The organism is Sphingomonas sanguinis NBRC 13937 (assembly GCF_001591005.1).
GTDB lineage: Bacteria > Pseudomonadota > Alphaproteobacteria > Sphingomonadales > Sphingomonadaceae > Sphingomonas > Sphingomonas sanguinis.
This window is the reverse complement of sequence record NZ_BCTY01000019.1, coordinates 1-56,620: the sequence shown is the minus strand read 5'-3', so window position 1 is coordinate 56,620 and position 56,620 is coordinate 1. Positions and strand designations below refer to the sequence as shown.

General features: G+C 66.4%; 48 protein-coding genes (1 of these 48 cut by a window edge). 33 read left to right on the top strand and 15 right to left on the bottom strand.

What is annotated here, in order from left to right:
• Positions 1 to 2,084: the 3' portion of a beta-N-acetylhexosaminidase gene (locus tag SSA01S_RS09940; protein ID WP_061780280.1), read on the top strand. It extends 412 nt beyond the left edge of the window; only the last 2,084 of its 2,496 coding nucleotides appear in the window; its start codon lies beyond the left edge, outside the window; it ends in the stop codon at positions 2,082 to 2,084.
• Here the strand turns inward: SSA01S_RS09940 and SSA01S_RS09935 are convergent.
• Positions 2,068 to 3,993 (bottom strand): glycoside hydrolase family 84 protein, encoded by a 1,926-nt coding sequence (locus SSA01S_RS09935; protein WP_240954602.1) that lies wholly within the window; start codon positions 3,991 to 3,993, stop codon positions 2,068 to 2,070. The two genes, SSA01S_RS09940 and SSA01S_RS09935, sit on opposite strands and share 17 nt — an antisense overlap.
• Positions 3,994 to 4,154: 161 nt before the next feature.
• The gene (locus SSA01S_RS09930) at positions 4,155 to 5,942 is read right to left on the bottom strand and encodes an ABC transporter transmembrane domain-containing protein (protein WP_061780279.1); all 1,788 of its coding nucleotides are present in this window, start codon (positions 5,940 to 5,942) and stop codon (positions 4,155 to 4,157) included.
• Between the two features lie 229 nt (positions 5,943 to 6,171).
• Here SSA01S_RS09930 and SSA01S_RS09925 point away from each other — a divergent pair, with 229 nt between their 5' ends.
• A complete protein-coding gene (locus tag SSA01S_RS09925) occupies positions 6,172 to 7,389 on the top strand; it encodes a polyhydroxyalkanoate depolymerase (RefSeq protein WP_061780278.1) in 1,218 nt (405 codons plus the stop codon).
• Between the two features lie 97 nt (positions 7,390 to 7,486).
• Here the strand turns inward: SSA01S_RS09925 and SSA01S_RS09920 are convergent, their stop codons facing one another.
• Entirely contained in the window at positions 7,487 to 7,966 is a 480-nt protein-coding gene (locus SSA01S_RS09920; protein WP_058752324.1) for a pyridoxamine 5'-phosphate oxidase family protein, read from the bottom strand.
• A 239-nt stretch (positions 7,967 to 8,205) separates the two neighbouring features.
• Here SSA01S_RS09920 and SSA01S_RS09915 point away from each other — a divergent pair, with 239 nt between their 5' ends.
• Together SSA01S_RS09915 and SSA01S_RS09910 are read left to right on the top strand one after the other, a co-directional pair.
• Positions 8,206 to 11,136, top strand: coding sequence for an L-glutamate gamma-semialdehyde dehydrogenase (locus tag SSA01S_RS09915; protein WP_061780287.1), 2,931 nt, complete (start codon positions 8,206 to 8,208; stop codon positions 11,134 to 11,136).
• Positions 11,137 to 11,182: 46 nt separating this feature from the next.
• On the top strand, positions 11,183 to 12,235 hold the full coding sequence (locus SSA01S_RS09910; RefSeq protein ID WP_240954996.1) for a DUF2167 domain-containing protein: 1,053 nt from the start codon (positions 11,183 to 11,185) through the stop codon (positions 12,233 to 12,235).
• Here SSA01S_RS09910 and SSA01S_RS09905 read toward each other — a convergent pair.
• The gene (locus SSA01S_RS09905) at positions 12,217 to 13,389 is read right to left on the bottom strand and encodes a mechanosensitive ion channel family protein (protein WP_061780277.1); all 1,173 of its coding nucleotides are present in this window, start codon (positions 13,387 to 13,389) and stop codon (positions 12,217 to 12,219) included. The two genes, SSA01S_RS09910 and SSA01S_RS09905, sit on opposite strands and share 19 nt — an antisense overlap.
• 25 nt (positions 13,390 to 13,414) lie before the next feature.
• A complete protein-coding gene (locus SSA01S_RS09900; RefSeq protein WP_061780276.1) occupies positions 13,415 to 14,416 on the bottom strand; it encodes a DNA topoisomerase IB in 1,002 nt (333 codons plus the stop codon).
• Positions 14,417 to 14,539: 123 nt separating this feature from the next.
• On the opposite strand from SSA01S_RS09900, the gene SSA01S_RS09895 reads away from it, so the two are divergent.
• Positions 14,540 to 15,112, top strand: coding sequence for a type 1 glutamine amidotransferase domain-containing protein (locus SSA01S_RS09895; protein WP_061780275.1), 573 nt, complete (start codon positions 14,540 to 14,542; stop codon positions 15,110 to 15,112).
• Between the two features lie 85 nt (positions 15,113 to 15,197).
• Positions 15,198 to 16,124 carry a right-handed parallel beta-helix repeat-containing protein gene (locus tag SSA01S_RS09890; RefSeq protein WP_061780286.1) on the top strand — a complete coding sequence of 309 codons (927 nt, stop codon included), beginning with the start codon at positions 15,198 to 15,200 and terminating at the stop codon, positions 16,122 to 16,124.
• A gap of 182 nt (positions 16,125 to 16,306) precedes the next feature.
• Here the strand turns inward: SSA01S_RS09890 and SSA01S_RS09885 are convergent, their stop codons facing one another.
• Together SSA01S_RS09885 and SSA01S_RS19805 are read right to left on the bottom strand one after the other, a co-directional pair.
• Positions 16,307 to 17,689, bottom strand: a complete 1,383-nt coding sequence (locus SSA01S_RS09885) for a putative O-glycosylation ligase, exosortase A system-associated (RefSeq protein ID WP_061780274.1) — start codon at positions 17,687 to 17,689, stop codon at positions 16,307 to 16,309.
• A complete protein-coding gene (locus SSA01S_RS19805) occupies positions 17,682 to 17,834 on the bottom strand; it encodes a nucleoside triphosphate pyrophosphohydrolase family protein (RefSeq protein ID WP_167348907.1) in 153 nt (50 codons plus the stop codon). The genes SSA01S_RS09885 and SSA01S_RS19805 overlap by 8 nt, the downstream gene beginning before the upstream one ends.
• 96 nt (positions 17,835 to 17,930) lie before the next feature.
• On the opposite strand from SSA01S_RS19805, the gene SSA01S_RS09880 reads away from it, so the two are divergent.
• Both SSA01S_RS09880 and SSA01S_RS09875 read left to right on the top strand, forming a co-directional pair.
• A complete protein-coding gene (locus SSA01S_RS09880) occupies positions 17,931 to 19,151 on the top strand; it encodes a TIGR04063 family PEP-CTERM/XrtA system glycosyltransferase (protein ID WP_061780273.1) in 1,221 nt (406 codons plus the stop codon).
• Positions 19,148 to 19,837 carry a hypothetical protein gene (locus tag SSA01S_RS09875; RefSeq protein ID WP_061780272.1) on the top strand — a complete coding sequence of 230 codons (690 nt, stop codon included), beginning with the start codon at positions 19,148 to 19,150 and terminating at the stop codon, positions 19,835 to 19,837. Before SSA01S_RS09880 ends, SSA01S_RS09875 begins: the two co-directional genes overlap by 4 nt.
• 448 nt (positions 19,838 to 20,285) lie before the next feature.
• Here the strand turns inward: SSA01S_RS09875 and acnA are convergent, their stop codons facing one another.
• Complete coding sequence (gene acnA / locus SSA01S_RS09870; RefSeq protein WP_061780271.1) at positions 20,286 to 22,973, bottom strand: aconitate hydratase AcnA; 2,688 nt, start codon at positions 22,971 to 22,973, stop codon at positions 20,286 to 20,288.
• A gap of 382 nt (positions 22,974 to 23,355) precedes the next feature.
• Between acnA and SSA01S_RS09865 the strand changes: the two genes are divergently transcribed.
• The 6 genes from SSA01S_RS09865 (at position 23,356) to SSA01S_RS09840 (ending at position 26,056) form a co-directional block, all read left to right on the top strand.
• On the top strand, positions 23,356 to 23,553 hold the full coding sequence (locus SSA01S_RS09865; RefSeq protein WP_058715417.1) for a hypothetical protein: 198 nt from the start codon (positions 23,356 to 23,358) through the stop codon (positions 23,551 to 23,553).
• 140 nt (positions 23,554 to 23,693) lie between these two features.
• Positions 23,694 to 24,242 (top strand): helix-turn-helix domain-containing protein, encoded by a 549-nt coding sequence (locus SSA01S_RS09860; protein WP_061780270.1) that lies wholly within the window; start codon positions 23,694 to 23,696, stop codon positions 24,240 to 24,242.
• A gap of 32 nt (positions 24,243 to 24,274) precedes the next feature.
• On the top strand, positions 24,275 to 24,637 hold the full coding sequence (locus tag SSA01S_RS09855) for a hypothetical protein (RefSeq protein WP_061780269.1): 363 nt from the start codon (positions 24,275 to 24,277) through the stop codon (positions 24,635 to 24,637).
• Between the two features lie 41 nt (positions 24,638 to 24,678).
• On the top strand, positions 24,679 to 25,146 hold the full coding sequence (locus tag SSA01S_RS09850) for a hypothetical protein (protein WP_156477740.1): 468 nt from the start codon (positions 24,679 to 24,681) through the stop codon (positions 25,144 to 25,146).
• On the top strand, positions 25,146 to 25,601 hold the full coding sequence (locus SSA01S_RS09845; protein ID WP_156477739.1) for a hypothetical protein: 456 nt from the start codon (positions 25,146 to 25,148) through the stop codon (positions 25,599 to 25,601). Before SSA01S_RS09850 ends, SSA01S_RS09845 begins: the two co-directional genes overlap by 1 nt.
• Before the next feature lie 86 nt (positions 25,602 to 25,687).
• Entirely contained in the window at positions 25,688 to 26,056 is a 369-nt protein-coding gene (locus SSA01S_RS09840) for a phasin family protein (protein WP_058733955.1), read from the top strand.
• Between the two features lie 54 nt (positions 26,057 to 26,110).
• Here SSA01S_RS09840 and SSA01S_RS09835 read toward each other — a convergent pair whose 3' ends face one another.
• Genes SSA01S_RS09835 through SSA01S_RS09825 form a run of 3 tightly spaced genes read right to left on the bottom strand, consistent with a single transcriptional unit; the run spans position 26,111 to position 32,161 of the window.
• Positions 26,111 to 27,685, bottom strand: coding sequence for an efflux transporter outer membrane subunit (locus SSA01S_RS09835; RefSeq protein WP_082795029.1), 1,575 nt, complete (start codon positions 27,683 to 27,685; stop codon positions 26,111 to 26,113).
• Positions 27,685 to 30,912, bottom strand: coding sequence for a multidrug efflux RND transporter permease subunit (locus SSA01S_RS09830; RefSeq protein WP_061780265.1), 3,228 nt, complete (start codon positions 30,910 to 30,912; stop codon positions 27,685 to 27,687). The genes SSA01S_RS09835 and SSA01S_RS09830 overlap by 1 nt, the downstream gene beginning before the upstream one ends.
• Before the next feature lie 7 nt (positions 30,913 to 30,919).
• Positions 30,920 to 32,161, bottom strand: coding sequence for an efflux RND transporter periplasmic adaptor subunit (locus SSA01S_RS09825; protein ID WP_217996052.1), 1,242 nt, complete (start codon positions 32,159 to 32,161; stop codon positions 30,920 to 30,922).
• A gap of 207 nt (positions 32,162 to 32,368) precedes the next feature.
• Here SSA01S_RS09825 and rpiA point away from each other — a divergent pair, with 207 nt between their 5' ends.
• The 7 genes from rpiA to SSA01S_RS09790 all read left to right on the top strand — a co-directional run bounded on the left by rpiA (position 32,369) and on the right by SSA01S_RS09790 (position 39,445).
• Positions 32,369 to 33,040 carry a ribose-5-phosphate isomerase RpiA gene (gene rpiA / locus SSA01S_RS09820; RefSeq protein ID WP_061780264.1) on the top strand — a complete coding sequence of 224 codons (672 nt, stop codon included), beginning with the start codon at positions 32,369 to 32,371 and terminating at the stop codon, positions 33,038 to 33,040.
• A 74-nt stretch (positions 33,041 to 33,114) separates the two neighbouring features.
• Positions 33,115 to 35,196 (top strand): transketolase, encoded by a 2,082-nt coding sequence (gene tkt, locus SSA01S_RS09815; RefSeq protein WP_061780263.1) that lies wholly within the window; start codon positions 33,115 to 33,117, stop codon positions 35,194 to 35,196.
• On the top strand, positions 35,196 to 36,320 hold the full coding sequence (tal, locus tag SSA01S_RS09810; RefSeq protein WP_061780262.1) for a transaldolase: 1,125 nt from the start codon (positions 35,196 to 35,198) through the stop codon (positions 36,318 to 36,320). Before tkt ends, tal begins: the two co-directional genes overlap by 1 nt.
• A 74-nt stretch (positions 36,321 to 36,394) precedes the next feature.
• Positions 36,395 to 37,378 carry a phosphogluconate dehydrogenase (NAD(+)-dependent, decarboxylating) gene (gene gnd, locus SSA01S_RS09805; RefSeq protein ID WP_061780284.1) on the top strand — a complete coding sequence of 328 codons (984 nt, stop codon included), beginning with the start codon at positions 36,395 to 36,397 and terminating at the stop codon, positions 37,376 to 37,378.
• Positions 37,375 to 38,196: a Cof-type HAD-IIB family hydrolase gene (locus tag SSA01S_RS09800; RefSeq protein WP_061780261.1), complete on the top strand. Its 822-nt coding sequence runs from the start codon at positions 37,375 to 37,377 to the stop codon at positions 38,194 to 38,196. Before gnd ends, SSA01S_RS09800 begins: the two co-directional genes overlap by 4 nt.
• Positions 38,193 to 38,939 carry an HAD-IIB family hydrolase gene (locus SSA01S_RS09795; protein WP_061780260.1) on the top strand — a complete coding sequence of 249 codons (747 nt, stop codon included), beginning with the start codon at positions 38,193 to 38,195 and terminating at the stop codon, positions 38,937 to 38,939. Before SSA01S_RS09800 ends, SSA01S_RS09795 begins: the two co-directional genes overlap by 4 nt.
• Before the next feature lie 20 nt (positions 38,940 to 38,959).
• Positions 38,960 to 39,445 carry a biliverdin-producing heme oxygenase gene (locus tag SSA01S_RS09790; RefSeq protein ID WP_240954604.1) on the top strand — a complete coding sequence of 162 codons (486 nt, stop codon included), beginning with the start codon at positions 38,960 to 38,962 and terminating at the stop codon, positions 39,443 to 39,445.
• Between the two features lie 27 nt (positions 39,446 to 39,472).
• On the opposite strand, the gene SSA01S_RS09785 is transcribed toward SSA01S_RS09790, so the two are convergent.
• Positions 39,473 to 41,629 carry a histidine kinase dimerization/phosphoacceptor domain -containing protein gene (locus SSA01S_RS09785; RefSeq protein WP_061780258.1) on the bottom strand — a complete coding sequence of 719 codons (2,157 nt, stop codon included), beginning with the start codon at positions 41,627 to 41,629 and terminating at the stop codon, positions 39,473 to 39,475.
• A gap of 201 nt (positions 41,630 to 41,830) precedes the next feature.
• Here SSA01S_RS09785 and SSA01S_RS09780 point away from each other — a divergent pair, with 201 nt between their 5' ends.
• Genes SSA01S_RS09780 through SSA01S_RS09760 form a run of 5 tightly spaced genes read left to right on the top strand, consistent with a single transcriptional unit; the run spans position 41,831 to position 47,189 of the window.
• Entirely contained in the window at positions 41,831 to 42,997 is a 1,167-nt protein-coding gene (locus SSA01S_RS09780) for an acyl-CoA dehydrogenase family protein (protein WP_061780257.1), read from the top strand.
• A 16-nt stretch (positions 42,998 to 43,013) separates the two neighbouring features.
• On the top strand, positions 43,014 to 44,612 hold the full coding sequence (locus SSA01S_RS09775; RefSeq protein WP_061780256.1) for a carboxyl transferase domain-containing protein: 1,599 nt from the start codon (positions 43,014 to 43,016) through the stop codon (positions 44,610 to 44,612).
• A 5-nt stretch (positions 44,613 to 44,617) separates the two neighbouring features.
• Positions 44,618 to 44,890: a barstar family protein gene (locus SSA01S_RS09770; protein WP_167348906.1), complete on the top strand. Its 273-nt coding sequence runs from the start codon at positions 44,618 to 44,620 to the stop codon at positions 44,888 to 44,890.
• Complete coding sequence (locus SSA01S_RS09765; RefSeq protein ID WP_061780254.1) at positions 44,890 to 46,743, top strand: acetyl/propionyl/methylcrotonyl-CoA carboxylase subunit alpha; 1,854 nt, start codon at positions 44,890 to 44,892, stop codon at positions 46,741 to 46,743. The genes SSA01S_RS09770 and SSA01S_RS09765 overlap by 1 nt, the downstream gene beginning before the upstream one ends.
• On the top strand, positions 46,740 to 47,189 hold the full coding sequence (locus SSA01S_RS09760) for a MaoC family dehydratase (protein ID WP_061780253.1): 450 nt from the start codon (positions 46,740 to 46,742) through the stop codon (positions 47,187 to 47,189). The genes SSA01S_RS09765 and SSA01S_RS09760 overlap by 4 nt, the downstream gene beginning before the upstream one ends.
• Before the next feature lie 81 nt (positions 47,190 to 47,270).
• Here SSA01S_RS09760 and SSA01S_RS09755 read toward each other — a convergent pair whose 3' ends face one another.
• Complete coding sequence (locus SSA01S_RS09755; protein ID WP_061780252.1) at positions 47,271 to 49,334, bottom strand: TonB-dependent receptor; 2,064 nt, start codon at positions 49,332 to 49,334, stop codon at positions 47,271 to 47,273.
• 299 nt (positions 49,335 to 49,633) lie between these two features.
• On the opposite strand from SSA01S_RS09755, the gene ccmC reads away from it, so the two are divergent.
• From ccmC to SSA01S_RS09725, 6 genes are all read left to right on the top strand, one after another.
• Positions 49,634 to 50,359 carry a heme ABC transporter permease CcmC gene (gene ccmC, locus SSA01S_RS09750; protein WP_061780283.1) on the top strand — a complete coding sequence of 242 codons (726 nt, stop codon included), beginning with the start codon at positions 49,634 to 49,636 and terminating at the stop codon, positions 50,357 to 50,359.
• Between the two features lie 97 nt (positions 50,360 to 50,456).
• On the top strand, positions 50,457 to 50,891 hold the full coding sequence (gene ccmE / locus SSA01S_RS09745) for a cytochrome c maturation protein CcmE (RefSeq protein WP_061780251.1): 435 nt from the start codon (positions 50,457 to 50,459) through the stop codon (positions 50,889 to 50,891).
• Positions 50,888 to 52,822: a heme lyase CcmF/NrfE family subunit gene (locus SSA01S_RS09740; protein WP_061780250.1), complete on the top strand. Its 1,935-nt coding sequence runs from the start codon at positions 50,888 to 50,890 to the stop codon at positions 52,820 to 52,822. Before ccmE ends, SSA01S_RS09740 begins: the two co-directional genes overlap by 4 nt.
• Positions 52,819 to 53,346, top strand: a complete 528-nt coding sequence (locus SSA01S_RS09735; RefSeq protein ID WP_061780249.1) for a redoxin family protein — start codon at positions 52,819 to 52,821, stop codon at positions 53,344 to 53,346. The genes SSA01S_RS09740 and SSA01S_RS09735 overlap by 4 nt, the downstream gene beginning before the upstream one ends.
• The gene (locus SSA01S_RS09730) at positions 53,343 to 53,720 is read left to right on the top strand and encodes a cytochrome c-type biogenesis protein (protein ID WP_061780248.1); all 378 of its coding nucleotides are present in this window, start codon (positions 53,343 to 53,345) and stop codon (positions 53,718 to 53,720) included. Before SSA01S_RS09735 ends, SSA01S_RS09730 begins: the two co-directional genes overlap by 4 nt.
• Positions 53,684 to 54,346: a tetratricopeptide repeat protein gene (locus SSA01S_RS09725; protein ID WP_061780247.1), complete on the top strand. Its 663-nt coding sequence runs from the start codon at positions 53,684 to 53,686 to the stop codon at positions 54,344 to 54,346. The genes SSA01S_RS09730 and SSA01S_RS09725 overlap by 37 nt, the downstream gene beginning before the upstream one ends.
• A 3-nt stretch (positions 54,347 to 54,349) precedes the next feature.
• Here the strand turns inward: SSA01S_RS09725 and SSA01S_RS09720 are convergent, their stop codons facing one another.
• Positions 54,350 to 54,562, bottom strand: coding sequence for a DUF3072 domain-containing protein (locus SSA01S_RS09720; protein WP_058715444.1), 213 nt, complete (start codon positions 54,560 to 54,562; stop codon positions 54,350 to 54,352).
• A 279-nt stretch (positions 54,563 to 54,841) separates the two neighbouring features.
• The gene (gene ald / locus SSA01S_RS09715; RefSeq protein WP_061780246.1) at positions 54,842 to 55,948 is read right to left on the bottom strand and encodes an alanine dehydrogenase; all 1,107 of its coding nucleotides are present in this window, start codon (positions 55,946 to 55,948) and stop codon (positions 54,842 to 54,844) included.
• Positions 55,949 to 56,074: 126 nt separating this feature from the next.
• Between ald and SSA01S_RS09710 the strand changes: the two genes are divergently transcribed.
• Positions 56,075 to 56,518: an Lrp/AsnC family transcriptional regulator gene (locus SSA01S_RS09710; protein ID WP_058734030.1), complete on the top strand. Its 444-nt coding sequence runs from the start codon at positions 56,075 to 56,077 to the stop codon at positions 56,516 to 56,518.
• Positions 56,519 to 56,620 lie beyond the last annotated feature (102 nt).

Below are 56,620 nucleotides of genomic sequence, written 5' to 3'. Positions count from 1 at the left end.
TGACCCCGCGCGTGATCGCCGCGACCCGGACGGCGACCGATGCCGAGACGGGGCTGGAGACGCTGCCCTTCGTCGCCCCGATGACCGACGAAGCCGCGCTCGCCCGCAGCGCGCCCGACGATCAGACGGTCTGGCGGACGCCCGAGCGCGCCTTTGCTCTTTACGCCGAGCGGGGGGCGGCGACGCCGGTCGATGTCGCGATCCTGCCTCGGCCTGCGAAGGTCACGCGCCCGGCCGGTGCGCCGGTCGATCTGTCCAGGGGATTGCGCGTTACTACGGCGGGTTTCACTCGCGCCGCCATCGCGCCCGCGCTGGCCGGATTGCCGATGGGGACGGTGCCGCTGACCATCCGCAAACAGGCGGGGCTCGCCGCCGAGGGCTATCGCCTGACCGTGGCACAGGGCGGTATCACCATCGCGGCGGCGGATGCGGCGGGGGCGTCCTATGCGCTTCGCTCGCTGGCGCAGCAGATGGCGGCGGAGGGGACGACGCTCCGCCCGCTGATCGTCGAGGATGCGCCGCGCTACGGCTTTCGCGGGCTGCATATCGATCTGGCGCGCAACTTCCACAGCAAGGCCGAGATCCTGAAACTGATCGAGCAGATGGCGGTGTACAAGCTGAACACGCTGCATCTGCATCTGGGCGATGACGAGGGCTGGCGTTTGCAGATCGCCAGCTTGCCCGAACTGACCGAGATCGGCGCCTATCGCTGCACCGACCTGACCGAGAAGAGCTGCCTGTCGCCGCAACTGGGGGCGGACCCGGCCAGGGATGCGGCCACCAACGGCTATCTGACCGCCGCCGACTACACCGAAATCCTGCGTGCCGCCGCCGCGCGGCAGATCGATGTCATCCCCTCGTTCGACATGCCCGGCCATTCGCGCGCGGCGATCCGGTCGATGGAGGTGCGCTATCAGCGGCTGATGGCCAAGGGCGACAAGGCGGCGGCCGAGCGTTTCCGGCTGGTCGAGCCGGGCGACACCACCCGCTATTCCAGCGTCCAGCATTATGACGACAACACGCTGAACGTCTGTATTCCCAGCACCTATCGCTTCATCGAGACGGTGATCGACGCCATTGCCGGGCTGCACAAGGCGGCGGGGGTGCCGCTGACCACCTATCATATCGGCGCTGACGAGACGGCCGGGGCCTGGGTCGAGTCGCCCGCCTGCAGAGTGATGATGGCGAAAACGGGTATGCAGCCCAAGCAGCTGGGCGCCTATTTCATCGAGCGGATTTCCGCCGACCTCGCCAAGCGCGGCATCGCGGTTGCGGGGTGGAGCGATGGTCTGGGCCATACCGACCCCGCCAAGATGCCCGCGAAGGTCCAGACCAACATCTGGAGCAACCTGCATGCGGGCGGCGTGGCCGAGGCGCATGGCCAGGCCAATCGCGGGTGGAAGACAGTGCTGTCGATCCCCGATCTGGGCTATTTCGACATGCCCTATGCTGCCGATCCGAATGAGACCGGCTATGACTGGGCCTCGCGCGAAGTGGACAGTTTCCAGGTGTTCGGCTTCATGCCGGGCAATCTGGCCGCGAACGCCGCGCTGATCCCCAATATCCTGGCCCAGCCCAAGGCGATTGCCGACACCGTGCCGCTCCAACCCGGCCGCAGCATCGCCGGAATACAGGCGCAGTTGTGGAGCGAGACGGTGCGCCGCGACAGCCAGGTGGATTACATGCTCTTCCCCCGCCTGCTGGCGCTGGCCGAGCGGGCCTGGAGCAAGCCGGACTGGGAGCCCGCTTATATCGCGGGCACCGGCTATCAGCCGAACGACCCCCGTGTCGACCGGATCAAACTGCTGGCCGGGTGGCAGAATTTTGCGGGCCGGATGGGCGTGCAGATGCGACTGCTCGACCGGGCGGGCGTGACCTATCGCCTCGCCCCGCCGGGCGCGCGGATCGCGAACGGGAGGCTGGAGGCGAACACCGAGTTCGCCGGAACGCCGATCGAGTATCGCACCGGCGGCTCGGCCTGGACCCGCTACACCGGACCGGTCGCGGTGACGGGGGCGGTCGAGCTTCGCACCCGCACCCCCGATGGCCACCGCGCCAGCCGGATAGTTACGGTTTCGCCGTAACGGCGATCAGGCCGGGCGCATCGGCGATGAAGCGGTCGAGCACGCCGTCGGCGAGTCTGATCGGCCCGTCGAAGCGCACCGCGCCCTTGATGCTCTGCACGGCGGCGGCCTGATCCGCGATCCGCTTGGCATCGGCGAAGTAGCGGGTCGCCGCCGCATTGCCCTGCTCGGCGGCGTCCAGCCCGGCGGCGGTCTGCCCCAGCGCGCGGCCCCAGAGCTGCATCGCCTCCAGCCAGGGTGCGGCCTGTTCGGCAAAGGCCGGATCGACCACGCCCGCGCGGATCGTGTCGGGCGCATCGGCCAACGCATCGGCCTTGGCATGGAGTTCGGCCAGTGCCGCGCGGCGTTCGCCCTCGTCACCGTTCGCCAGCGCCTCGCGAACATGGTCGAGCAGCGCCTTCAGCTTGGGTGCCTGTTCCTGCCAGGGCTGGCTGCCGAAGGTAGGGGCGAGATGCTGGGTGTCGAACAGCTCCAGCAGGGCCGCCGTTGCGCGGGCATCTCCTCCCGCCAGATCGCGCGCAGCGTAATGCCAGGTGCGGTCGGCGTCATAGCCCTTGTCGTTCCACCCGAAGGCCAGCACCCCCGTCACTGCGACCCGGCTGGGCGCTTCCTGGTTCATCGGGTTGGAGAGAATACCAGTCAGCTCTGACGACAGCCCGGCCTCACGCTTGGCATAGGGGGCGAGCAACAGACGTCCGGCCGAACTCGCATAGTCATTGACCGGATAATTGTCCCAGAGCAGCGTCTTGCGCCCGAACGCCTTGGTCGCGGCCTTGGCATCGGGGATGGAGATGGCGGGCGGCACGACATCGGTGCCGGTCCATTGCACGACGATGCGCGGGTTCAGGTTCGCGCGGAGGGCGGCCTTATAGGGGCTTTCTTTGGCGTCATAATATTCGGTCGGCACCATGATCAACGGACGCGAGGCGGGGTCCTGTTTCAGCAGATCGGCCTGCACCGCGTTCAGCAGCTTGGACTGGGCGACCCCGGCGGCTTGCGCGCCCGAGGGGCCGAATGCGGCCTTGTCCGCCTCGCAATTCCACTTCTGATATTCGATGTCGTCCAGCGCGACATAGAAGCTGTGCACGCCGATCCCGCGCAGTGCGGCAAACTTGCGCAGCAGTGCCTGTTCGTCCGCCGGGTCGGAGAAGCAGATGCTCGGCCCCGGCGAGATCGCATAGACGAAATCGACATGGTTCGCCTTGGCGCGCGCGGCGAGCGTGCCTAGCGCGTTCAGCGTCGCGGCGGGATAGGGCTCGCGCCACTTGTCGCGGGCGAAGGGGTCGTCCTTGGGACTGTAGACATAGGTGTTGGCCTTCATCTGGCCGAGGAAATCCAGATGCTTGGTCCGGTCGGTCATCGACCAGGGCTTGCCGTAGAAACCTTCGATCGTGCCCCGGATCGGCATGGCGGGATGATCGCGGATGGTCAGCGCCGGGATGGTCTGGCGGGCCAGCAACTGGCGCAGCGTCTGGGCGGCGTGGAACAGTCCGTCCGCGTCATGCCCGGCCAGCGTGATGAGGCCGCTGCGACCGGAAGGGAGGATGGTCAGCGTATAGCCTTCGCGGGCGTCGTCGGGGCTGGCGTCGCTGTGTGACAGGGCCTCACGGACCGGGGCGGCGCTGTCCCGACCGATCACGATCGTCGGACGGTCGGGCGAGGCGGGCAGGCGCTGGGCCGTGGCGATCTCGGTGACACCGGCCTTTGCCAGCAGGTCGCGGACCAGCGCGGCGGTCTCCGGCTCGGTGCCGGGTGCGACGATCAGCGTAACCGCACGGCCCAGCGTCACCGTGCCATCGCCCAGCGTCATCGTGGCGGGGGCGGGGAAGATCGCGGGCAGGGTGGAGGGGCTCGCCTGTGCCGCCGGGGCCAGCGTCGCCAGCGCGATCGCCGCCAGGGCCGCACCCATCCCTCTGTTTGCTGCCCGCATCATCCTCAATCTCCGGTATTTAACTGGTATTGTCGGAGCCTAGGGGACTGGGGGGCAGGCTGCAAGCGCGCTGACCATCGGGTCATGACAAGAGGGGTGAAAGAGGCCTTGAGCTCAAAACTGGTGCTAAAGCGGCTATATCAATCGTGAAATTGCAGGCTCGCCAGCCGTGCGTATAGCCCGCCATTCGCGATCAGTTCGGCGTGACGGCCCTGCTCGACGATCCGGCCGCCATCCATCACCACGATCCGCTCGGCGGCGCGAACGGTCGCCAGCCGGTGGGCGATGACCAGCGTGGTGCGGTTCGCCATCAACCGTTCCAGCGCCTGTTGGACCAACTGCTCGCTCTCGGCATCCAAAGCGCTGGTCGCCTCGTCCAGCAACAGGATCGGCGCATCGCGCAGCAGCGCGCGGGCGATGGTGATCCGCTGGCGCTGGCCCCCGGACAGCCGCGCACCGCCTTCGCCCAGGAAGGTGTCCAGCCCCTGCGGCAGCGCGCGCAGGAAGTCGGCGGCGTTGGCGGCCTCGGCGGCGGCCCAGAGTTCGTCGTCGCTCGCCTCCCACCGGCCGTAGCGGAGATTGTCGCGCGCCGAGGCGCCGAAGATCACCGTCTCCTGCGGCACCATCGCGATACGCGCGCGGATCGCCGCCGGATCGGCATCGCGCAAGGACACGCCGTCGAGCGAGATGTTGCCGTCCTGCGGATCGTAGAATCGCTCGGCCAGCTGGAACAAGGTCGACTTGCCTGCGCCCGAGGGGCCGACCACCGCGACCGTCTCGCCGGGTCGGACATCCAGCGAAAAGTCGTTGAGCGCCGCCACTTCGGGCCGGGTCGGATAGTGGAACACGACATGCTCGAACCGCAGCGCGCCCATCGGGATGACCGGCAGCACGGCGGGGGCGGGGGGCGGCGCGATCTCCGGCTGTTCCGCCAGCAGTTCGGCCAGCCGCTGCGCCGCGCCCGAGGCGCGCAATATGTCACCCCACACCTCGGTCAGCGCTTGGAACGAGCCCGCGACCAGCATGCCCGTCACGACGAACGCGGTCAGCGACCCGCCCGACAGCCGCCCGCTGGCGACATCGGCAACCGCTTCCCACAGCAGGAGCGTCAGTCCGCCGAAGAACAGCCCGATCACCATCGCGGTCATCAGCGCGCGCAACAGGAAGCGCTTGCGTGAGGTGGCGAAGCCGTTGCTGACGGCGAGCTCGAACCGCTCGGCCTCGCGGCGTTCCTGGCCGAACGCCTGCACGACCTTCATCGCGCCCAGCGTCTCCACGGCAGTCGCGCCGATATCTGCCAGCCGGTCCTGGCTGTCGCGCGAATAGCCGCGCACGCGCTTGCCCAGCAGCACGATGGGCAGGACGATGACCGGGATGCACACCAGCAGCGACAGGGTCAGCTTGGGCGAGAGCGCGAAGAGATAGATGGTGCCGCCGATCCCGATCACCGTGTTGCGCAACGCGATCGAGACGGTCGAGCCCACCACCTGCTCGATGATCGCGGTGTCGGCGGTCAACCGGCTGGCGATCTCGGACGGGCGGTTTTCTTCGAAATAGCGGGGGGCGAGACGCAAGAGGTTCGCCTGCACCGCGATACGGATATCCGCGACCGTCCGCTCCCCCAGCCATGACACGAAATAGAAGCGAAAGGCGGTGGCGATGGCCAGCACCACGACGACCGCGAGCAGGCCCTGGAAATAGGGCGCGATATCGCCGGTATCGGCGACCTTGCCGAAACCATGGTCGATCACCTTCTGAAAGGTGCGCGGGATGAACAGGGTCGCCAGCGCCGCGACCGCCAGCGATACGGAGGCAGCTACGATCTGTGCCGGATAGCGCAGCGTGTAGCGCCACACCATCTTCAGGTTGCTGAGGCGGCGGCTGGCCGGGATCGGGGCGGATTGCGGGGAAGCGGCGGGTCTGGCCATGATGCGACCGGGCCTAGCAGCGTGCGCACAGCGGCTCAACGGCGGCGGTCGTCGCCTCTGCATCGTTTCGCCGTTTCGGCGCGTTTACACGGACAATAGCGTATCACGGTTTTGTCACGACACCGGCACTATGACGCAACGGCCATATTCTGGTCATTATGCGAAAACGGTTTCATGCTAGACCAAAGGCCATCAGGGCTCCGTCCGGCGGAGCGCAGGGGAATCGACGATGCTGTACGACGCCTATGAAATGCAACGCTCGATGCTGGCGGGCGCAAGTGCGCTGGCCAATTTCGGGGCAGGGCTGCTCCAGAATCCGGCCAATCCCTTTGCCTATCTGGGCGGCGGCGCGATCATGGGATCGGCGCTGGAGGTCTTTGCCCATGCCGCCGCACCGCGCGGCAAGCCCGCCTTCGGCCTGACCAAGACCCAGATCGACGGGCGCGAGGTCGCGGTGCATGAGGAGATCGTGCTCCGCAAGCCGTTCGGCCAGCTGAAGCGCTTCCGCCGTGAAGGCGTGGAGGATAGCCCCAAGCTGCTGATCGTCGCGCCGATGTCGGGCCATTACGCCACGCTGCTGCGCGGCACGGTCGAGCGGATGCTGCCGACCTGCGAGGTGTACATCACCGATTGGCGCGATGCGAAGCTGGTGCCGCTGTCCGATGGGCGTTTCGATTTCGACGATTATGTCGACTACATCATCGACTTCCTGGCTGAAATCGGGCCGGGTGCTCATGCTCTTGCGGTGTGTCAGCCTTCGGTGCCCTGTTATGTCGCGGCCTGCGTGATGAGCGCGGACAAGCATCCCTGCACTCCGCGCACGCTGACCCTGATGGGCGGGCCGGTCGATACGCGCGAGGCGCCGACCGCCGTCAATCTGCTCGCCACCGAGCGGCCCCATGCCTGGTTCGAGCAGAACGCGATCGCGACCGTGCCGATGACCTATCCGGGCGCCGGGCGGCGGGTCTATCCGGGCTTTCTGCAGCTGGCCGGGTTCATGTCGATGAACCTGGGCAACCACATGATTTCGCATTGGGAGATGTTCAAGCATCTGGTTCAGGGCGATGGCGAAAGCGCCGATTCCACCAAGCGCTTCTACGACGAATATCGCGCGGTCTGCGACATGACGGCGGAATTCTATCTTCAGACCGTCGAGCTGGTCTTCCAGCGCCACGCCCTGCCCAAGGGCGAGATGCTGCACCATGGCAAGCGTGTCGATCCGGGTGCGATTACCGACATCGGCATCCTGGCGATCGAGGGCGAGCGGGACGATATTTCGGGCCTGGGCCAGACCCGCGCTGCGCTGACGCTGGCGACCAACCTGTCGGACGAGAAGAAGCGCTACTACATGGCCGAGAAGGTCGGCCATTACGGCATCTTCAACGGCTCCAAATGGCGCAACCGCATCGCACCGGTGGTCGAGGAGTGGATCAAGGCAAACGCCTGATCCCCGCATCCGCTCTGGCGGAGCGGCGCTGGAAGACATAGAAAAACGCCCGGAGGCCATGGGGCGTCCGGGCGTTTCGCATTCCAGTGATCGCGGATTACGCGACCGAGCCGACCACCGCATGGCTGGACGACTCGTCCGAGCGGATCGTGCCTCCGAACAGCATCTTCACCCGGCCAGAGATCGAGATGTCGGTTTCCCACAGCTCGGCCGAATTGATGTCGAAGCGCAGCAGCGTCAGGTTCGGGTCTGACTTGCCTTGCGGGAACCAAGCCTCGACCTGATTGCTCCACAGCTTGTCAATCTGGGCGGGATCATTGTCCTTTGACACATGGCCCGCCAAGCAGGCGAAGAAGTCATGGCCCTTACCGACGAACTGCGCCATCGCTTCGCCGCCGCTCGCGATCCGGTTGTCGCGACCTGCGAAGAAGAACAGCGTGTTGGGCTGATCGTCATCGATCTGGGCGGTCATCGGCTCGGAATGCTGGCCGTCGTTCAGGCTGATCATGACGAACGGGCTGCTCTTCAGCTTGTCGAGGAACTTGGCGGCGATTTCCTGGGGGCTGTCATCGGCCATCGTGGCTCTCCTTTCAGGGGTTTGGCGGGAGAACGATGCGGGGGCAGGGATGGTTGCGCGTGATATGTGCGGTCTCAATCGGGTTCGTATCAAACGATACCCAATCCCCAGATTTCCCGCTAAGCGCTGGTCCATCACAGCATAGCCATGCGACCCGCCAAGCGCTTCGCCGCGCGCCGGGCCGCCCGACCGGACGAAGACCTATGACCTCTGCCGTTACCGCCGACGCGCGCAAGACCATGAAATCGCTGTATCGTGCGCCCGAACCCGATGTCTTGAAGCCGCTGCTCGACCGTGCCGCCGCGACGCCGGAAGCGCGGGAGCGGATCATGGGCCATGCCTCGGGCTTGCTCGCCGACCTGCGTGCCGCGCAGAATCGCGGTTGGGTGAACCAGTTCCTCCAGGAATATCGGCTTAACTCGTCCGAGGGCGTCGCGCTGCTGAGCCTCGCCGAGGCGTTCCTGCGCGTGCCCGACCCTGAGACCGCCGATCTGCTGATCGCCGACAAGCTGGGCGAGGCGGACTGGCGCGCGCATACCGGGCGGTCGGCGTCGAAGCTGGTCAACTCGGCCACCTGGGGCCTGGTCGTCGGCCGCGCGCTGGTCGGTGAGGGCGAGGCGGGGCCGCTGAAGCGCTTGCTGTCGCGCGCGGGCGAGCCGTTCGTGCGCCAGGCGGTCGGTGCCGCGATGCGGATGATGGGCGAGATCTTCGTGATGGGCCGCACCATCGAAGAGGCCATGCGCCGCATGAAGAAGCCCGAGAACAAGGGCTTTACCGCCAGCTTCGACATGCTGGGCGAGGCGGCGCGGACGCATGAGGATGCCGAGCGTTATTTCCAGGCCTATGTGAAGGCGATCGACGCGGTGGGGTCGGACCCGGCGGCGGGCCATTCGATCTCGGTCAAGCTGTCGGCGCTCCACCCGCGCTACGAACTGCCGCGCGCCTATGAGTGCGTGCCAGCACTCACCGACATGCTGGCGCAGCTGGCGCGGCAGGCGGCGGACAAGGGCATTGCCCTCACCGTCGATGCCGAGGAGTCCGAGCGGCTGGAGATGAGCCTGGACATCATCGGCGGCGTCGCGGCGCTCCCGGCGCTCAAGGGCTGGGACGGGTTCGGCATGGCGGTGCAGGCTTATGGCAAGCGTGCGCGCGCGGTCATCGGCTGGGCCAATGGCCTCGACCGGATCATGAACGTCCGGCTGGTCAAGGGCGCGTACTGGGACAGCGAGATCAAGCGCACCCAGGTCGAGGGGCTGGCCGACTATCCGCTCTTCACCCGCAAGGCGGCGACCGACGTGTCCTATCTGGCGGTGGCCAAGGACATGCTGGCGGCCGAGAATATCCGCCCCGCCTTTGCCAGCCACAATGCGCTGACCGTCGCGACCATCCTGGAATGGGCGGGCAATTCCCACGACTTTGAGTTCCAGCGGCTGCACGGCATGGGCGACGGCCTGTATGAGCGGCTGGTGCGCGAGCATGGGCATAAGTGCCGCATCTATGCCCCGGTCGGCGGGCATCGCGATCTGCTGGCCTATCTGGTTCGCCGCTTGCTGGAGAATGGCGCGAATTCCAGCTTCGTCCACCAGCTCGCCGATGCGCGGCTGACCGAGGCGGAGATCCTCGCCGACCCGGTCGCCAAGATCGCCGCCGTCGGCGGCGCGCGTCACCCGAGCATCCCGCTGCCTATCGATCTGTTCGCGCCGGGGCATCGCAACTCGACCGGCATCGATTTGAGTGACATTGCGACGCTGGACGCCACGGTGAAGGCGGTCAACGCGCCCGCCGTGAAGCCGGTCGCCGCCACCGCCGATGTCGCATCGCTGGTGTCCCGCGCCCATGCGGCGTTCCCGGCCTGGAACGCGACGCCGCTCGATACCCGCGCGAGCGTGCTGGAGAAGCTGGCCGACTTGCTGGAGGCGGATCGCGAGCGGCTGATGGCGATCCTGGTGCAGGAGGCGTTCAAGACCATTCCCGACGCGATCGGCGAAGTCCGCGAGGCCGCCGATTTCTGTCGTTACTATGCACAGCAGGCGCGCGCCCGGCTCGGTTCGGTCGAACTGCCCGGGCCGACGGGCGAGCGCAACACGCTGCACCTCGAAGGACGCGGTGTCTGGGCGACGGTCGCGCCATGGAACTTCCCGCTGGCGATCTTCCTGGGCCAGACGGTCGCCGCGCTCGTCACCGGCAACACCGTGGTCGCCAAGCCCGCGCCGCAGACACCCGCCATCGCACAGGCCGCCGTCGAACTGGCGTACCGGGCGGGCGTGCCGCGTGACGCACTGCTGCTCGCGGTCGGTGGGCCGGATGTCGGCCAGAAGCTGACCGAGGATCACCGCATCGCGGGCGTGGCCTTCACCGGCTCGACCGCCACCGCCAAGCGGATCGCGCGCACGCTCGTGGCGGATGACGACCGTCCGATCGTCCCGCTGATCGCCGAGACCGGCGGCATCAACGCGATGATCGTCGACTCGACCGCGCTGCCCGAACAGGTGGTGGCGGACGTCATCACCTCGTCCTTCCGCTCGGCGGGGCAGCGTTGCTCGGCGCTACGTCTCCTGCTGGTGCAGGCGGATGTCGCCGACAACGTCATCGCCATGCTGAAGGGCGCGATGGAGACGCTGGTGCTGGGTCCCACCGGCCATCCGGCGACCGATGTCGGCCCGGTGATCGACCAAGCGGCCTATGACAAGCTGATGGCGTACCGCGCGTCGATGGTGACGCAGACGATCAAGACGCTCGATTCTCCTGCTGATGGCCTGTTCGTGCCGCCGACGCTGATCCGCCTCGACCGGGTGGAGGACCTGACCCAGGAATGGTTCGGCCCGATCCTGCACGTCGCTACCTGGGAAGCGGGCACGCTGTCCGAGACGATCGCGAAGGTGAACGCCAAGGGGTACGGCCTAACCATGGGCCTGCACAGCCGTATCGCGCGTGCGGGTGAAGTAATCGAGGCGGAAGCGGCGGTCGGCAACCTCTACATCAACCGCTCGATGATCGGCGCAGTCGTGGGCAGCCAGCCCTTTGGCGGCGAAGGACTTTCCGGCACCGGACCGAAGGCAGGCGGACCGCATTACTTGTACCGCTTCTGCGCGGAGCGGGCGGTGTCGGTCGACACGACCTCGGCGGGCGGCAACGCGACGTTGTTGTCGCTGGACGAAGGCGGGATCTGATCGTTATTCTCCCCTCGTTCGCCATGGGAGGGCGGGCGAGGGGGGAATGATGAATTGGCGGAGAACGCGCGCCGTTGCAGTGGCGCTGATGCTGGTGGTCGGCAGCTGGTCTGGCGGCGCGATGGCGGCCGATCCGGCGCCCACGGCAAACAGTGCCGAGGCGCAGTTGCGCGCGTTCGAACAGGGCCTGCACAAGCAGACCGGCGATGTCGTGATCGCCCCGGCCAAGGCGACGCTGCATCTGGGTGATCGCTATTATTTCCTGCCCGCCGACGATGCCAAGAAGGTGCTGACCCAGGTCTGGGGCAACCCGGCCGATGCGGTCAGCGACGTGCTGGGTCTGGTCCTTCCCAAGGGGACCACGACGTCGGACAATGTCTGGGGCGCGGTCGTGACCTATGAGGACACCGGTTACGTTAGCGACAAGGACGCCTCCGAGCAGGATTACGATCAGGTCCTGTCCGACATGCGCGACGCCGCCAAGGAGCGGAACGAAGAGCGCAAGAAGCAAGGCTTTTCGGCGGTTCAGATCGTCGGCTGGGCCCAGCCGCCGTCATACGACGCCAAGGACCATTCGCTGGTCTGGGCCCGCCAGCTGAAGTTCGAGGGCAGCAAGGGGCCGGACTCGCTCAACTATGACGTGCGGCTGCTCGGGCGGCGCGGCGTGCTGAGCCTCAACATGGTCTCCGACATGGCGCATCTGCCCGAGGTGCGCGCGGCGGCGGCAGAATTCGGGCGCGCGGCGAGCTTCGACCGGGGCGAGACCTATGCGGACTATGACGCCTCGACCGACAAGACGGCCGAATATGGATTGGCGGGTCTGGTCGCGGCGGGTGTCGGCGTGGCGGCGGCCAAGAAGCTCGGGCTGCTCGCGATCATCCTGGGTTTCGGCAAGAAGTTCATCGTCCTGATCGTCGCGGCGGGCATGGCGGTGATGCGCTGGGGGCGTAAGCTGTTTGGCCGGAAGGAGGCTGAACAGGACGGGGAGGTCGAAGCGGCCCCCGCTGATACCGCCTTGCAAGCTGAGCATCCGAACGCCCCATCCTCAGAGGCTCCGGCCGTGCCAAAGTCCGCCGAGGATCAGCCGCCAGCGGCCTGATGTACCTCGACCGGCTGGACCTGCGGATAGGGCATGACCAGCGTCCCGTCCGGCGCGGCGGTATAGGTCGTCTGGGTGGGGTAGGGGATAGAAATCCCCTCGGCCGCGAACCGCTTCATCAGGGTGACCAGCACCCGATTGCGCAGGTCGTGCGCGGTGGCCCAGTCGTCGCCAGGAACGTCGAACTGCAGGGCGAAGTCGAGGCTCGACGCGCCGAAGCTCTCGAACCCGGCGCGGGCGACTTTGCCGCCTTCGCCCTCCACGATCTCGGTCAATAGGGCGGGGATACGCGCCAGGGTCTCGGGCGAAGTCTCGTACGCGACGCCGATCATGAACGACAGGCGGACATGCTGGCGCACCGTCTGGTTCTGGATTTCCTTGTCCAGGAGGTTTCGGTTCGAGATGATCCGCAACTCGCCGGTAAAGGCGCGGATGCGCGTCGATTTCAGGCCGATTGCCTCGATGATTCCGCTGGTGTTGTCATAGGCGATCTTGTCGCCGCGCCGGAACGGCCGGTCGAAGATGATGGCGAGCGCGGCGAACAGGTCGCCGAAAATCCCCTGCGCCGCCAGACCGATGGCGATACCGCCGACGCCCAGACCCGCGACCAGGCCGGTGACGTTGACGCCCAGATTGTCGAGCACCACGACCAGCGCGATAGCGAACAGCACCGCCGTCACCAGTAGACGGATCAGCCCCATGGCCGACAGCAGCGCCTCGCCCGAATAATGTTCGGACTGGGTACGATGCTCGATCGTGCCGAGGATCAGCTCGCGCGCCCAGATCGCGGCCTGGAAGGTGCTGGCGATGGTGAAGAGGAAGCTGATCGTCTTGGCGACCTCGCCCGGCGCGCCCGCATAGCCCGCGACCAGTTGCGCGGCGAGCGTGACGATGAAGAACAGGTTGGTGCGCGCGATGGCATGGCCCAGGATCACGCCCCAGCCGCCCGCAAAACCGGGGCGGCTACATAGCTTGTCTCCCAGCTTGCGCACCCAGAGCAGCGCCAGCACGATGACCGCGCCGAAACCGATCGCGATCAGCACCTTCAGCCAGTAATGCTGTACCCACCAGGAGGTGGCGTTGATGATGCCGCTGACCTGATCGGGGATGCGGGAGCCGTCGAAGATCGGCGCCTTGGGCGAGGATTTCGCCATGGGGACTCCTTGGAAATCGGGGCGGTCAGGCCGCCTTGGTCGCCGGGGTTCCGGCTTCGAGAAACGCGATCAGGCCGCATTCGACACGCGACAGCCCGGCGCGGGCGCGGGGCAGGCGTAGTGTTTCGCGAAACGCCGCCTGCCCATCCTTGACGAGTGCGATCAGCGAGGGGTGGACATAGGATTTGCGCGCGATGGCGGGCGTGTTGCCAAGCTTTTCGACGACCGGCTCCAGCATCGCCTTCAGGCTGAGGTCCGCCTCGGCCAGTGCCAGCGCCTCGAACGCGGCGACGCTGGCAGCCCAGGTGCGGAAATGCTTGGCCGTGAAATCGCAGCCCGTCGCCTCGCGGATATAGGTGTTGACGTCCGACGAGGAGACGGGATTTGCCTCGCCCTCGTCATCGACCCAGGCGAAGAGATGCTGTTCGTCCAAATCCTGACAGCGCTTCACGAAGCTGGCGAGCGAACGGTCGGTCAGGGTCAGGTCGCGCATCTTGCCCGACTTGCCCCGGTAGCGCAGCCGCAGCGTCGTGCCCCTCACTTGTCCGTGGCGCTTGCGCAGCGTCGTTGCGCCGAAACTCTTGTTGGTCGCGGCATAGGCTTCGTTGCCCACCCGCAAATGGCCGTTGTCGAGCAGCCGGACGACGGCGGCAACCGCGCGCTCCTTACACAGGCCGCGCTTCTTCAAGTCCGCTTCGACACGCTTGCGCAGGGCGGGGAGCGCATGGCCGAAATCGACGCAACGCTCATATTTGGCGGCGTCCTGTGCCTCGCGGAAATCGGCGTGATAGCGATATTGCTTGCGGCCCTTCTCGTCCCAGCCGACCGCCTGGATATGGCCATTGGCGCGCGGGCAGAACCAGGCGTCCTTGTACGCGGGGGGCAGGCCGATCTTGTTCAGCCGATCGATCTCTTCGGCGTCGGTGATCCGATCGCCCTTGGTCGTCCAATAGGCCCATTTCCCCCGGACCTTGGTTCGGGTGATGCCGGGCTTGCTGTCGTCGCAATAGACTAATCGGGTGGCCATCGCTCTCTCTCGGGTCATCTTTGCAAATGCGTCGCTGGTCGCTTCGTTCCGGAACGGCCGATGCGGTCGGTGGTTCTGCAAGAGCCTTTCCCCCGAGGCGTTTCCCGACAGGAGTTTTCCATCATGGCCGATCTTTCCCAGGCACGCGTCCTGATGCTCGCCGCCGACGGTTTCGAGACCGTCGAGCTTTTTGAACCGCGCAAGGCGCTGGAGGCCGCAGGCGCCAAGGTGCAACTCGCCTCGCTCAAGTCCGACCCGATCCAGGGCATGGAGGGCGATATCAATAAGGCCGAGACCGCGACGCCCGACCTGACCGTCGATGAGGTCGACACCGACGATTACGATGCGCTGGTCATCCCGGGCGGCACCTGCAACCCCGACAAGCTGCGCCTGAACGAGCGCGCGGTCGAGATCGTCACCGAGTTCATGGAGGACGACAAGATCGTCGCCGCCATCTGCCACGGCCCCTGGCTGCTGGCCGAGGCCGATGTGATCGATGGTCGCCGCCTGACCAGCTATCCCTCGATCCGCACCGACCTGTCCAATGCGGGCGCGGATGTGGTTGACGAGGAGGTTGTGGTCGACGGCAACCTGATCACCAGCCGCAAGCCGGACGACATCCCCGCCTTCAACAAGGCGATCCTGGCCGCGTTGGAAGAAGAACTGGCCGACGAGGAAGAGACCGAAGAAGCCTGATCCCAGCACGGGACGATCTCGGGCGTCGCATCTGGCCATCGTGCGTGGCAGGATGCGGCGCCCGCTTGTTTTTCAGGATGATGCCATGCGTTTGGTTCCGCTGCTGCTCCTCAGTCTGACCTCCGGCGTCGCGCTGGCGCAAGGGACGACGCAGCCCTTCATGGTCGGCGGGCGCGGCTTTGCGAGCCTTCAGGATGCGCTGAACGCGATCGGCGACGGCGAGGGCACGGTCCGCATCGCGCCGGGCACCTACCGCGAATGCGCGGTGCAGAATGCGGGGCGCGTGACCATCACCGCGACCGAGCCGGGCAAGGTGATCTTCACTCGCATCGCCTGCGAGGGGAAGGCGGCGCTGGTCCTGCGCGGGCGCGGCGCACAGGTGGAGGGTATCGTCTTCAGCCATATCGAGGTGGGCGACGGCAACGGCGCGGGCATCCGCATCGAAAAGGGGCCGCTGGTCGTCAGCAATGCGATGTTCCTCGACAGCCAGTCGGGCATCCTGTCGGCCGAGGACCCGAACGGCACGGTCGTCGTCGATCACTCGACCTTTTCGGGGCTGGGCCACGATCCGACCGGTTACGGCGCACACAGCATCTATATGGGCCGCTACAAGAGCCTGAAGGTCACCAACTGCCGGTTCGAGCGCGGGCAGGGCGGTCATTACGTCAAGACGCGTGCTCCTTATGTCGAGGTGCTCGACAGCAGCTTCGACGACAGCCACGGCCATATGACCAACTATATGATCGATCTGTCCAATGGCGCGAAGGGGCGGATTGCGGGCAACGAGTTTGTCGACGGCCGCGACAAGGACAATCACTCGACCCTGATCACCGTCGGACCGGAGGGGGCGAAGAATGATTCCTCCGGGCTGGTGGTCGAAAACAACCGAGCGCGACTGGCACCGGGGGCGGACTATAAGCCGGTCTTCGTCGGCAACTGGTCGGGCGAGCCGCTGGTGATCCGGGGCAATATCCTGGGGCCGGGCATCACACCGACGGCGCGGAAGTTCTAAGATGGTCCTGCTTTCCTCCCCTTACGGAGGATCGCTGTAAAAGTGGGCTACCACTCCTCTCACACTCCACCCCGGCGAAGGCCGGGGTCCAGTTGCGGCATAATCCGAGCGACATACTGACGATTCCCCAACTGGGTCCCGGCCTTCGCCGGGATGGTGCGGCACGTTCTGCAACGATGTCCTTATAGCGGAGGAATGGCGGTCGGCTCTTCTATTGGCCGCAAAGGACGGCGACCCGGCGGTGGCTTCAACCGCGCCTCGCGGGTTCGTCGGGCGAGATAGGTGTCCAGCCCGATCTGCGCGGCCATCAGCTGGTAGAGAAAGGGATTGAACGCGATCCCGACAAACGCTCCGCCCAGCAGATAGATCAGGTGAGCATGTTGGAGCGCGCCCGCCAGCCGCCCGCCCCAATAGAGCGGATCGTCGGCCTTGCGATAACGTCGCCGCAGCGCCTCCATCCTGAGCAGCCCCGCGACATTGATGCCCAGCCACAGGAACAGGCCCGGCCAGCCCTGTTCGCCCAGCATCTCGAAATAGCTGGAGTGATAGGCGCGGGCGCGGTCGGTGGTGACCTGTTTCTCGATGGTGGCATTGTGCGCGGTGCCCTCGACCTTGGTCAGGTCATAACGCAGGCTATTCTGCAGATAGGCATTGAACCCGCCGCCGAACGGGTTGGACGTCGCATAGTCCAAGGTCCATTTCCATACCGCCAGCCGGGTCGAGGCGGACTCGTCGCCTTGATAGGTGCGGATGGTGTTCATCCGCTGGGTATAGGAAGAGGGGAGGAGCGGCACGACCGCCAGCCCCGCCACCGCCAGCACGCTGATATACAGGACCCGCCGCTTGACCTCGCGCAGCATCAGGATGGCGAGCAGGCCGATGCAGAGCAGCCCCGTGCGTGCCGAGGTGCCGACCGGGATCAGCAGGCAGGCGAAGATCAGCCCCGACCCGAACAGCTGCACCCGCCGATCGGGCGGAAAGATGGTGCCGTGCTTCATCAGCCACAGGATAACCGGGATCGCCGCAATTGCGACCGCCGAGATGATGCTGCCCTCATAGAGACCGGTATTGTTGGTCACCATCAGGTTCAGTTCGCCATAGCCGCCGCCGCTGAACAGCGTCTTGATCCCGCCGACGATGACGATCGAGGCGAGCGACAGCATCATGAATAGCAGCAGCGCCTCGATCCTGAGCCGGGTGCGCAGCGTCAGCGGCAGGAAGACCGCAAAGGCCAGCGCCTTCCATACCCAGTCCCACTTGTCCCTGGCCTCGACGGGGAAGTCCGCGCCGAAAAAGGTGGTCGTGGCGCAATAGCCGAGCAGCAGTAGGATCGCGCCCTGCCGCAGGGTGAAACGACTGTCCCGCTTGTCGTCGACCAGCGCCCAGGCACCCACCGCCGCCACCACCGCGATCAGCGAGATCGGCACGGTGTTGAGCAGATAATAGGTCAGCCGCTGGGGCGAGACGATATCGATATAGATATAGGCGAGGACGAGCAGGAACGGCCGCCGCAGCCCCATGGCGAACAGGCTGAACAGGAACCCGATCAGGAACAGGTCACGCATCGGGGCGCGCCCCTTTCCCGCGCAGCCGCTTGCCGTCGGTCGGGCGCGCGTCTCCCTCCTGGTCCAGGTCGCGCCGTCCCAACAGGCGCCAAGCCGCGATCAGCATCAGGCCATGGGTCAGGAGAAGGGCAAAGCTGTCGATCATCGCCCGTCCTTTCCTGCTGACGCCGGTCGCTGTCGGCGATGCTTATAAACCGGTGGTTGACGCGGCGTTAAGGGCTGGCATGACAGGTGCATCGTCATGCGCATCCTGCACATCCTCGACCATGGCCTGCCGCTCCAGAGCGGCTACACCTTTCGCACCCGCGCCATCCTGAAAGCGCAAGGGGCCGAAGGGCACGCGGTCGCGGCGGTGACCGGTCCGCGCCAGGGTGGCGCGGCGGGTGAGGTCGAGACGCTGGACGGGCTGACCTTCTATCGCACGGCGGCGGCGGGTCGGTTCGGGCCGCGCGGGGCACTGGGAGAGCTGGCCGGGCTGGCGGCGCATGTCCGGGCCATCGAGCGGGCGGTCCAGGCGTTCCGCCCCGATATCCTCCATGCCCATTCCCCCGTGCTCGACGCGTTGGCCGGGCTGGCGGTCGCGCGGCGGCACCGCCTGCCGCTCGTCTATGAGATTCGCGCCTTTTGGGAGGATGCGGCGGTCGGCAACGGCACCGGGGTCGAGGGAAGCGCGCGCTACCGCGCCACCCGCGCGCTGGAGGGCTGGACCTGTGGCCGGGCCGATGCGGTCGCGGTCATTTGCGAGGGGTTGCGCGGCGACCTGATCGCGCGTGGGCTGCCCGCCGACAAGATCGTGGTGTCGCCCAATGGCGTCGACCTGACCCTGTTCGGCCAGCCCGCCCCGCGCGACGAGGCGCTCGCCCGGCAATGGGGGCTGGAGGGGGCCGAGGTGATCGGCTTCATCGGCAGTTTCTATGATTATGAGGGGCTGGACGACCTGATCGCCGCCATGCCTCGGCTGGTCGCGGCCCGGCCCGGCGCGCGGCTGCTGCTGGTCGGCGGTGGTCCGATGGAGGCGGCGCTACGCGCCCAGGCCGAGGCGTCGCCCGTCGCCGATGCGATCCGCTTTGTCGGACGCGTGCCGCATCAGGAGGTCGAGCGTTATTACGGCCTGGTCGATGTGCTCGCCTATCCGCGCAAGAAGATGCGGCTGACCGATCTGGTCACACCGTTGAAACCGCTAGAGGCCATGGCGCAGCGGCGGCTGGTGGCGGCGTCCGATGTCGGCGGGCACCGCGAGCTGATCGAGGATGGACGGACCGGCACGCTGTTTCCCCCGGACGACCCGGTGGCGCTGGCCGACGCGCTGGCGGGCTTGCTGGCCGATCGGTCGATCTGGGAGGGGCGGCGCGATGCGGGGCGGGCGTTTGTTGAAAAAGAACGGAATTGGGCGTCGAACATTCGGCGTTACGAACCTGTTTACCAGCGCTTGCTAGAGAAGGCGGCGACGAAACGGCCATGACATTCACCGCCACGCCCTCTCCCTATCGCCTTGCCCCTGCCTGGATCGGCGGGGCCATCGGCGTGTTCCTGGCCTTTCTGGTGCTGGTCGCACCCGACTGGCGGTTGGAGACGCTGGTCGGCCAGCTGGGCCTGCCCGATATCCTGTCCGCTGCACAGCCGCCCTTGGGCACCAAGGCGCGGCTGATCCTTGCCGTGGCGGCGGGCATCGGGGCGGGCGCGGTCGGCTGGGCGATCGCCTATCTTCTCTGGGGACCGGGCGGGTTGCTTGCCAAGCGCGTGCCCGTCGAGCGTGAGGACGACGATGATTACGTGCCGAGCGTCCGCCGTTCGGACCGGCATCCCGACGCGCCGCCGCGCCGCCCGCTCCATGCCGCCGAGCTCGGCGCGCCGCCGCCCCCCGCCGTAGAAGAAGACGACATCGTCGAGCGGACCTTGCCCGCCGATCTCGATCAGCCGCTGGCGGCGTTCGATCCCGACGCGATCCTGTCCGCCCCGCGCTCGCCGGTCCGTCCGGTCGCACCGCTGACGCCCGAACCCATGCCCCTGCCGCCGATGCGGGAACCCGCCCCGGTCGAACAGGGCGCGGCCCTGCCGCTCCCCGACCGGGCGAACGAGTCGATCGAGACTCTGCTCGACCGGCTGGAGCGCGAAACCGCCCTGCGCAAATCGAAGCGGGTGGACTGAGGCCGCTTCCTCGTTTTTCTGCTCCACCCCGGCGAAGGCCGGGGTCCAGTTGCGGGCGGTCAGAAGTCCTTACCTGCCGTTGTCCAATGGGGTTCCTACTCTTGGCGGGTGGTAGGGGTGCTTTCCGCCTGCTCCCTCTGATAGTTCGCGCGAAGCCGCGATGACGCGAAGATGGTTCGCGCAGAGGCGCAGAGGCTTTTGCTCGCGCGGAGACGCGGAGGCGCGGAGAGACAGCCCGCGCGGCAGCGCACTCCTATGACTCTATCATTGAGGCTGAAGGGCCGCTGGCGCGGCAAGGTCAAACTCTCCGCGTCTCCGCGCGAACCTATTCTTCTCTTCGCGGCGTCGCGGCTTCGCGTGACATAAAAAAACCGCCCGGATCGCTCCGAGCGGGTCTTCTTGCATAACCGTGAGGGCGGGCCTGACGGACCCGCCCTCCTTGAACGGCTTACGCCGCCAGGTTGCGCAGCACGTACTGCAGGATGCCGCCGTTCAGGAAATATTCCAGCTCGTTGACGGTATCGATGCGGCACTTGGTCAGGAAGGTCTCCGTCGAGCCGTCCTTGCGGGTCAGGATCACTTCGACATCCTGACGCGGACGCAGGCCAGCCACGCCCTGGATGGTGAAGCTCTCGGAGCCGTCCAGCTTCAGCGTCTCGCGGGTCACGCCGTCTGCGAACTGCAGCGGCAGGACGCCCATGCCGACCAGGTTCGAGCGGTGGATACGCTCGAAGCTCTCGGTGATGACCGCCCGCACGCCGAGCAGGTTGGTGCCCTTCGCCGCCCAGTCGCGCGACGAACCGGTGCCATATTCCTTGCCCGCGACGATGACGAGCGGCGTGCCGTCGGCCTTGTGACGCATCGCGGCGTCATAGATCGGCATCACTTCGCCTTCGTACTTCGTCATGCCGCCTTCGACGCCGGGGACCATCTCGTTCTTGATGCGGATGTTGGCGAAGGTGCCGCGCATCATCACGTCATGGTTGCCACGACGCGCGCCGTACGAATTGAAGTCCTTCTTGGCGACCTGATGCTCCTGCAGGAAGGTGCCTGCGGGGCTGTCGGCCTTGATCGAACCGGCCGGGCTGATGTGGTCGGTGGTGATCGAGTCGCCCAGGATGGCGAGCGGCTTGGCCTCGATGATGTCGGTGACGGGCTTCGGCGTCATCTCCATGCCCTCGAAATAGGGCGGGTTGGCGACATAGGTCGAAGCGGCGGGCCAAGCATAGGTGTCCGAACCGGTGACTTCGATCGCCGACCACTTGGCATCGCCCGCATAGACGTTGCCATAGCGCGAACGGAACATCTCGTCGTCGATGTTCGCATCCATCAGGCTGCGGACTTCCTCGTTCGAGGGCCAGATGTCCTTGAGGTAGACGTCCTGGCCGTCCTTGCCCTGGCCGATCGGCGTTTCACGCATGTCCTGCGTGACCGTGCCCTTCAGCGCATAGGCGACGACCAGCGGCGGCGAGGCGAGGAAGTTGGCGCGGACGTCGGCCGACACGCGGCCCTCGAAGTTGCGGTTGCCCGACAGGACCGAGGCGGCGACGATATCGTTGCCGTTGATCGCCTTCGAGATCGGCTCGGCGAGCGGACCCGAATTGCCGATGCAGGTGGTGCAGCCATAGCCGACCAGGTTGAAGCCAATCGCGTCGAGATCGGCGGTCAGGCCCGCCTTGTCGAGGTAATCGGTGACGACTTGGCTACCGGGGGCGAGCGAGGTCTTGACCCAGGGCTTGGGCTTCAGGCCCAGCGCATTCGCCTTGCGGGCGACCAGGCCGGCGGCGACCAGCACGCTCGGGTTCGAGGTGTTGGTGCAGCTGGTGATCGCCGCGATCACGACGTCGCCGTCGCCGATGTCATGGGCGCGATCCTCGACCGCGACACGGACGGCGGCGTCCTTCTTGTACACCTTGGCGAGGTCGGCGTTGAACACGTCGTCCACCTCGGTGAGCACGACCTTGTCCTGCGGACGCTTCGGACCCGCCAGCGACGGGACGACCGTCGACATGTCGAGTTCCAGCGTGTCGGTAAAGACGGGGTCGGCGGCATCGTCATGACGCCAGAAGCCGTTCGCCTTGGCATACGCCTCGACCAGAGCAACATTGTCGTCCGAACGCGCGGTCAGGCGCATGTAATCGAGCGTCTTGTCGTCGATCGGGAAGAAGCCGCAGGTCGCGCCGTACTCGGGCGCCATGTTGGCGATCGTCGCACGGTCGGCGAGCGTCATCGACGACAGGCCAGGACCATAGAACTCGACGAAGCGGCCGACCACGCCCTTGGCGCGCAGCATCTGGGTGATGGTCAGCACCAGATCGGTGGCGGTGATGCCTTCCTGGAGCTTGCCGGTCAGCTTGAAGCCGACGACTTCCGGGATCAGCATCGACACGGGCTGGCCCAGCATCGCGGCTTCCGCCTCGATCCCGCCGACGCCCCAGCCGAGCACACCCAGGCCGTTGATCATCGTGGTGTGGCTGTCGGTGCCGACCAGCGTATCCGGGTACGCGATGGTCGCGCCGCCCTTGGCGTGCTCGCCGCTCTCGGTCGAGGACCAGATGGCCTGGCCGATATATTCCAGGTTCACCTGGTGGCAGATGCCGGTGCCCGGCGGAACGACCGAGAAATTGTCGAGCGCCTTGGAGCCCCACTTCAGGAACTCGTAACGCTCCATGTTGCGCTGATATTCGAGGTCGACGTTATCCTCGAAGGCCTGCGGCGTGCCGAACTCGTCGACCATGACCGAGTGGTCGATGACGAGGTGGACGGGGACCTGCGGATTGATCTTGGCTGCATCGCCGCCCAGCTTGGTGATCGCGTCGCGCATCGCGGCGAGGTCGACCACGCAAGGGACGCCAGTGAAGTCCTGCATCAGCACGCGGGCCGGGCGATACTGGATCTCGCGGTCCGAACGCTGGGTCTTCTGCCAGTCGACGATGGCCTGGATGTCCTCGCGCGTGACGGTCTTGCCGTCCTCGAAGCGCAGCAGGTTCTCCAGCAGCACCTTCATCGAGAAGGGCAGGCGGCTGATGTCGCCGAGCTGCTCGGAAGCCTTGGCGAGGCTGTAATAGTCATAGGTCTTGCCGTCGACGTCGAGCGTCGAGCGGGTGTTCAGGCTGTCCTGGCCTATCGCAGTCATGGGCGTCCCTTCTTGGTCGAGCCGGGCACGCCCAGGGGGACACGGCAGCATGCAGCCGCGAGCAAGGCGCGCCGGGGATAAATCCGGTGATGCGAGCGGCCTTAGCAAGGGGTGGCTCGACAGGGAAGGGCATCAAGGGTGGAAATCGAGGGCGGGATCGGCGCATTTGCGGCGTTGCAGCGGTGTCCCGTCGCAACCGTGGAAAAAGCGTGGAACAGGCATGACGAATGACGGGTTCAGACGTCATGAATGGAGTTCCGACCATGGGCGCGTTGAAGGATAGGCGATCTTCCGCTTTTGCGGCTTCGGGCCGTCACGGGGCGGCGGGACGCGGTTCCGTGCCATGTGGTATGGATGCCATCATCCTAACAGGAGGGTGGCGATGACGCAGCACGCTCCCCGACCGCCGCGCCGTCCGGATCAGATCGTAGCGGTCGGCCTGTTGACCCAACGTGACCTTGATGTGCTGGGTTCCGGCTTTCGACGCTCCTTTCCGGTCAGCCAGGATACGGCATTCGACGACCTGCTCCAGGCGCTGGACTCGATCGAGGCTATCCATGTGCCGAATCGGCGGGATTGATCGTCGCTGTCGATCAAGCATGATCTAACGAGGTTCCTTTCTGCCCGGATCGGACATGGAAGCGCTTGGCGACGGGGGTAAGTCCCGGCTCATGCGTCATGCATGCCTGGACGGATTCTCCGGCACGGCCGGAAAACGCAATGACTCCCGAACGCTTCGCCCTGTTGACCCGCCGCCACCGCGAATGCCTTCGTGGCGTCAAAGCGCTCAAGGGCTCCAAGGAAATCGCGACCGAACTCGGCTTGGGAAAGTCGACTGTCGACAGCTATCTGGCAGAAGCGGTCAGGCTTCTGGGTGCCCGAAATCGTCGCGAGGCGGCCATGGCATTGGCCGATCACGAGGCGTTGGCCAATAACCAAGTTACTGAAGAAAAAGAAGAAGTAACCCCCAATAAAATCATACCTGATTCTACGGGGCTGGTTTCCGAACCGCCGGTCATGGCACCTCCAATGGCACCGGATGGGAGTACGGTCGGTGGGGCGGTGCAGGACGGCCATGTCCACGCATCGCCCCGCTTGTCCCTCCCGGTCCGGCGGCGAGGTCAAACCCGCAACGACATGACCGCAACCGAAAGGCTGCTCTGGGTTCCCACGATCGCCATCGCGCTCGCCATCGGCTTTGGCATGTTGGCGACCGGGCTCGACGTGATGACCCGCGTGATCGGGCGCGTCTCTCACCTCGCTGGTTGATCACGGGGCCGTGGCCTGACAGGCGCGGCGGGATGGGAGCACTGGAAATGACGTCAGAGAATGAAGCGGCGGTTCAGGTGACCCGACTGTTGTGGCAATTGGAAAACGAGCTTGATGCGGCCTTCGCGACGGCGGGCGCGCTTGCGATAGCATTGCCGCGGGCTCGGACCCAGGCGCGGTTGTCGGCCGTAGTCGGCCAGCACGCGTTTGAATCGCTGAGCCAAGCACTGATGGCGATAGGCCAAGCGCGAGGCCACACTGTTCAAAGCCACCGCGTTTTGGAAAAGGTCGGTAAGACGATCGGCTTTGACGCCGACGAATATGGCGACACGCGTCCCAAGCCACCTTCGATCACGGCTGATGTCACGCCAGTGCCACTGCGCGTAGCCGCCTGAGTCGAGATTCGGCGCGTGCCTCATCTGGTCAGACCTCTGCGGTGCACGCGCTGATGCATATTTATGTTTTTCATATCCTGCAGGGCATAGTGTGTCTTTACGCACTTGCGTGTGGGGGGCGGCCGGAAAGAGTGACCGCGATCATGTTATTCCTCGCGTCGATCGCGACCTGGCTGTTACCGTTCGATCCATCGACCAGCTTCCAGTCGGTCGAAAGCTTTGAATTGATGATAGACTTGGCCCTGATGGGCGGTTTGATTACGGTGGCGTTGCTGGCCAATAGGTTCTGGCCGCTTTGGCTGGCGGCGCTGCACGTGTTGGCGATCGGAATCCACGGGGTTCGCGGGTTCGATGCCGCGTTGATGCCTTGGATGTATGCGGCGGCAGGCGGCAAGCTAGCCTATCCGATGATCGCGTTGTTGGCGATGGGTGTGACGCGGCATCGCCAGCGGTTGGCCCGTTACGGGCAGGACCCTGACTGGATACTGCCATGGCAGGACGCCCGCTGATGTCGGACCTTCAACTGCTGCATTGGCCGGCCGAGGATCGGGCGAGCTTTGCGCATTTCACCAGCGTCATGGCAGACGTGCAGGCCCGCATCCAGGCGATCTCCGGCGATGGCGGCGGTGTGCCGGTGCCACGCCCGCCGCGGGTGCCCACCCCGCGCGAGTGCGCCGCGATGGTCCTCCGTCACCGCCGCGACATGCGCGATTTCCTCGGGGCCGATGTCGACATGTTCGGCGACCCCGCCTGGCAGATTGCGCTGGCCGCTTTTCAGGCCGAGGCGCCGATGAGTGACGCGGCCCTGCTGGAGACGGCGGGTCTGTCGCCGACCGGCACCTTGGGCGCGCGCTGGGTTCGCCTTCTGATTCAGCGCGACTGGATAGAACGGAATGCCGACGGCGATCTGCTGGCGACCGACAAGATGGTCGCGATCCTGTCGGGCTATTTCGCCCGGGCCTGATCCGATCGGTCGCGGCCGGGATGCCGTGCAACTCTTGATAGCCCCGCGGGTTCAATTGCGACGGGCATAACCACAGGAGAAGACGGATGGCCGAGGATATCGGAAATGGCGGCGGCGCGGGTGCGATCGGCGGCGATATGGGCGCAGGCGCCTTTACCGACCGCATGAAGGGCGCGGGCGAGGCGATGCAGGCGTCGGGCCAGAAAATGGCCGAGGGCGGTTCGGCGGTGACTCTGAAGATGCTCGATCAGGCCGAAACCAACGCGCGCGAAGCCTTTGCCGCCATGCGCGAGGCCGCTTCGGCACGCGACCTGTCCGAGGTCATGCGCATCCAGGGCGAATTCATGCGCGAACAGGGCAATCGCTCCATGTCGCAGGCGCGTGAAATCGGCGAGATGATCGTGCAGTTCGGCCGCGATGCGATCGGCGCGGCGCGGGGCACGAAGCAGGACTGAAATCCGGCTGTCCTCACCCTTCCGGTCCAGCGCCGGAAGGGTGGGGGATAAGCGTTACTGCCCCGGGCTCAGCGCCACGGGGCCATTCGTCGTTGCCTCCAGCAGCGAGTCGCCACCCAGCACGCGGTACAGCGTCACCCGGTTGGTCGCGGCGGTCAGTTGCGTCGCGATCACCGTCCGCTGGGCCGAATAGAGCGATCGCTGCGCGTCCAGCGTATTCAGGAACGGCGTCACCCCGCCGCGATAGCTGGCCTCGGTCAATCGATAGGTATCGGCCGCAGCATTCAGGAAGCGACGATTGGCCCCCAGCTGGTCATCGATCGTGCCCTGCCGAGCCAGTGCGTCGGCGGTTTCCTGGAATGCGGTCTGGATCGTCTTTTCATAGGTCGCGAGCGCGGCGTCGCGCTGCGCCCTGGAATATTGGACATTGGCCACGCCAGCCCCCGCCTGGAAGATCGGATAGCTGACCGAGGGCGCGACCGAATAGTTGAAGCTGCCGCTCGAGAAGAGTGAGGACAGCGCGGTGCTGGCGAACCCGACCAGCCCGGTCAGCGAGATGCGGGGGAACATCGCGGCGCGCGCCGCGCCGATCTGACCATTGGCGGCGCGTAGCAGATATTCGGCCTGCACCACGTCCGGGCGACGCAGCAGGATGCCTGAGTCGAGCCCGGCGGGCAGCGTCGCGATGGTGGGCGAGGCTTCCTCGATCGAACGAGGCAGGAGCGCGGTATCGATGGGCGCGCCGACCAGCAGTTGCAGCGCGTTGATATCCTGCGCCACCGCCGTCTTCTGGAGCGCGAGGTCGGCCTGGGCGGTTGCCAGCACCTGTTCCGCCTGGCGCAGGTCGGTGCGCGGCGAAATCCCGCCCTGAAGCCGGGCGCGGGTCAGCGTGACGCTGCGTTCGGCACTGGCGGCGGTCTGCTGCGCGATGGCGAGCAGGCTCTGGTTGGCGGCGTAATTGAGCCAGGCATCGGCAATGTCGCCGACCAGGGTCAGCCGGGTCGCGCGCGCCGCCGCCTCGGTCGCGAAGTAACGGTCGAGCGCCGCGCCGGTCAGCGAGCGGACGCGGCCGAACAGGTCCAGCTCGAACGCGGTGGTGCCCAGATTGACCGACCAGGCACTGCCCGACCCGTTCGCGCCGGTCACGACCGTGCCGCCGGTCCCGCCCGTGCCGGTTCCGACACCACCGGTGCCGTTACCTGTACCGATGCCCGTTCCCGTTCCCGTTCCCGTGCCGCCGGTGCCCGTCCCGCCGACGGCCTGCGACCCTGCACCGCTCGATCCGCGCTCGGTATAGCTGTAGCGGCCCGAGGCATCGACTTCGGGGAACAGGCTGCCGCGCTGGATGCGATATTGCGCCCGGGTCGCGGCGATGTTCGCCGCCGCCACGCGCAGGTCGCGGTTGTTGGCCAGCGCCTGGGTGATCAGCTGCTGCAACCGCGCATCGCGGAAGATGTCGGTATAGCGCACCGTCGGCAGCGCCGCCTCCGACTGGCGGAGATAGGCGTCGCCCACTGGCCAGGAGGGCGGCACAGGCGTGGCGGGCCGCTCATATTTCGGGGCCAGCGAGCAGCCCGACAGCGCGGTGGCGGCGAGCAGCAGGGCAGGGAGGGGGGACAGGATACGCATCAGGCCTTCTCCGCCTCGCCTTCGGGGGCGGGGCGATGCCCCGCGCCATGTTCGCTCATCGGCTTGCCCCGCAACCGGGCCAGGCCGTTGCGGACCGACCGGCGGACCAGCACGAAGAACAACGGGATGTAGAAGATCGCCAGCAGCGTCGCGGTCAGCATCCCGCCGATCACGGCGGTGCCGATCGCGATCCGGCTGTTCGCCCCCGCACCGGTCGAGATGGCGAGCGGCAGCACGCCGAAGATGAAGGCGAAGCTGGTCATCAGGATCGGCCGCAGACGGATCTTGGCGGCTTCCAGCGCGGCGTCGATGACGCGCTTGCCCTGCTTCTCCGCCTGTTCGGCGAACTCGATCATCAGGATGGCGTTCTTCGCCGCCAGCCCCATGGTCGTCAGCAGACCGATCTGGAGATACACGTCGTTGGTCAGACCGCGCAGCGTGACGAAGGCGACCGCCCCGATCAGGCCCAGCGGGATGACCAGCAGCACCGCGAACGGGATCGACCAGCTTTCATAGAGCGCGGCCAGGCACAGGAACACGACCAGGATCGACAGGCCGTACAGGATCGGCGCTTGTCCGCCCGACAGCCGTTCCTGATAGGACAGGCCCGCCCAGGCGATCGAGGTGCCGGGGATTTCGGCGGCCAGCTCGCTCATACGCTTCATCGCATCGCCCGAGCTGTAGCCGGGGGCGGCCGATCCCTGGAATTCATAGGACGGGATGCCGTTGAACCGCGACAGGGTGGTCGGCGCCACGCCCCAGTTGATCGTCGAGAAGGACGAAAAAGGGGCCATCTGGCCGCTCGACCCGCGCACGAACCACTGCTTCAGGTCTTCGGGCTCGGCACGGTACGGTGCGTCGCCCTGGACGAAAACGCGCTTCACGCGGCCCCGGTCGATGAAGTCGTTCACATATTGCCCGCCCCAGGCGGTCGACAGGGTCGAGTTCACCTGTTGCTGCGTCAGGCCCAGCGCCGCCAGCTTCTGCTGGTCTAGGTCGACGCGCAGCGTGGCGATATCGGGCAACTCGGTCAGGCGGACCGAGGCGAGCATCGGGTCGGCATTGGCCTTGGCCAGCAGCTGGTCGCGGATCGCCTCGAACTTCTCCAGCGGCATGCCCGAGATGTTCTGCAATTCCATGGTGAAGCCGTCCGACTGGCCCAGGCCGCGAATGGCGGGGGGCACCAGCGCGAAGACCTGCGCGTCGCGAAGGCCGCGGAAGGCCGCGGAGGCGCGGCCGGTAATGGCGTCGGCGCTGTTCTCCTTGCCCTTGCGATCCGACCAGTCGACGAAGTTGATGAAGCCCTGGCCGGTATTCTGGCCGCTGGTGCCGCCCCCGCCGCCGCCCGCGACCGAGAACAGGACCTTGACGTTCTTGCCCTCATGCTGGGCGAAATACTGCTCGACCTGGCGCTGCACCTCCATGGTGCGGCCTTGCGTTGCGCCAGCGGGCAGGCGGAACTGGACGATCGCCGATCCCTGGTCCTCGGTCGGCAGGAAGCCGGTCGGCAGGCGCAGGAAAAGGACGGCCAGCAGCGCGACGACGCCCGCATAGATCAGCAGGAACAGCCATTTGCGGTCGACCACCGCGCGAACGGCCGAGGTATATTTCTCGACCGTCCACTCAAAGCGTGAGTTGAACCCGTCCTTGGCCCGCTGAAGCCCATGCGCCACGCGCGGGAACTTGCGGTCGAGCCATGCGCCGTCCTCATGCTCCTTGGCCTTCTGCTTCAGCAGCGTGGCGGTCAGCGCCGGGGACAGGATGATCGCCACCGCGACCGACAGGATCATGGCCGACACGATGGTGATCGAGAACTGGCGATAGATGACGCCGGTCGACCCGCCGAAGAACGCCATCGGCAGGAACACCGCCGACAGGACCAGTGCGATGGCGATCAGCGCGACGCTGATCTCTTTCATCGACTCGATCGTCGCCTCGCGCGGCGTCATGTCGGGATTTTCTTCGAGCAGGCGCTCGACATTCTCCACGACCACGATCGCGTCATCGACCAAGAGGCCGATCGCCAGCACCAGCCCGAACAGGGTCAAGGTGTTGATCGAGAAGCCCGCCAGATAGAAGATGGCGAAGGTGCCCAGCAGCACGACCGGCACCGCGATCGTCGGGATCAGCGTCGCGCGCCAGCTTTGCAGGAAGACGAACATGACGATGACGACGAGGATGATCGCCTCGATCAGCGTCTTGACCACTTCGTCGATCGACAGCTTGATGAAGGCCGTCGTGTCGTTGGCATAGGCGACCTTCAGGCCCGGCGGGAAGGTCTTGGCGACGCGGTTGACCTCGGCCTTGACCAGCTCGGCGGTCTTCAGTGCGTCGGCACCCGGCGCCATCAGCACGGCGATGCCGGCACCGGGATGCTGGTTGATCCGGCTGACTGCGGCATAGCTCTCCGCGCCCAGCTCGATGCGGGCCACGTCGGACAGCTTGACCGTCGCGCCGTTGTTCAGCGTCTTGACGATGATCTCGCGGAACTGTTCGGGCGTCTGGAGCCGCGACATGGAGGTCACGGTCGCGTTCAGCATCTGGGTGGTGGGCGAGGGCGTGCCGCCGACCTCACCGGCCGCGACTTCGGTATTCTGGTTCTGGATCGCGGTGACGACGTCGGACGGCATCAACTGATAGGAAGACAGCCGCTCCGGGTTTAGCCAGATGCGCATCGCATATTGCGAGCCGAAGACGTTGGTATCGCCGACGCCCTGGATACGGCCCAGCGGGTCTTGCAGATTGGAGACGAGATAGTCGGCGACGTCCTGGTTCGTCATCCGGTTCGTCTCGTCATAGACGCCCGCGATCAACAGGAAGTCGGGGTTCGACTTGCGGACGACCAGACCCTGTTGCTGCACCTGCTGCGGCAGGCGCGCAACCGACTGCTGGACCTGGTTCTGGACCTGGACCTGCGCGATGTCGGGATCGGTGCCCTTGGCGAAGGTCGCGGTGATCGTCACCGAACCACGGCTGGACGAGGACGACTGGAAATACAGGAGGCCATCGATGCCGGTCAGCTGCTGCTCGATGACCTGGGTCACCGAATTCTGCAACGTCTGCGCGGAGGCACCGGGGAAGGTCGCGCGGATCGAAACCTGGGGCGGGGCCACGTCGGGATATTGCGCGATGGGCAAGCCCATGATCGCGCCGACGCCCGCCAGCATGACGATGATGGCAAGGACCCAGGCGAAGATGGGGCGATCGATAAAGACGCGGCTCATCATGGTCCGGTCAGCCCGCCTTACCCTTGGCCGCCTGCATCTTCTTCAACTGCTCGGGCGAGGGGGGCTGAACCTTTTGCGGGCTGTTGGCGGGCACCGCCCGGACGCTCTGGCCTGGGCGAAGGTTCGCCAGGCCCTGCGTCACCACCTTGTCGCCGGCCTTCAGGCCATCGGTCACCACCCAATAGGCGCCCTGCGTGCGCTCGGCCTTGACCTTCCGTTCCTGCACCTTGTCGTCGGCGCCGACGACGAACAACGTCGCATTGCCCTTCGGATCGCGCGAAATCGCCTGTTGCGGGACCAGATAGGCGCTGGTGTCGATCGCCTGCGCGAACTGCGCGCGCACGAACATACCGGGCAGCAGCAGCCCCTGGGGATTCGGGAAGCGGGCGCGCAGCGTGACGGTGCCGGTCTGCGGATCGACGACCGCCTCGGCAAATTCGACCTTGCCGGTCTGGCCGTAATCGGTGCCGTCCTCCAGCCGCAGATTCACGTTCGCGCTGGCGGGGATCAGGCCGTCACGTGCACCCAGGCTGCGACGCAGCGAGAGCAGGTCGCTGGCCGATTGCTGGATATCGACGAAGATCGGGTCAAGCCGCTGGATCTGTGCCAGCGGATCGGTCTGGTTCGCGCTCACCAGCGCGCCGACGGTGAACAGCGAACGGCCGATGCGCCCGGTAATCGGCGCGGGGACGGTGGTGAATTGCAGGTTGACGCGTGCGGTTTCCAGCGCGGCGCGGGTCTGTGCGACCTGGGCGGCGGCCTGCCGGGCGCTGGCCTGCGCGTTGGTATAGTCCTGCTTCGAGATAGCCTCGATCTGCGCCAGCGGACGATAGCGGTCGGCGAGCGTCTTCGTCGCCTCGGCATTGGCCTGCGCGCTTTGCAGGTTGGCGGCGGCCTGGTTGGCGGCGGCGCGATAGAGGCGGGGATCGATTTCGTAGAGCGGCTGGCCACGCTTGACGAGCGTGCCCTCGGTGAACAGGCGGCGGCGGATGACACCGGTCACCTGCGGGCGGACGTCGGAGCTTTCAAAGGCGCTGGTACGCGCCGCCAGTTCGGTCACGATCGGCGCGTTGGTCGGCTGCACGGTCACGAAGCCGACGGTCGGGGTCTGCTGGGCACCGGCGCGGCCCTTGGACGCGCCGCCCTTCTCGCTGCCACCACATGCCGACAGGCTCACCAGCGCGAGCGCCATGGCCGTACCGGCGAGCACCCGGTGCCCGCGAAAGCCTGCAAAGTTCAATTCGTTCACCTGCCTGAGATTCGCCGCGGTTACGGCCCGCGCCTAAATGCGCGAACCGGCGAAACGTTGCTGACACGTGTCAAATTGCACGAGGGCGGTTCCGAAAGGCAAGCGATGATGGCCTAAATCGCCCGCCTTAATTGTCGCAACTTGTCGCGCGGCTACAAAAGCGAAGGGCGCGGGAGCCTTTGGGTTTCTGGCGCATTTTCAAAGGGCATGACCGACCGCGACGCCGATAAACGCCTGGCCGCTGCCGCAGCGGTTGATGAGGTGTGCGACAATATGCTCGTCGGCCTAGGCACGGGTTCGACCGCGGCCCATGCCATTGCCGCCCTTTCCGAGCGACGTCTGGCTATCGAAACCGTCGCGACATCCGAGGCAAGCGCTGCGCTGGCGACCCGCCTGGGGTTGAAGGTGCGGCCGTTCGACTCGGTGGCGCGGGTCGACCTTGTGATCGATGGCGCGGATGCGATCGATGCACGGCTGCGCGCCGTGAAGGGTGCAGGCGGCGCGATGGTACGGGAAAAGGTCGTGGCCGCCGCCGCCGACCGGATGATCGTGATCGCTGACGGTTCCAAGCGCGTGACCCGACTGGGCGCGACGCCGTTGCCGGTCGAGATACTGCCTTTCGCGCGTGGCTATGCGTCGCTGCGGCTTGCGCAGATGTTCGTACACTGTGTCGAACGGCCCGATTATGTGACCGACAACGGCAATATCGTGATCGATGGTCATGGCTGGGACGATGCCGCCCCGCATAGCTTGGCGAATGCCCTGATGGCCATCCCCGGCGTCGTCGGGCACGGCCTGTTCCTCAGTGAAATCGACGCCGCCTATATTGCCGAGGACGGGATCGTTACCCGGCTGGAACGGGGGCGGAACCCGCGCTAAGGCGGCCCATGCATGGCAACCCTGACCGTTCGCGGCAGCGCTCGGTCGCAGAATGTAAGGATAAGGCCAGTTTCATGACCGATGCCACCATCAACGCCGACTCGCATCTCCACGAAGACGGGTCGATCGAGCGCCTGACCATCGACACCATCCGTACACTGTCGATGGACGCGGTGCAGCAGGCCAATTCGGGCCATCCCGGCACCCCCATGGCGCTGGCCCCGGTCGGTCATACCGTCTGGTCGAAATTCCTGCGTTACGATCCGGCCCATGCCGATTGGCCCAATCGCGACCGCTTCGTGCTGTCGGTCGGCCACGCCTCGATGCTGCTCTATTCGCTGATCCATCTGGCGGGCATCGAAGAGATTGATGCGGAAGGTAAAAAGTCGGGCAAGCCTGCGCTCAGCCTCGAAGACCTGAAGGGCTTCCGCCAACTGAATTCGAAGACCCCCGGCCACCCGGAATATCGCCATACGACGGGCGTCGAGACGACGACCGGTCCGCTGGGCGCGGGTTGCGGCAACTCGGTCGGCATGGCGATCGCCGAGCGCTGGCTGGCCGCGCACTTCAACCGCGAGGGTTTCCCGATCTTCGACCATGACGTCTATGTCGTGTGCGGCGACGGCGACATGATGGAAGGCGTCGCGTCGGAAGCCGCCTCGACCGCCGGGCATCTCAAGCTGTCGAACCTGTGCTGGATCTACGACTCGAACCAGATTTCGATCGAGGGTGGCACCGACATCGCGTTCGACGAAGACGTCGCCAAGCGGTTCGAGGCCTATGGCTGGAACGTTCTGCACGTCGACGATGCTAACGACGTCGCCGCGCTGACCGCCGCGCTCGACACTTTCAAGGCGACCACCGACAAGCCGACCTTCATCGTCGTGAAGTCGGTCATCGGCTATGGCAGCCCCAAAGCGGGCAGCGAGAAGGCGCATGGCGAGCCGCTGGGCGAGGACGCGATCCGCGCCACGAAGAAGGCCTATGGCTGGCCCGAGGATGCCAAGTTCCTGGTGCCCGACGGCGTGCGCAAGGCGTTCCAGGGTGCCATCGAAGCGCGCGGCAAGCCGCTGCGCGACGAATGGGTCGCGATGACCGACCGCTATCGCACCGAATATCCCGAGCTCGCCGCCGAGCTGGACGCGATGCTCGCCGATAAGCTGCCAGAGGGCTGGGATGCCGACATTCCGGTGTTCGAGGCGGATGCCAAGGGCGTCGCCAGCCGCGACTCGGGCGGCAAGGTGCAGAATGCCATCGCCGCCAAGGTGCCGTGGCTGATCGGCGGGTCGGCCGACCTCGCGCCCTCGACCAAGACGCTGATCAAGGACGGCGGTTCGTTCCAAGCGGGCAGCTATGAAGGCCGCAACATGCACTTCGGCGTGCGTGAGCATTCGATGGGCGCGATCGTCGACGGCATGGCGCTGTCGCACCTGCGCTCCTACGGCGCGACCTTCCTGGTCTTCTCGGATTACATGCGCGCGCCGATCCGCCTCGCCGCGATCATGGAGCTGGGCGCGACCTTCGTCTTCACGCACGACTCGATCGGCGTCGGCGAAGACGGCCCGACCCACCAGCCGATCGAGCATCTGGCGACGCTGCGTGCGATCCCGGGCCTCGACACCATCCGCCCCGGCGATGCGAACGAAGTGGCCGAGGCATGGCGCTGCGCCGTCGAGTCGGCCAGCCACCCGACCGCGCTGATCTTCTCGCGTCAGGCGCTGCCGACCCTGGATCGCAGCAAGTACGCACCGGCATCGGGCGTGAAGAAAGGCGGCTACGTCCTTGCGGATTGCGACGGCACACCCGACATCATCCTCATCGCAACGGGGTCGGAACTGTCGCTGGTGACGGAAGCGTATGAGACGCTGAAGGCAGATGGCGTGAAGGCGCGCGTCGTCTCGCTGCCCAGCTGGTATCGCTTCGAGCTGCAGGACGCAGGCTACAAGGACAGCGTGCTGCCGAAGACCGTGACCAAGCGTCTGGCGGTCGAGCAGGCCGGGTCGATCGGCTGGGACCGCTATGTCGGCTTCGACGGTCGCACGATCACCATGTCGACCTTCGGGGCCTCGGCTCCGCTCGCCAAGTTGCAGGACAAGTATGGCTTCACCCATGACAATGTCGTGAAGGTGGCCCGCGAAATGCTGGAGACCAAGTGATGAGCAAGCTGTCGGAACTGGGCGCCAAGGGCTGCGCCCCCTGGCTCGATTTCGTCGATCGCAAGTTTCTCGAGGCGAAGGGCTTGGAAAAGCTCGTCACCGAGGACGGGCTGACCGGCGTCACCTCCAACCCGTCGATCTTTGAAAAGGCGATGGGGCATGGCGACGCCTATGACGCCACGCTCGCCGCCTTCGACAAGGAGAACCCCGGCGCGGCGACCATCGACCGTTACGAGCATCTGGCGATCCAGGACATCAAGGCGGCGGCGGAAACGCTGAAGCCGGTCTATGACAAGCTCGACGCCAAGGACGGCTATGTCAGCCTGGAGGTGTCGCCCTACATCGCCGACGACACCGACGCGACCATCGCCGAGGCCGAAAAGCTGTGGCACGCGGTCGACCGCCCGAACCTGATGATCAAGATTCCGGGCACCGACGCGGGCGCTCCGGCGATCTCGGCGACCATCGCCAAGGGGATCAACGTCAACGTGACGCTGCTCTTCTCGGTCGACGCCTATATCAAGGTGGCCGAGGCTTATGCGGCGGGCCTGGAAGAGCGGGTGAAGGCCGGGCAGCCGATCGACCGGATCGCCAGCGTCGCCAGCTTCTTCATCAGCCGTATCGACTCGGCGATCGACAAGAAGATCGACGAGCGCGTCGCCGCCGGTGATGCGGAAGCGGACGCCCTCAAGGCCGTCCGTGGCAAGGTCGCCATCGCCAACGCCAAGATGGCGTATCAATGGTATCTGGACTTCCTGAAGTCCGACCGCTGGCAGGCGCTGGCCGCCAAGGGTGCGCAGCCGCAGCGTCTGCTCTGGGCGTCGACGGGGACCAAGGACCCGTCCTTCCCCGACACGCTCTATATCGACACGCTGATCGGGCCGGACACGGTCAATACCATGCCGCCCAAGACCATGGACGCCTTCCGCGATCATGGCACGGTGGCCGAGACGCTGACCGCCGATATCGACGACGCCAAGCACGTCCTGGCCGAAGCCGAGCGGCTGGGTCTGGACCTGAACGGCGTGACCGACACGCTGGTGGCCGAGGGGGTCGCCTCCTTCGTCAAGGCGTTCGACGATCTGCTCGGCGCGATCGGGCAGAAGCAGCCCGCCAAGGCCTGATCTGACAGGCCCCCTCCCCGAAGCGGGGAGGGGGCCTTTCTCTTTTACCTGACCAAAAACAAATGGAGTTCCGCATGAAGATCGGTCTGGTCGGCCTTGGCCGCATGGGTGGCAATATCGCACGCCGCCTGATGCAGGCTGGGCATCAGGTGGTGGCCTGGGATCGCAGCGACGAGGCGGTGCAGACGCTCGCCAAGGACGGCGCGGAGGCCGCCACGGGCTTGTCGGACATGGCCACCAAGCTCGCCGACAAGGCGATCTGGTGGGTCATGCTGCCCGCCGGTGGCCCGACCGAGGACACGATCGCGGAAATCGCCAAGCTCGCCAAGGACGGTGATGTCATCATCGACGGCGGCAACAGCTTCTACAAGGACGACATTCGCCGCGCCAAGATGCTGGCCGAGCAGGGCATTCATTATGTCGATGTCGGCACCTCGGGCGGCGTCTGGGGCCTGGAGCGCGGCTATTGCATGATGATCGGCGGCGACAAGGAAACGGTTGACCATCTCGATCCGATCTTCGACGCGCTGGCACCGGGCCTGGGGACCATCGTCCGCACACCGGGTCGCGTCGCCGACAAGGTCGATGAGCGGGCCGAGAAGGGCTATATCCATGCCGGACCGGCGGGTGCGGGTCACTTCGTGAAGATGATCCACAACGGCATCGAATATGGTCTGATGCAGGCCTATGCCGAGGGCTTCGACATTCTGAAGTCGAAGAACAGCGACAAGCTACCCGAGGACGAACGCTTCGACCTGAACCTGACCGACATCGCTGAGGTGTGGCGTCGCGGCAGCGTGATCTCCTCCTGGCTGCTCGACCTGACCGCGATCGCGCTGGCCAAGGACGAGATGCTCGAACAGTTCTCGGGCCATGTCGCTGATTCCGGCGAGGGCCAGTGGACAATCGACGCGGCGATGGAGGAAAAGGTCCCCGCCAATGTCCTGACCGCCTCGCTCTTCGCGCGCTATCGCAGCCGGGTCGAGCATACCTATGGCGACAAGGTGCTGTCGGCGATGCGTTTCGGCTTTGGCGGCCACACCGAAATCCCGCAATGAGCAAGCCGATCCGGCTTGTCGTGTCGGACGTCGACGGCACGCTCGTCGACCCCGATAAAAAGCTGCGCGCCGCCACCATCGCCGCCGTCAAGCGGCTGGAGGCGGCGGGCGTCGGTTTCACCATCATCAGCGCTCGGCCGCGGTCGGGGCTGGGTTGGCTGGCGGACGAGCTGTCCATCGACGCGCCGATCGGGGCGTTCAACGGCGGGACCGTGTTCCGCCGCGACGGCTCGGTCGATGCGCAGTTCCGGGTGCCGGTCGATGTCGTCAACGACGTGCTGGCGATGGCGGCGGACAAGCCGGTTGCGGTCTGGGTCTTCGCCGACGAGCGCTGGTACGCCAGCAGCGGTGAGGGCACCCATGTCGATCACGAGCGAAAGGCTTCCTCACAGGAGCCGGTGGTAACGCAGGACTTCGCGGCGCTGGTCGACAAGGTCGACAAGATCACCCTGGTCAGCGACGATGCCGATCTGCTGCATGGCCTGCATGACAAGGCGAATGCTGTACATGGCTCGGCCGCCACGATTGCCCAGTCGCAGACCTACTATCTCGACGTGACCGCGCTGAAGGCGAACAAGGGGGACGGTGTGGCGACCCTGGCCGAGGCGTTCGGCGTCTCGCTGGAGGAAGTGGCGGTGCTGGGCGACCAGGCCAACGACCTTCCCATGCTGACACGCGCCGGGCTGCCGATCGTGATGGCGAATGCGCCGGATGCGGTTAGGGAACAGATCTCGGTACACACCCGTTCCAATGCCGAGGATGGCGTAGCCTATGCCATCGACACCATCATCCTGCCCAGAATCGGAGTGCCTTCATGAAGCAACTGGTTGCGTTCGACCTCGATGGTACGCTGGCCGAAAGCAAGCAGCCCCTGGGTGAGCCGATGGGGGAGGCGCTGGCCGACCTGCTCGACGTGGCGCATGTCGCGGTGATCTCTGGCGGTGACTGGCCGCAGTTCGACAAGCAGGTCGCCAGCCGCCTCCCTGCGCGTGCCGACCGCAACAAGCTGTGGCTGATGCCGACCACCGGCACCAAGCTCTACACCTATCAGGATGGCAGCTGGACCCCGGTCTATGCCGAGCTGTTCGACGACGCGACCAAGGCGAAGATCCTGGAGGCGTTCGACGCCTCGCTGGAGGCCACAGGCTTCGTGCCCGAACAGACCTGGGGCGAGCGGATCGAGGATCGCGGTAGCCAGATCACCTTCTCTGCGCTCGGCCAGCAGGCGCCGATCGACGCCAAGGAACATTGGGACCCCCAGTTCGAGAAGCGCAAGGTCATCCAGGCCGATCTCAAGCAGCGCTTGCCGGGCCTGTCGATCAACATGGGTGGCGCGACCTCGATCGACATTACCCGCGAGGGCGTCGACAAGGCGTACGGCCTGAAGAAGCTGCGCGACGCCAGCGGCATCCCGCTCGACGCGATGATGTTCATTGGCGACGCGATCTTCCCGGGCGGCAACGACTATCCCGCCAAGGAGCTGGGCCTCGATACGGTGCGCGTACGCGATCCGGAAGAGACGCTGGCGGTCATCGCCGGGATCGTCGCCTGCCTGAAGTGAGCGATAGCGCATCCGCCGTCTTGCGGGCGCGCACGGGCCCGGCGCATGAGGCGGTGGATGCCACTTACGGCGGATATCGGCTGGACGATCGGGAAAGCTATACGGCGTTCCTGATCGCCCATGCCCGTGCGCTGCCCGCCGTCGAGGCGCGGTTGCGCGAGCGAGCGATCGGCTTTCCCTGGCGCTCGCGGCACGAGGCGCTGGCGGCTGATCTGGCCGCGCTTGGGCGCGAGATGCCCGAGCCCTTGCCCTTCGACCTCGAAGACGACCACGCTGCCCGCTGGGGCGCGCTCTATGTTACCGAAGGATCGCGGCTGGGCGGGACGATGCTCGCTCGGCAGGTCGGCGAGAAGCTTCCTCGCGCTTACCTGCAGTCCGCCTTCGGGCCGGGCGAGTGGCGCGACTTTCGGGGAGCATTGGATAAGGCCGCCGATGGGGAGGCATGGATTGATCGCGCGGTAACGGCGGCGGAGCGGGTCTTCGCCCTTTACGGTCGCGCCGCTTAGTCCCAGCCGTTTTCTAAGAGGTGGGCCTCAATCGGCGATCGGCGCGATCACGATGGCCCGCAATCCGGGCTGGTTATCGTCATATTCGATCGAACCCGACAGCCGCTGCATCATCGCCGCCATCATCCGGCTGCCAAAGCCGCGCCCGTGGCCGGGCTCTTCATCGCCCCTACCGCGCCCCTGATCCGCGACGACCAGACGCAGGCGGTTGCCATATTGCTCCAGCGTGATCGTCACCGGACCTGGTGCGCCGTCATAGGCGTATTTGGTGGCGTTGATGATCAACTCGGTCGTCACCAGCCCCAGGTTGATCGCCCGGTCGGTCGGCATCAGCACGGGCGCGAGGTCCAGGCGCATCATCGTCGCCCAGTCGCGTCCCATCGACTGCTTCATGTCGCCGACCAGCTCCTCCAGATAGCGGGCTAAGTCGACCGTCTGGATCTGGTCGTCGCGGTAGAGGCGGCGATGGACCAGGGCCACCGCCGACAATCGGGCCTGCGCCTCGGTCAGCTGTTCACGGACACGCGGATCGTCCGCCGCCTTGGCCTGGAGAGACAGGAAGGACGAGACGAGCTGAAGGCTATTCTGGACCCGGTGGTCCACCTCCTTCATCAACACGTCCTTTTGCAGCAGCAGCGCCTCCTTGTCGTCGAGCGTGCGTTGCAGCGCGGTGTTCAGCCCGCGAAGGCGGTGGTTCTGCGCCGCGTCATGCAAGGCGCGGCGCAGGCGGTGGGCGGCCTCCACCTCTTCCATCGTCCAGCGGCGGGCGCGTCCGCGCACCGTCTCACGCCAGCTCTCGAACGAGGTGCGCGGATTGAGCGTGGCCTCGGGCGTTAGCGCGACCGACTTGTGCGGATTGCCCGCCCATTCGACCTCTTCGACCTGCTCCGCGCGGAACCAGAGAAGGGTGACGCCGCCATCGACCATCGGCAGCGCCAGCACGCCCGCCGCCGTCGAGACGATCGCCGCCGCGTCGGGCATGACGGAGGGCAGTTCATGCGTGACGAACAATTCGCCGCCACCCTGGATCGCCGCCCAGCCGGCGATATCCAGAATGGCCAGATCGGGCGGGCATGTGCCATGCGCCTGCACCCGGCCCTGGTCGACGATGGCAAAGCCTGTCGCGCCCAGCATCGCCATCATCTCGGGCATCAGGCGGCGGATGGCGGGGGCCAGATCGCCCAGGCCGATGATGCGCGGCAGCAGGCTGTCCTCGGCGGCGCGCAGGCGAAGCCGTTCGCGGTAGAGTTCGGCTTCTTCGCGGGCGCGGATCTGCCGCGCCAGCGCGCCCGCCAGCGCGGCGGCGGCGGCGCGCAGGTCGGGCGACAGGCGGCGCGGGCTGTAATGGTGGCAGGCGATCATGCCCCACAACACGCCGTCCTTGACGATCGAGATGGAGGCCGAGGCCGCGACCCCCATATTCTTCAAATAGCGGACATGGATCGGCGACACGCTGCGCAGCGCGACGTCGCTCAGGTCGAGCGTCTCGAATCCCTCCGGCCGGATCGGTGCGGGGACGTAATCGACATCCGGAATGCAGCGCGTCCGGTTGCGGACATAAAGAGCACGCGCCTGTTTCGGAATGTCCGAGGCCGGGAAATGATGATGGAGGAAGGACGGCAGGCCAGCGCCGCGCGCCTCGGCCACCACGCGCCCGGCATCCTCGTCCAGAAAGCGATAGAGCATCACCCGGTCGAACCCGGTGAGCATCTGAAAGGTGGTGGCCGCGCGCTCGAACAGCATCGGCAGGTCGCCGGTCCGCTCGAAACTGGTGACCGCCGCGTCGAGCCAGGCCATGGGACTGCCTATGCCCCAGGGGGCATCGACGATCCCGGCCTCCAGCTCTACCAGTACCCGCTCGCCCCCGATCCGGTGCGCGGTGACGGCGAAGCGCTCGGCGATGCCGTCCACCGGCACGCCCGCAACGACTGTGCCCGGCCCGATCGGCATATGGGCGACCATGCGCGCCACCTCCTCGCCCAGCAGCGTGGCGAGTGGCTGGCCCAGCCATTCCAGGGCCAGCCGCTCCTCGATCGCGCCCGCGCCCGCCACGACGTCGCCCGTGGCCGCATCGACAACGAGCAACAGGCCATGGGGCTGGATCGCCCCGGGGATATGAATCGGCTCCCGATCGCAGGCGGTGATGTCCATGTTGGGATCGGTAGCGAGGGGGCGCGTGGCCATCGGGCGAAAAATTCCTCTCTTCCCGCCACATGCCGGGTTTCATGCCCTGTTGCAAATTCGCGAATGGGGCAATCGATCCGATACGGAACCAAGCTCTGGCCCAAAATGGGAAGAAGGGGCGGCATTGGAACGAAGATTGCGCGTTTGGGTAATTTCCGTTTAAAGTGCGGCAACGGACTCAAAGAGCCGCCTGGAGAGGACATGATCGACGATTTCGACTTCGCACTGGGCGAAAGTGCGGACATGATCCGCGAAGCGACCCGCCGTTTCGCGACCGACCGGATCGCGCCGCTGGCCGCGCGAATGGACGCGGAAGACTGGTTTCCCCGTGACATATGGCCCGAAATGGGCGCGCTGGGCCTGCACGGCATCACCGTCGCCGAGGCCGATGGTGGCCTGGGGCTCGGCTATCTGGAACATGTCGTCGCGATCGAGGAAGTGTCGCGGGCTTCGGCCTCGCTGGGCCTGTCTTACGGCGCGCATTCCAACCTTTGCGTCAACCAGATCAGCCGCTGGGGCAATGCGGAGCAGAAGGCGAAATATCTGCCCGGACTGATCTCCGGCGAGCATGTCGGCAGCCTGGCCATGTCGGAGGTGTCGGCGGGCTCGGACGTCGTGTCGATGAAGCTGCGCGCGGTGAAGGCGGACGGCGGCTGGGTGCTGAACGGCACCAAATTCTGGATCACCAATGCGGCCTATGCCGAGACGCTCGTCGTCTATGCTAAGACGGGCGAGGGAAGCCGGGGTATCACCGCCTTCCTGATCGAGAAGGACATGGCGGGCTTCGCCATCGGCCAAAAGATCGACAAGATGGGCATGCGCGGCAGCCCGACCGCCGAGCTGGTCTTCAACGACTGTTTCGTCGGCGACGCGCAGGTGATGGGGCCGGTGAACGGCGGCGTCGGCGTGCTGATGAGCGGGCTCGACTATGAGCGGGCGGTGCTGGCGGGTATCCAGCTCGGCATCATGCAGGCGTGCCTCGATGTGGTGGTGCCTTACGTCCGCGAGCGGCGTCAGTTCGGTCGTGCGATCGGCGAGTTCCAGCTGATTCAGGCCAAGATCGCCGACATGTATGTCGCGCTCAATTCGGCGCGCGCCTATGTCTATGCGGTGGCGCGGAGTTGCGATGCGGGGCGGACGACGCGGTTCGATGCGGCGGGCGCGATCCTGCTGGCCAGCGAGAACGCGGTGAAGGTCTCGCTCGAGGCGATCCAGGCGCTAGGCGGGGCGGGCTATACCAAGGACTGGCCGGTCGAACGCTTCGCGCGCGATGCCAAGCTGCTCGACATCGGGGCGGGGACCAACGAGATTCGCCGGATGCTGATCGGTCGCGAGCTGATCGGCAAGCTCGAAAAGGTGGCGCAATGAGCCTTGGGGTGAAGTGATGGGTGCCGTTCTTCCCACGCGGATCGCGCGCGATGATGCGACGTTCCGCACCAACGCCGATCATAACCAGGCTCTGGCCGAGCGGCTCCGCGCCGATGTCGCCAAGGCCGGGCTCGGCGGTAACGAGGCTTCGCGCGAGCGCCATGTGTCGCGCGGCAAGCTGCTTCCCCGTGACCGGGTGGAGCAGTTGCTCGATGCCGGTTCGCCTTTCCTCGAAATCGGTCAGTTGGCGGCGAATGGTTTGTACGACGATGCGGTCCCCGGTGCCGGGGTGATCGCGGGCATCGGCCGGGTGCATGGCCGTCAGGTGATGATCCTCGCCAATGACGCGACGGTGAAGGGCGGCACCTATTATCCTCTGACCGTGAAGAAGCATCTCCGCGCGCAGGAGATCGCGCTCGAGAACCGGTTGCCCTGCATCTATCTGGTCGATAGCGGCGGCGCCAACCTGCCGCATCAGGCCGAAGTCTTTCCCGACCGCGATCATTTCGGCCGTATCTTCTTCAACCAGGCGCAGATGTCGGCGGCAGGCATTCCCCAGATCGCCTGCGTGATGGGCAGCTGCACGGCGGGCGGCGCCTATGTGCCCGCCATGTCCGACGAAACGGTCATCGTGCGCGGGCAGGGAACGATCTTCCTCGCCGGGCCGCCCCTGGTGAAGGCGGCGACGGGCGAGGTCATCTCGGCCGAGGAACTGGGCGGTGCGGATACCCATGGCCGCAAGTCGGGCGTGGTCGATCATGTCGCCGAGAATGACGATCATGCGCTGTCGATCGTCCGCGATATCGTCGAGACCCTGCCGCCGCAGATGATGCCCGACGTCAACCTCGCCGAGGCGGACGAACCGCTCTATCCGGCCGAGGAACTCTACGGCCTGATCCCGCAGGACGTGCGCGCGCCCTATGACGTGCATGAGGTCATCGCCCGGCTGGTCGACGGATCGCGTTTCCACGAGTTCAAGGCGCTGTACGGTTCGTCGTTGGTCTGCGGCTTCGCGCATATCCATGGCAAGCCGGTCGCGATCCTGGCCAATAACGGCGTGCTGTTTTCGGAGAGCGCGCAGAAGGGCGCGCATTTCATCGAATTGGCCTGCCAGCGGCGCATCCCGCTTCTGTTCCTTCAGAATATCTCCGGCTTCATGGTCGGCGGCCGCTACGAGGCCGAGGGGATCGCCAAGCACGGCGCCAAGCTGGTGACGGCGGTGGCGACGGCGCAGGTGCCCAAGATCACGGTGCTGATCGGCGGCAGCTTCGGGGCGGGCAATTACGGCATGTGCGGGCGCGCCTATGGCCCTCGCTTCCTGTTCACCTGGCCCAATGCGCGGATCAGCGTAATGGGTGGCGAGCAGGCGGCGAGCGTGCTGGCGACCGTCCACCGCGACGCAGACAGCTGGACGCCGGACGAGGCGGAGGCGTTCAAGGCGCCCATCCGCCAGCGCTACGAGGACGAGGGCAATCCCTGGTACGCGACCGCGCGACTGTGGGACGACGGCATCGTCGATCCGGCGCAGACGCGGGATGTGCTGGGTTTAGCGTTGGACGCCTGCCTCAATGCCCCGATCGCGGAGGCACCCCGGTTCGGGGTGTTCCGCATGTAATGGCGATGGACCTGACCATCGACGGTGAAACCGTGACCGACGAGGCCGATTTCCATGCCCGTATCCGCGAAGCCTCCGGCGTCGAATGGTATGGTGGCAGCCTGGATGCGCTATTCGACCTGCTGATCGCGGTCGTCGAGCCGCCGATTGCGCTGACCCTCACCAACGCCGCCGCTGCGCGCAAGGTGATCGGCGAGCGGTTCGATCATATCCTGACCGTGATCTTCGATGCCATCGCCGAACGACCGGGTGCCATCACGTTGAAGTTGGAATCCTGATGATGAAGAGCCTCCTCATCGCCAATCGCGGCGAGATCGCCTGCCGCATCATCCGCACCGCGCGCGAGTTGGGCCTGCGCACCATCGCGGTCTATTCGGAGGCCGATGCGCAGGCGCTGCATGTGCGGCTTGCCGACGAAGCCGTGCTGATCGGTCCGGCTCCGGCGCGCGAAAGCTATCTGGACGCCTCCCGCATCCTCGCCGCCGCGCATGAGAGTGGGGCCGAGGCGATCCATCCCGGCTATGGCTTCCTGTCCGAAAATGCAGAATTCGCCGAGGCCGTGATCGCCGCCGGGCTGGTCTGGGTCGGCCCCAATTCCGACAGCATCCGCGCCATGGGGCTGAAGGACGCCGCCAAGGCGCGCATGATCGCCGCCGGGGTGCCCGTCACGCCCGGCTATCTGGGCGAGGACCAGTCGCCCGACCGCCTCGCCGCCGAGGCCGATGCGGTCGGCTATCCCGTACTCATCAAGGCCGTCGCGGGCGGCGGCGGCAAGGGGATGCGCCGCGTCGACGACCCCGCCGCCTTCGCCGAGGCGCTGGCCTCCTGTCGTCGCGAGGCGGCGGCTTCCTTCGGCGACGACCGGGTGCTGATCGAGAAATATATCCTCTCGCCGCGCCATATCGAAGTGCAGGTCTTTGGCGACCGCCATGGGCAGGTCGTCCATCTCTTCGAGCGCGATTGTTCGCTGCAACGCCGCCATCAAAAGGTGATCGAGGAAGCCCCTGCGCCGGGCATGGACGACGCGACCCGCGAGGCGGTGTGCGGTGCCGCCGTCCGCGCCGCGCAGGCGGTGGACTATGTCGGCGCAGGGACCATCGAGTTCATCGCCGACGCCTCCGAAGGGCTGCGCGCCGACCGGGTGTGGTTCATGGAGATGAACACCCGCCTCCAAGTTGAGCATCCCGTCACCGAGGCAATCACCGGCGTCGATCTGGTCGAGTGGCAGCTGCGCGTCGCGGCGGGCGAGCCCTTGCCGATGGCGCAGGCGGACCTTGCCATTCACGGCCATGCGATCGAGGCGCGGCTCTATGCCGAGGACCCGGCCAAGGGTTTCCTCCCCGCGATCGGCACGCTGGAGGTGTTCGACCTCGGCGACGACCCTGCGATCCGCATCGACACCGGGGTCGAGGAAGGCGCGGAAATCACGCCCTGGTACGACCCGATGATCGCCAAGGTCATCGCCCATGGCGATACCCGTGACGAAGCGCGCGAGGCGCTGGCCGATGCGCTGGACGAAGCGGTGATCTGGCCGGTGCGCACCAATGCGGGCTTTCTGGTGCAGGCGCTCGACCATCCCGATTTTGCGAGCGGCCAGGTCGATACCGGCCTGATCGCGCGCGAGGGTGAGGCGCTGATGCCGCCGACCGAGCCGTCCGAAGAGGCGCTGGCCGAAGCCGCCGCCGCGTTGATTGGGCAGGATGGCCTCTCCGGTTTCCGCCTCAACGCCGCGCCGAAGCAAACTGCGCGCTTCCTGCTCGATGGACGCCCGGTCACCGTCGATTTCAGCGAGGCGGGCGATGTGCCCCCGGCGCCAACCGACGAGGTGCTGATTTCCGAAGGGGGGCAGAGCTGGTCCTTCACCCGCTGGCGCGCCGATGGGCTGGCGGCGGGCGGGGCGGGGGACGGCGCGATCCTGTCGCCCATGCCCGGCCGGATCATCGTGGTCGCGGTGGCCGAGGGACAGGCGGTGATCGCAGGCCAGCCGCTCGTCACGCTGGAGGCGATGAAGATGGAGCATGTCCTGACCGCTCCCTTCGACGGCGTGGTCACCGACCTGAAGGCCGAGACCGGCGGGCAGGTGGCGGAAGGCATCGCGCTGGTCCGTATCGTCGCGGAGGACGCGGCATGAGCGGGCGTTTCTTCGACGACTGGATGATCGGCGACCGGATCGAGCACCCCATCCGCCGCACCGTGACCGAGACCGACAATCTCCTGTTCTCGACCATGACCCACAATCCGCAGCCGCTCCACATCGATGCGGAGGCGGCGAAGGCGAGTGAGTTCGGCCAGATCCTCGTCAACGGCACCTTCACCTTCTCGCTGATGGTCGGGCTGTCGGTGGGGGAGACGACGCTGGGGACGCTGGTGGCCAATCTCGGTTATGACGAACTGGTCATGCCCGCGCCTGTTTTCCTGGGCGACACGCTGCGCGCGACGAGCGAGGTGACGGCCTTGCGCGAAAGCAAATCGCGGCCGGGGGCGGGGTTGGTGACGTTCCGGCATGAGGCGCTGAACCAGCGTCACGAGGTGGTGTGCCGGTGCTTGAGGACGGCGTTGGTCAAGAAGCGGGGGTAGCGTGCCCTTCGACTTCACTCATCGCGAACGGGGTTCAGTACCCCGTTCCGTTCAGCCTGAGCGAAGTCGAAGGCCAAGAGATTACAACCGCGTCCGCACCCCGATCCACAGCGTCCGCGGCGTCGCTCGCTCGATCAGCCCCGTGCCGCTATACGCCGCCTCGACCCGCGCATCGGCGAGGTTCTCCGCCCGCGCTTCGATCAGCCAGCCGCGTACCACCGGCACCGCCGCATAGGCATCGACCGTCGTCGCGGGCGCCAGCGAGCGGATATTCTGGTCGTCCTCATATTGTCGCCCGACATGGCGCAGCGTCCCGCTCAACACCGCCCCGCGCTGCTCGACCGCCAGGGTTCCCGAAAACTGGTCGCGCGGTGTTTGGGCGGGGCGCAGACCGTCGAGCGGGGCGGCATTGCCCGATGCTCCCACCCGCGCATCGACATGCGACCAGGACGCGCGTGTGCTGAGTGGGCCATAGCGCCAGTTCGCCTCCAGCTCGAACCCCTGAGAGCGGATCGCATCGAGATTCTGCCGAATCCGGTACACGCCATTCGCTGCGACGAAGCCGACGCCGGGGAACGTCCCCGGTCCACGACCCATCGTGACATTGGCGATGGCATCGGTCAGCCGGTTGACGAAGTACGTGCCCGATAGCCGCACGCCCTTTGCCGGGGTCAGGTCGAACCCGCCCTCGACCCCCTCGACATGCTCGGGGTTCAGCGCGGCGTTGGCGGCGGTCGCGTCGGCGCCCGCGCGGAACGGTCGGTACAGCTCGTTGAGCGTCGGCAACCGCCAGCCGCGATAGGCCGCTGTCCGCAGGATCAGTGGCTGCGCGACCCGCAGCGCCGCGCCCAGCCGCCCGGTGAATTTCTGTCCTGAGCGGTTCGGAAAGTCGGTGTCGGTCAGTACCGCGCCGGTCGCCAGCACGCCTTCATCGAGCCGCCCGTTCCGAATGCGCCAGTCATCCACCCGCGCAGCGGCGGTGACGGTCAGCGCGCCCGCCTCGACACTGCTATCGGCGAACAGCCCCATGGTGCGCGTCGCGCCGCCCGCCTCGCGCCGCCGGGTGGGGAGCCCCGCGACATAGGTGTAGAGCTCCTGCGTCCGCCCGCTGGTATCGCGAATATCGCCGCCCAGCCGCAGCTTGACCGCATCGCCGAGCGGCGGCGATACCTCGATCCGTCCACCCAGCCCGGTGGCGGGGACGTTATACTGGTCGAGCGTCAGCGTGGCCGCCGTCCGCGCCGCATTCACGCTGGCATAGCGCGACGCGAATTGCCGCGTCTGGACATAGGCCAGCGCCGACCAGCCCCAGCGTCCGCGCCCGACCAGCCGGATGCTTGCATCCGCGCCGTCCGAGCGATTGTCGGTGAAGTCGGTCCCCCGGTCGCGCGCGTCGTGAAAGGCGGCGAGGGTCATCTGCAACTCGGTGGCGGGGGCGATCCCGACGACCCCGCGCGCCGCGCCCGAATATTGTTCATAGGGTGCAGGGCGGTCGGCGGGGCCGCGTTGCCCCTCGACGATGGGCGTGAATCCGTCGCCGCGCGCATAGGTACCCGACACCGTCAGGAAGCCGCCATCGCGTACCAGCGAGGCCGCCCCTTGCGCATCGACCGAATGGCGGCTGCCATAGGAGAGGGCCATGTCCAGCGGGGACAGCTGGTCGGGCGTGGCACTGTCCATCTCGATCGTGCCGGCCAGCGCGCCCGGTCCCCAGAAACCCGATCCACCGCCGCGCGTCACCCGAATGCGCCCCAGCCGTCCGGTCGCATAAGCGGGAAAGACCACCCAGCCACCGAACGGATCGGCCTGCGGCACACCGTCCAGCACCAGCAGCGCGCGGCTGGACGCATTGCCGCCCAGGCCACGCAACGTGACTCCCTGCGATGTCGGATGCGCCGAGCGGCTGTCCGAGCGGCGAAACTGCTGGAGCCCGGCGACGTCGGCGAGGACATTCTCCAGCCGCTGCGAGGCGTTCTGCGTGATCCGGTCGCGGTCGATCGTCACCACGTCCAGCGCGCGGTCTCCGGGCTGGTCCGCCAGGCCTCGGCCGGTGACGATGATGGTTTCGGGTTCGGTGGTTTGGGCGGAGAGGGTGGCCGGCGCGAGAATGAGGGCGAGCAGTGGCAGGCGGTGGAGTGCGGGCATGGTTTTTGGGGGTCCCCTTTGCTCCCCTGATAGGGATGTCATGCGGTGAAGACGAATCAAGACAGGAACAGGTCCTACAGCCCATGAGTCTCACGCCCCTCCCGTAAACGGGAGGGGATGGGGGAGGGTAGGCCACGGGCGACGGTCTCGGTGAGACACCATACCCTCCCCAAACCCCTCCCGTTTACGGGAGGGGTTTAAAGAAGGTGGAAGGAGTTCAGAAAGTGGGGGGATGGGTCTTGATGAAGAAGGAGAAGGCGGATGACGCGCCCGAAAAACCGCCTTACAGTCCGGTCATCGTGGCCACCCTGCATACCCTTGCCAACCCTGCGCGTTTTCTGAAGATCGCTCGTCCGCTGACCGGGATTTTCCTCGGGCTTGGCGTCGCGCTGATCGCGGTCGCGGTCTGGGCGGGGCTGACCCAGACACCGCCCGATTATCTTCAGGGCGAGACGGTGCGTATTCTCTACATCCATGTCCCCGCCGCCTGGCTGGGCATGGGGGGATGGAGCGGGATCGCCATCGCCAGCCTGTCGCTGATCGTTTGGCGGCACCCGCTGGCCCAAGTGGCGGGCCGCGCCATCGCCTGGCCGGGGGCGGTGTTTACGGCCTTATGCCTTGCCACCGGATCGATCTGGGGGCGGCCGACCTGGGGGACGTGGTGGCAGTGGGACGGACGGCTGACCTCGATGCTGCTGCTGCTCTTCGTCTATCTGGGCTATATCGCACTCGCCCGCGCCGATGCGGATCGCGGCGGGGATGGGCGAATTCCGGCGCTGTACGGGCTGGCGGGGACGGCATTGCTGCCGGTGATCCGTTACTCGGTCGTCTGGTGGAACACGCTGCACCAGGGCCAGTCGATCGGGCTGACCGGCTCCAGCATCGACAAGTCGCTGCTCTGGCCGCTGCCCATCGGCTTGGGCGGTTTCACCTTCCTGTTCGCGGCCATCGTATTGATGCGGATGCGCACGCTGCTGGCCAAGGCCAAGGCCGAGGCGCGGATGCGGCGGATGGCGCGCGCATGAACCAGATGGCGTTCGTGGCGGCGGCCTATGCGGTCATGCTGGGGGGCGCGGGCGTGCTGACCCTGATCAGCTATCTGGCGATGAAGCGCGCCGAAAAATGACGCCCAAATCCCAACGCCTCACGCTGGCCCTGCTGGCGCTGGCCGCGATCGTCGCGGCGGTCCTGCTGGCCATGTCGGCGATGAAGGACCAGGCGGCGTTCTTCTACACCCCCTCCGACGCGAAGGCGCAAGGCTTGCCGCTGGGCAAGGCGGTGCGGCTGGGCGGCATGGTCGAGGCAGGATCGGTCCACCGCGCGCCTGACGGCGTGACGGTCCGCTTCGTCGTCACCGACGGTAAGGCGACGACGCCCGTGACCTTCGCCGGAATCACCCCCGACCTGTTCCGCGAGAAATCGGGCGTGGTGGCCGAGGGGCAGTTCCAGCCCGATGGCCGCTTCGTCGCGACCAACCTGCTCGCCAAGCATGACGAGAAATACATGCCCCCCGAAATGGCGGGCAAGATGCACGAGAGTCGGAGCCTGGAGCCGTGATGGCTGAGGCTGGTCTCGCCGCGCTCTGGTTCGCCGCGATGCTGGCAGGGTTGCAACTTTTGCTCGGCGTTCTGGCGCTCCGTCGCAAGGACGTGGCGGGCGAACAGGCCATGGCGGCGATCGGGCCGGTTGCGATCGTGCAGGGCGCGCTGGTCGCCATCGCCATGGCCGCCCTCATCGCGGTGTTCCTGAACACCGATCTGTCGGTCAAGCTGGTCGCCGAAAACAGCCATTCGGCCAAGCCCTGGATCTACAAATTCGCCGGAGCCTGGGGTAATCACGAAGGCTCCATGCTGCTCTGGGTCACCATCCTGGGCGCGGGTGGGGCGCTGGTTGCGTGGAAGGAGCGCACGCTCGACCGGGCGACCCATGTCGCGACGCTGGCGGCGCAGGGTGCGATCGCGCTGGGTTTCTATGCCTTCCTGCTGTTCGCCTCCAACCCGTTCGCGCGACTGAACCCGGCGCCGATCGAAGGGCAGGGGCTGAACCCGCTGCTGCAGGACCCCGGTTTGGCCTTCCACCCGCCGACGCTTTACGCGGGCTATGTCGGGCTGTCGGTCGCCTTTTCCTTCGCGGTCGGCGCGCTGGTGACGGGGCAGGTCGGCCCGGCCTTTGCCCGTGCAATGCGGCCCTGGGTGCTGGGCGCCTGGGTGTTGCTGACCATCGGCATCACGGCTGGCTCCTATTGGGCCTATTATGAGCTGGGCTGGGGCGGCTGGTGGTTCTGGGACCCGGTCGAGAATGCCTCGCTGATGCCGTGGCTGGCGGCGACGGCCTTGCTCCATTCGGTCAACGTGCTGGCGGCGCGGGACGGACTGCGGGCGTGGACCGTGATGCTGGCGGTCGTCGCCTTTTCCATGTCGATGATCGGCACCTTCCTGGTGCGCTCCGGCATCCTGACCAGCGTCCATGCCTTTGCCGTCGATCCCCGGCGCGGGGCGTTCATCCTGGCGCTGCTCGGTCTCTATATCGGTGGTGCGCTGGCGCTGTTCGGCGCGCGGATCGGTCAGGTGCGGGCGGGGCGGAGCTTTGCGTTCGTCAGCCGCGAGGGAGGGCTGGTCGTCAACAATCTGCTGCTGTCGGTCATTTTGGGCATCGTGCTGATCGGCACCCTTTATCCGCTGGTCGCCGCCGGGTTCGGTGTGCGCCTGTCGGTCGGGCCGCCCTTCTTCCACGCCGCCGCCGGGCCGATCGCGCTGGCGCTGGTCGCCGTCATGGCGGTAGGGCCGATGCTTCGCTGGCGGCAGGATCAGGCGGAGGCGGTTCTGGTCCGCATGCTCTGGCCGATGGTCGCGGCGGCGGGGACCTTCGCGCTGGTCGTGACCCTGAGCGGCGGCATGGGCGTGTTGCCGCTGCTCGGCCTGTCCTTCGGCGTCGGGCTGATCGTGGCGAGCGTGCTGCCGATCACCCGGCGCAACTGGCGGCGCACGCCGCTGCCGATCTGGGGCATGGTGCTCGCGCACGCCGGGATCGGGGTAAGCATGATCGGCATGGCCTGCGATAGCGCCTTTACCGCCGAGCGTTTGGTGGCGCTGTATCCCGGACAAGCGACGATCGTGGGCCCGTGGCGGGTGCAGCTCGACCGCATCTATCCCAATGTCGGGCCCAACTGGTCGGCCTTGGCCGCCAAGCTGACCGTGGCCCGCGACGGTGCAGCCGAGACGCTGCGCCCGCAACAACGCTTCTTCACCGATCCGCCGACCACCACCAGCGAGAGCGCCATCGCGACGCATTGGGACGGACAGCTCTATACGGTGCTGGGGCAGCAGGATACCGCGACCGGCCGCTGGCAATTGCGGCTGTGGTGGAAACCGTTCGTCACGCTCATCTGGCTGGGCGGTGCGCTGGTCGCGCTGGGTGGGGCGCTGGCGCTGTTCGGTCGCTGGTTCAAGGGCTGGCAGCAGCGGCGAAGGGCGCGGTTGTGGGAATGAAGCGCTGGCTGATCTGGGCGCCGCTGGCGGTCTTCGCGGTGCTGTTCGTCGTGGTCGCAAGCGGGCTGATGCGGCCGTCGGACACCGCCGTCCATTCGACGCTGGTCGACAAGCCGCTGCCCGATTTTCGCCTGGACCCGATGGTGCCGGGCAAGCCGGGCCTGGCAAGCGCCGATTTCGGCAAGGGCCAGCCACGGCTGCTCAACGTCTTTGCCAGCTGGTGCATCCCCTGCATTGCGGAAGCGCCGCAGTTGATGGCGCTGAAGGCGAAGGGCGTGACGATCGACGCCATCGCCATTCACGACAAGGGTCCGGCCATCGCCGATTTCCTGCGCCGCAACGGCGATCCCTACACCGCGATCGGCGACGATGCGCGCAGCAGCGTGCAGATGGCGCTCGGCTCGTCGGGCGTCCCGGAGACGTTTCTGGTCGACGGGCGCGGGCGCATCGTGCGACAATATATCGGCGATATCCGCGCCGATCAGGTCGACCAGATCGTCCGCGACGTGGCGGCGGCGCGATGAGCCTGGTCCTCGCCCTGCTGCTGGCGGCTGGCGCCCCTGCGCCCGATTACGGCAATACCCAGCTGCCCGATCCCCGTACCGAGGCACAGGCACGCGAGCTGATGGGCGAGCTGCGCTGCGTCGTATGCCAAGGCCAGTCGATCGCCGACAGCGATGCCGATATGGCCGCCGACATGCGCGCGCTGGTCCGCCAGCGGATCGCGAAGGGCGAAAAGCCAGAGGCGATCCGCCACTGGCTGGTCGAGCGGTACGGCGATTATGTCAGCTATGATCCGCCCTTGTCGGGAGCGACGGCGCTGCTGTGGGCGACGCCGATCCTGTTGCTCGCCATCGGCGCATGGATCGCCCGGTCGAGTTTTCGGAGGCGGCGCTGATGGGCTGGCTGATCCTGCTGGTACTGGCGGCGGCGGCCATGGCGCTGTCGCTGTGGCTGCGGTTTCCCCGGCCGCTCTGGACGATGCTGGGTGCCGCGCTGGCGCTGGGTGGGGTCGGCTATGCGTGGCAGGGGCGCCCGACATTGGCGGCCAGCGCCCCTACGCCGCGTCCCGACGCGCTGCATGATGACGATGCGATCGCCGATCTGCGCAACCAGCTGATCGGGCGGTTCGGCGAAGAGGCGCAGATGTTCGTCGCGGCCGACGCCTTGTCCCGTTCGGGCGACAAGCGGACGGCGGTGAGGATCATGCTGGGCGCCGTCGGCGGCAGTCCGCGCAGCGTTCCCTATTGGACCGAGCTGGGCAATGTCCTGTTCGCGCATGACGGCTATCAGATGTCACCCGCCGCGCAATTCGCCTTTCGCCGCGCGCGCAGGCTGGGGCCGAACGATCCCACGCCCTTCTTTTTCGAGGGGCTGGCGTGGATGCGCGCCGGGGACTTCAAGAAGGCGCAAATCCTGTGGCGGCTCGCGCTACAAAAGACGCCCGCCGATGCCACTTATCGCCCGGCGATCGAGCAACGGGTGATGCTGCTCGATCAGGCGCTTCGGATGATGGGGCAATAGGGATTACTGGCCCCGGCCGGTCTTGTCCTGCAACGCGTCGATCCGCTTGGAGGCATCCGCCTTGGTCAGCGTGTCGTCGAACGCTTCGCCCGCCTCTTCGGACAGAGTCTTGAGATAGCTGGCCTGCGCGCCGGTCATCGGCTCATCGCCGGTGGTCCAGTCATCGGGGTCCTTCTCGGCATTGGAGAAGGGCTCGGTCTTGGGATTGTCGGTCATGGCGTGATCCTTTCGACGGGATCAACACGCATGTTCTATTTTTGTTTCTTTTTTGGTTCGCGCGGAGGCGCGGAGACGCAAAGAGGTTCGGAATGGGGTCGGCCGTCGGTATCCGTCATGCCGAAGGCGGTGCCGCGTCGTCGCGATGAAGGGTCAGCCTGGCGGCTGGATGCACCATCTCCGCGCCTCCGCGCGAACCAAAATCCTGAGCTCCATTCCAGCCTGAGCGAAGTCGAAGGCTATGGGTTGGCCTTACGACTTCGCTCCTTGTGATCGGCCTTAGCCCGCCCAGGCCTCGAACGGCAGGTCGAGCGCTTCGGCGACCGCCGCGTGGCGAATCTTGCCGCCCGAGACGTTCAGGCCGTTCGCCAGGTGCGGATCGGCCTTCATCGCGGCTTCGGCCCCCATATTGGCCAGCTTGACCGCGAAGGGCAGGGTCGCGTTGTTCAGCGCGAAGGTCGAGGTGCGGGCGACCGCGCCCGGCATGTTGGCGACGCAGTAATGGATTACGCCGTCGATCTCGAACACCGGGTCCTGGTGGGTGGTGGCATGGCTGGTCTCGAAGCAGCCGCCCTGGTCGATCGCGATGTCGACCATCACCGAGCCGCGCTTCATCGTCTTCAGCATGTCGCGGGTCACGAGCTTGGGTGCCGCCGCACCGGGGACCAGCACCGCACCGATGACGAGGTGCGCGTTCTTCACCGCCGCCGCGATCGCCGCCTTCGAGGCATAGGCAGTCTTGATCTGGCTGGAGAAGAACATGTCCAGCTCGGCCAGACGGTCGTTGTTGATGTCATAGATGGTGACGTCGGCGCGCAGGCCGACCGCCATCTGCGCGGCGTTCACGCCCGAGACGCCGCCGCCCAGGATCGCGACCTTGGCAGGCGCCACGCCGGGCACGCCGCCGAGCAGGATGCCACGGCCGCCCTGCTGCTTTTCGAGGTAATGCGCACCGACCTGCACCGCCATGCGACCTGCGACTTCCGACATCGGCTTGAGGAGCGGCACGCCGCCACGGGGGCTGGTGACCGTCTCATAGGCGATGCAGGTTGCGCCCGACTTCATCAGGCCCTCGGCCTGCGGCTTGTCGGCGGCGAGGTGGAGATAGGTGAACAGGACATGGTGGGGGCGCAGCATCGCGACCTCGACTGCCTGCGGCTCCTTGACCTTCACGATCATCTCGGCCTGGTCGAAGACCTCGGCGGCGGTGGCGACGATGCGCGCGCCCGCGTCGATATAGTCCTGGTCCTCGAAATCGATGCCGGTGCCGGCCTTGGTCTCGACGATCACCTCATGACCGGCGGCGACCAGCTCGGCGACCGACGGCGGGGTCAGGCCGACGCGATATTCGTGGTTCTTGATTTCCTTGGGGACACCGACGCGCATGGGACTCTCCATTAGAATATTGCGCCGATAGTAGCGCCGATAGGGTGGGAGAGGTGTGCAAAGCGGTCCCGTGCAGTTGACGCTAACAGGATTTTCTTGCGTGATATGGAAGTGTATCGGGATGAAATGTCCGACGCGATCGACCGCCGCATTCTGGCCCAGCTGGCCCGCGATTCCGACCTGACCAGCGCGGCGCTGGGCGAGAAGGTCGGCCTGTCCGCCAGCGCCGCGCATCGCCGCGTGGCGCAACTGCGCGAGAGTGGCGTCATCACCGGATACCGTGCGATCCTGAGCCATGAGGCGCGCGGGCGGCCCTCGACCGTGATGGTCAACGTCACGCTGAAGGACCAGCGGCAGGATACCATGGCGGCGTTCGAGCGCGAAATCCTGCGCTGTCCCGAGATCGTCGAGTGTTTCCTGATGAGCGGCGAGGCGGACTACATGATCCAAGTCGAGGTCCGCCGCGACGACAGTTACGAGCGCATCCACCGCGAGACGCTGGCCCGCTTGCCGGGCGTGACGCGGCTGGCCTCACATTTCGTGATTCGCGAGGTGGTGCGGCGGTCGTGATGGGGGGAGCAAATTCCTCCCCTTGCAGGGGAGGTGGCAGGCCGAAGGCCTGACGGAGGGGTGTTCCGGTTGGTGAGGGCGGTCTGCGTTCGCCACCGGTTA

What these genes read in the sequence shown, in the direction of transcription:
- SSA01S_RS09900 (WP_061780276.1), bottom strand. Translation starts at nt 14,416, where the DNA reads ATGGCCACCCGATTAGTCTATTGCGACGACAGCAAGCCCGGCATCACC.
- SSA01S_RS09710 (WP_058734030.1), top strand. Translation starts at nt 56,075, where the DNA reads ATGTCCGACGCGATCGACCGCCGCATTCTGGCCCAGCTGGCCCGCGAT.
- SSA01S_RS09720 (WP_058715444.1), bottom strand. Translation starts at nt 54,562, where the DNA reads ATGACCGACAATCCCAAGACCGAGCCCTTCTCCAATGCCGAGAAGGAC.
- SSA01S_RS09795 (WP_061780260.1), top strand. Translation starts at nt 38,193, where the DNA reads ATGAAGCAACTGGTTGCGTTCGACCTCGATGGTACGCTGGCCGAAAGC.
- tal (WP_061780262.1), top strand. Translation starts at nt 35,196, where the DNA reads ATGAGCAAGCTGTCGGAACTGGGCGCCAAGGGCTGCGCCCCCTGGCTC.
- SSA01S_RS09895 (WP_061780275.1), top strand. Translation starts at nt 14,540, where the DNA reads ATGGCCGATCTTTCCCAGGCACGCGTCCTGATGCTCGCCGCCGACGGT.
- SSA01S_RS09800 (WP_061780261.1), top strand. Translation starts at nt 37,375, where the DNA reads ATGAGCAAGCCGATCCGGCTTGTCGTGTCGGACGTCGACGGCACGCTC.
- SSA01S_RS09735 (WP_061780249.1), top strand. Translation starts at nt 52,819, where the DNA reads ATGAAGCGCTGGCTGATCTGGGCGCCGCTGGCGGTCTTCGCGGTGCTG.
- SSA01S_RS09875 (WP_061780272.1), top strand. Translation starts at nt 19,148, where the DNA reads ATGACATTCACCGCCACGCCCTCTCCCTATCGCCTTGCCCCTGCCTGG.
- SSA01S_RS09845 (WP_156477739.1), top strand. Translation starts at nt 25,146, where the DNA reads ATGTCGGACCTTCAACTGCTGCATTGGCCGGCCGAGGATCGGGCGAGC.
- SSA01S_RS09840 (WP_058733955.1), top strand. Translation starts at nt 25,688, where the DNA reads ATGGCCGAGGATATCGGAAATGGCGGCGGCGCGGGTGCGATCGGCGGC.
- SSA01S_RS09915 (WP_061780287.1), top strand. Translation starts at nt 8,206, where the DNA reads ATGAAATCGCTGTATCGTGCGCCCGAACCCGATGTCTTGAAGCCGCTG.
- SSA01S_RS09920 (WP_058752324.1), bottom strand. Translation starts at nt 7,966, where the DNA reads ATGGCCGATGACAGCCCCCAGGAAATCGCCGCCAAGTTCCTCGACAAG.
- SSA01S_RS19805 (WP_167348907.1), bottom strand. Translation starts at nt 17,834, where the DNA reads ATGATCGACAGCTTTGCCCTTCTCCTGACCCATGGCCTGATGCTGATC.
- SSA01S_RS09725 (WP_061780247.1), top strand. Translation starts at nt 53,684, where the DNA reads ATGGATCGCCCGGTCGAGTTTTCGGAGGCGGCGCTGATGGGCTGGCTG.
- SSA01S_RS09775 (WP_061780256.1), top strand. Translation starts at nt 43,014, where the DNA reads ATGGGTGCCGTTCTTCCCACGCGGATCGCGCGCGATGATGCGACGTTC.
- SSA01S_RS09910 (WP_240954996.1), top strand. Translation starts at nt 11,183, where the DNA reads ATGATGAATTGGCGGAGAACGCGCGCCGTTGCAGTGGCGCTGATGCTG.
- SSA01S_RS09890 (WP_061780286.1), top strand. Translation starts at nt 15,198, where the DNA reads ATGCGTTTGGTTCCGCTGCTGCTCCTCAGTCTGACCTCCGGCGTCGCG.
- SSA01S_RS09855 (WP_061780269.1), top strand. Translation starts at nt 24,275, where the DNA reads ATGGGAGCACTGGAAATGACGTCAGAGAATGAAGCGGCGGTTCAGGTG.
- ald (WP_061780246.1), bottom strand. Translation starts at nt 55,948, where the DNA reads ATGCGCGTCGGTGTCCCCAAGGAAATCAAGAACCACGAATATCGCGTC.
- acnA (WP_061780271.1), bottom strand. Translation starts at nt 22,973, where the DNA reads ATGACTGCGATAGGCCAGGACAGCCTGAACACCCGCTCGACGCTCGAC.
- SSA01S_RS09730 (WP_061780248.1), top strand. Translation starts at nt 53,343, where the DNA reads ATGAGCCTGGTCCTCGCCCTGCTGCTGGCGGCTGGCGCCCCTGCGCCC.
- SSA01S_RS09935 (WP_240954602.1), bottom strand. Translation starts at nt 3,993, where the DNA reads ATGGGTGCGGCCCTGGCGGCGATCGCGCTGGCGACGCTGGCCCCGGCG.
- SSA01S_RS09765 (WP_061780254.1), top strand. Translation starts at nt 44,890, where the DNA reads ATGATGAAGAGCCTCCTCATCGCCAATCGCGGCGAGATCGCCTGCCGC.
- gnd (WP_061780284.1), top strand. Translation starts at nt 36,395, where the DNA reads ATGAAGATCGGTCTGGTCGGCCTTGGCCGCATGGGTGGCAATATCGCA.
- SSA01S_RS09830 (WP_061780265.1), bottom strand. Translation starts at nt 30,912, where the DNA reads ATGATGAGCCGCGTCTTTATCGATCGCCCCATCTTCGCCTGGGTCCTT.
- SSA01S_RS09880 (WP_061780273.1), top strand. Translation starts at nt 17,931, where the DNA reads ATGCGCATCCTGCACATCCTCGACCATGGCCTGCCGCTCCAGAGCGGC.
- SSA01S_RS09885 (WP_061780274.1), bottom strand. Translation starts at nt 17,689, where the DNA reads ATGCGTGACCTGTTCCTGATCGGGTTCCTGTTCAGCCTGTTCGCCATG.
- SSA01S_RS09770 (WP_167348906.1), top strand. Translation starts at nt 44,618, where the DNA reads ATGGACCTGACCATCGACGGTGAAACCGTGACCGACGAGGCCGATTTC.
- SSA01S_RS09905 (WP_061780277.1), bottom strand. Translation starts at nt 13,389, where the DNA reads ATGGCGAAATCCTCGCCCAAGGCGCCGATCTTCGACGGCTCCCGCATC.
- SSA01S_RS09930 (WP_061780279.1), bottom strand. Translation starts at nt 5,942, where the DNA reads ATGGCCAGACCCGCCGCTTCCCCGCAATCCGCCCCGATCCCGGCCAGC.
- SSA01S_RS09860 (WP_061780270.1), top strand. Translation starts at nt 23,694, where the DNA reads ATGACTCCCGAACGCTTCGCCCTGTTGACCCGCCGCCACCGCGAATGC.
- ccmE (WP_061780251.1), top strand. Translation starts at nt 50,457, where the DNA reads ATGACGCCCAAATCCCAACGCCTCACGCTGGCCCTGCTGGCGCTGGCC.
- SSA01S_RS09760 (WP_061780253.1), top strand. Translation starts at nt 46,740, where the DNA reads ATGAGCGGGCGTTTCTTCGACGACTGGATGATCGGCGACCGGATCGAG.
- SSA01S_RS09755 (WP_061780252.1), bottom strand. Translation starts at nt 49,334, where the DNA reads ATGCCCGCACTCCACCGCCTGCCACTGCTCGCCCTCATTCTCGCGCCG.
- SSA01S_RS09865 (WP_058715417.1), top strand. Translation starts at nt 23,356, where the DNA reads ATGACGCAGCACGCTCCCCGACCGCCGCGCCGTCCGGATCAGATCGTA.
- SSA01S_RS09785 (WP_061780258.1), bottom strand. Translation starts at nt 41,629, where the DNA reads ATGGCCACGCGCCCCCTCGCTACCGATCCCAACATGGACATCACCGCC.
- SSA01S_RS09925 (WP_061780278.1), top strand. Translation starts at nt 6,172, where the DNA reads ATGCTGTACGACGCCTATGAAATGCAACGCTCGATGCTGGCGGGCGCA.
- tkt (WP_061780263.1), top strand. Translation starts at nt 33,115, where the DNA reads ATGACCGATGCCACCATCAACGCCGACTCGCATCTCCACGAAGACGGG.
- SSA01S_RS09835 (WP_082795029.1), bottom strand. Translation starts at nt 27,685, where the DNA reads ATGCGTATCCTGTCCCCCCTCCCTGCCCTGCTGCTCGCCGCCACCGCG.
- SSA01S_RS09780 (WP_061780257.1), top strand. Translation starts at nt 41,831, where the DNA reads ATGATCGACGATTTCGACTTCGCACTGGGCGAAAGTGCGGACATGATC.
- rpiA (WP_061780264.1), top strand. Translation starts at nt 32,369, where the DNA reads ATGACCGACCGCGACGCCGATAAACGCCTGGCCGCTGCCGCAGCGGTT.